Here is a 57,671-nt window from a genome sequence, read left to right as displayed (position 1 = left end):
AGTTGGTCCTCGGTGTTGATGGTGCGGAGGATGTCCAACGTCGACATCCGGTCGATCTCCGTGGTGCGCGGGTTGCGCCGCTCGGTCGGGGAATCGACGTGGACCGACTGGCGTGGCACGGTCATCTCGGGTCCCCCTCCCCGACGCGGTCTCCCCGCGCACCCGGTCTCATTTCCCGTTCTCCCTCGGCTTGCGCCGCCCGTCGTGCCTGGTCTCCAGGCGGTGCGTGCCGACCGCGTCCCTGGTGGAGTCCAGCGCCCGGATGGACTGGTCCAGGTGCTGCTGGGCGACCCCGATGAACAGGCAGTCGACCACGGTCAGTTGGGCGATCCGGCTGGCGGTCGCCCCGGACCGGAAGGTGGTCTCCCTGGCCGCGGTGGTGAGCACGTGGTCGGCCACCTCGGCGACCGGGGACGTCGGGTAGTTGGTCAGCGCGACCGTGGTGGCCCCGTGTTCGCGGGCGGTGCGCAGCGCCTCGACCGTGTCGGCGGTGGCGCCGGTGTGCGAGATGGCCACGGCCACGTCGCCGGGGCCGAGGACGGCGGCGGAGGTCAGCATGATGTGCGTGTCGTTCCAGGCGAAGCTGACCCGGCCGATGCGGTGCAGTTTCTGCTGGAGGTCGGCGGCCACGAACGCGCTGGCGCCGACGCCGTAGACGTCGACCCTGCCCGCGGTGGCGACCGCCTCGACGACCTTGGCGAGCACGTCGACGTCGAGTTGCTCTGCGGTCTCCTCGACGGCGCGCGCGTCGGCGAAGGTGACCTTGCCGACCACGGTCTTCAGGTCGTCCTCGGGGGCGATCTCACCGCCGAGGTCCCGGTCGGCGCGGGCGGCCGTGCGGGCCGTGTCCGCGGCAAGGGCGATCCGCAGTTCGGGGTAGCCACCGACGCCGATCGCCTTGCAGAACCGGGTCACCGTGGTCTCACTGGTGCCCGCGGCCTCGGCGACCTCGGTGATGCTCCGCCGGGCGACGGTGGAGGGGCTGTCCAGCACGACCTTGGCCACCCGCTGCTCCGCACGGGCTAGGCCGGGCAGGAGGGAGCGAATGCGGACCAGGGGGCTTGACTCGCTGTGTTCTGGCGTCATTTGACTCGCACTCACGTGGGAAACTTACTAACAGTTAGGGGGTAGTACAAGGCGGTGCGTGACATCTGGTGACAACGCTACCCAAATGTGTCCGTACCGGTCGTCACCCCTGGTGGGGGCTTGCCCACCGCATCGCCGGCCGAACGCGGATTGTTAGCGTCCGAAGGTCAACGAGTTTTGACCTCCCACTCGACCGGTCGTATCAAGTGGGGTTGTTTCTCACCGTTGAGCAGGATTCGGATACTGTCCGTGACAAGAATTCGATCAATCGTCACCCCTCGCCCGGGAGTGCCACCGTCTGTGACAAAACGCCAGCGAAGCGTCACAGCTTCCCCGGTCGGCGCAATCGCGTGGACAGTCCACCAACTGCGGTGTCCCGAACCGGACAAAGCGGTGACTTCACCGGGTGGCGCACCCGGACCGGTGACGGTCATCCGGAGTGGTTGCCAAGTAACGCCGTCGGTGCTCGCCTCCAGGACCACCCCGCTCGCGGGGTTCGTGTCGACGAAGGCCGCGAAGCTGACGTCCGTCGCCGCCAACGCCGGGGTGCTCAGCGTCGCGCCGCCCGTGTCGGTGTACCAGTCGGTAGGGCCCGCGATCGGCCGGACCGCGAGGGACTGGGCGAGCGCGGTCGCCAACTCGGTGCGGGCGGAGTTGATCGAGCCGTTGGCGCGCACCGGGTGGATTCGATTGGTCAGCAGCACCGCGATCGACCGGGATGCCGGGTCGAGCACCAGGGAGGTGCCGGTGAAGCCGGTGTGCCCGGCGGTGCGGGGACCGGTCAGGCCACCCATGTACCAGCGCTGGTCGAGTTCGAAGCCCAGGCCGTGCGCGTCGCCGGGGAAGGCGGTGTTGTGGTCGGTCAGCATGGCCCGCACGGTGTCCTCGCGCAGGATGCGGTTGCCTTTGTAGCTGCCGCCGTTGAGGATCGCCTGACCCACTACGGCTAGATCGGCCGCTGTGGAGAAGATGCCCGCGTGGCCCGCGACGCCCCCTAGCGCCCACGCGTTCTCGTCATGTACCTGTCCACGGACCATGCCGCGCGGTGGCGCTACCTGGTATTCGGTGGCGGCGATCCTGTCGAGCTTGCTGGGCGGAGGGTGGTAACCGGTGTCTTTAAGCCCTAGTGGCTTGGCAATCCTTTGTGCAACGACGGTGTCCAGCGGTTCGCCGCCGGTTCGCTCCACGAGCACGCCCAGGGTTATCAGGTTCAGGTCGGAGTAGATGTAGACAGTGCCCGGTAGCGCCGTCGGGGCGACGTCCATGACCGCCTTGATCCGCGATGCCTTGTCCGGCCAGTCCTGCCACAGCGGCAGATCCGGCTCCAGGCCCGAGGTGTGCGTCAACAACTGCTCGACGGTGATGGCTTCCTTGCCGTTGGCACCGAACTCCGGCAGGTAGGTCGACACCCGCCGGTTGACGTCGACCTTGCCGTCGTCGACCAGGCGCAGCACGGCGATCGAGGTGAACAGCTTGGTCAGCGAGGCGATGTCGAAGATCGTGTCCGGCCGCATCGGTACCTGCTCGTCGGCGGGAAGCTCGGTCGTCGCGTCCGCGTACCGCACGGCCTTACCGGTGGCGACCTGGTCGACGATGACCCCGTCGTGCACGAGCAGGCTTACCGCGCCCGGGAACAGCGTGCTCTTGGCGATCGCGGCATCGACCTGGGCTATCGGCGTCGGATCAAGACCAGCGGAGGCTGGGCTACCTGTGTGTAAGACCGTTGACGGCGGCGCGAAGCCTGTCATCGGCAGATCGAACCGCCCGTGTGGTCTATCCGCCGCTGCCGGTGTTAACGCCATGATCGCCACGACAGCGACAACGGACCCGAGCGTGCCCAGTCGTGCGCGCATGTCCGCCGCCACACCGCTACCAGCTCAGGCCATGGCCGAACGGATAGCGAATCGTCCCGGATGGACTATCCGCAGGCACGTCGACCGGCAGTTTCCCACGCGGAATCGCCTCGCCGAACAACACGCGGGTAAGAGACTCCAACGACACGTTGCGCCACGAGTAGGTCGCCAGCCACGTGGGGGCGTTGACGTAACCGGCGTCGTATGGCACCTGGGTGGCCACAGCGACAACCGGGACCCCGGTGCCCAACAAGCTGCTCAGCAACGTGCGTTGGGTGGGGTAGTTGGCGAGGTTGTTGGTCAAAACCACCACGAGGTCGTTGGCTTTGGCCGCCGCGACAGCCTGGGCGACAACGGCGTCCGTCGGCTTCGTCCCGGTGGGCAGCGACGTCGCGGTCGCGCCGCGGGCGCCGATCATCGCCGCCAACGCGTTGGGGGAGTTGTCGGGCGTGGCCGGATCACCCACACCGACCACGAGGACGTGCCCCGGCGTCGACCGCAGGGGAAGCGTGCCGTCGTTGTCGAGCACGGTCACCGTCCGGTCGCTGACCCGCTGGACGGCGGCCCGGTGCTCCTTGGCGCCGACCCGCCGGTCGACCGACCGTTCGTCCACCAGCGGGCTCGACACGATCCCGCGCTTCCACTTCAACGCCAAGACCCGCCGCACGCTCTCGTCGATCCGCTGCTCGGTGAGCCGTCCAGACCGGACGGCCGCGAGCACCGAGTTCTCCGCCAGCGCGAGGTCCGGCGGCATCAGCAACTGGTCGACACCGGCCGCCAAGGCCAAGACCGGGATCTCGGCGTCACCGAACATCTCCCGCACCCCCTGCATCGCCAGCGAGTCGGTGACGACAACTCCTTGGAACCCCAACTCTTGGCGCAGCAACCCGGTGATGATCGGCCGGGACACGGTCGCCGGTACGCCCGTCGGGTCCAGGCTCGGGAACTGGATGTGCGCGGTCATGATGGAGTCGACACCGGCCGCCACGGCCGCCTTGAACGGCGGTAGGTCTATCGCGCGCCACTGCTCGGCAGTCCTGGTGATGACCGGTAGCCCCGTGTGGCTGTCGGTCGCCGCGTCACCGTGGCCCGGGAAGTGCTTCGCCGCCGCGGACACCGTCTCGCTCGGCTTGCCGCTCGCCTGGTAGCCGCGCACCTGCGCGGTCACCATCGCCGACACGAGATCCGGTTCGGCACCGAACGACCGTGCGCCGATCACCGGGTTCGCCGGGTTCGAGTTCACGTCGGCCACCGGCGCGAAGTCCTGGTTCACGCCCATCGCGCGCAGCTCGTTGCCGGTCACCGCCGCCAGCGTCCGCGCGTCCGCCGGGCTGCGCCCCGCCCCGACCGCCATCGCGCCGGGATACTCGGTCGCGGGCACGCCCACCCGGGTGACGTTCCCGCCCTCCTGGTCCAGGGAGATCACCAACGGCAACCCGGGCGGCGCGCTGAGCGCCGCCCGTTGTAGACCGTTGGAGAACGCGGCCACCTGGGACGGACCATCGATGTTGTCGGTCGAGCTGTTGTTGAAGTAGATGACCCCGCCGACCTGGTACCGCCGGACGACCTCGCCCGGGGTGTCCACGCCGTAGCGCGCCCGGTTGGTGGGATCGCCCTCGTCCGCCGCCTTCCCCCACACGGTGGCCACGAACAGTTGACCCACCTTCTGCGCCAGGGTGAGACGGTGCAACTGGGCGTCGATCCAGGGGTTCATGACCGCCTCGGGGCCGATCGGGCCACGCGGCCCGGTGTGCGCGCCGCTGACGCCATCAGCACCGTCTGTACCGCCGGGTGCGGCGACCGGGAGCACGGCGCTGGTGAGGACGGTGGTGGCGCAGGCGCTCGCGGCCACCGCCGCGACGAGAGACCAGCGGGTGGGCACGGCGTCTCCCTGTCGTGAGTTCTTCACCACAAGTGGGGTTACACGGTGAAGTTACCCAGTGCCGGGAGCGGTGGTCAACGCGGGGAAGTCGGGTGGGACGGCGGCGGGGCGGCCGGAAAACGATTGGCCGGAAAACGATTAGGCGGTCCCGCTGAGAGCGGGACCGCCCAAAACCGTCTGCGCGAATCACTCGGGCTACCAAGCGTGCAACTCGAGTCGTACCTACCTGGCCTCGGCGTCCGGCGTCCCGGTACGCAGTCCCTTGACGACATGCCTCCCGCGGCGTGCTGCGCGTGGGTGCTCCGGTGTCCGCGCACGGAGCCCGCTCGGGGTGGCTCGGGGCTTCTCTTCGCCTCGTCCCTGGCCGACTCGGGGTCCGCATCACCTTTCTACCCAGTGAGGAAGGTCACTTCAAGGGCACTTTAGGGTGCACCGGTCAAGGTCCCCGGAAGAGTCGACCGCGACAGCCCGTGTGCGTACGCTGGTCCGCCCGCCCCGCGAAGATCCCTTGCGCCCGGCTACTTCCGGCGCTTGCGGTGCAGCCCGTACCAGGCCGCCCCCGCCGTCGCGACCGCGCCGAGGCCGATGGCCGTCACCGCCACCGCCGTCCCCGACGGGACGTGGAACCGCGAGCGCAGCGAAACCGGCTTGGTGAACGCCAACACCGGCCACTCCCGCTCCGCCGCCACCTTCCGCAGCCCGCGGTCCGGGTTCACCACCGACGGCTTGCCCACCGCCTCCAGCATCGGCAGGTCCGTGCTGGAGTCCGAGTAGGCGTGGCTGACGTCGAGGTCGTACCCGTTGCGCTCGGCCAGCTCCCGGATCGCGGTCGCCTTGTTCGGGCCGTAGCAGTAGAAGTCGATCTCCCCGGTGTACCGCCCGGCCACCGCGACCATCCGGGTGCCCACGCTGTGCGTCGCCCCGATCATCGCCGCGATCGGCGCCACGATCTCCTCGCCGGAGGCCGACACGACCACCACGTCGTGCCCGTCCGCCTTGTGCCGCGCCACCAGTTCCGCCGCCTCCGCGTACACCAGCGGGTCCACGATGTCGTGCAGCGTCTCCTCCACGATGGACCGCACCTGCTCCACGTCCCAGCCCGCGCACAGCGCCGTCAGGTGCGCGCGCATCCGCTCGACCTGATCGGCGTCGGCACCCGAGGACGCGAACACGAACTGCGCGTAGGCGCTCTTGAGCACGCCCCGCCGGTTGATCAGGCCGCCCTGGAAGAACGGCCTGCTGAAGGCCAACGCGCTCGACTTGGCGATCACGGTCTTGTCCAGGTCGAAGAACGCGGCCACCCGGCCGGACGCGGGCAGCGGTTCGGTCACCGGGCCAGCATAGGAGCCCACCCGGCGTTGGCCGTTGCCCGGATGTCGCCCGATGACGTGGAAAGCGCACGGCCCGGCCGGTGCGGACCGTCACGGAACCGGGAAGTCCGAACTCGGCAGGGTGTCTTCTGCCGTATGTGGCCAAGCGGGGCCGCCGAGGGGATACAGTATGCCTACCCCGGCCGCGAGCCGGGCCGGTTCAGTCCGACCCCCCGGGGCTGAACCCGTTGACGACCCCCGCCCCTCCCCCCTGGCGGGGGTCGTCCCATATCCGGGGTCGGGCCGTCCCCCGGCCAGCTTGCCCCAGGGCACCGACAGTTCGGGCAGTCGACCCGCCGACTACCCGCGAGTTATCCACATTCGCGCGGTCCGTGCACAGCCTGACCAGCGCGCATTCCGATCTTCCCGTTCTTCCCAGATCCTTCTCGCAGCGCCCGAAACCCGCGAGGAGACGATCCCGATGACCCGCCCCACCGCCCTGCTGCACGACGACGCCCTGCTCGACCAGACCCGCCGCCTCGCCGCGGCCGCGGGCACCGAGCTCGACGAAGGCACCGACCAGTCCACCCTGCGCGCCGCCTGGCACCGCGCGCCCCTGGTCCTGCTCGACCGGGTGGCAGCGGATTCCTGTGCCGGGGCGGCCCTGCCCCGGCGCCCCGGTGTCCTGCTCGTCGCCGCGGGCACCCCACCTGCCTGCCTCTGGCAACTGGCGGTCGCCATCGGTGCCGAGCGCGTCGTTTCCCTGCCCGCGGACGAAACCTGGCTGGCGGGCGCTTTCGCCGACGCCACCGAGGCACCCGCCCGCGCGGTCGGCCGGGTCCTCGCCGTCATCGGCGGTCGCGGTGGTGCGGGCGCCTCCGTCTTCGCCGCCGCCGTCGCCCTGTCCGCCTTGGATTCCCGCGCCAACGCCCTCCTGGTCGACTGCGACCCCACCGGCGGCGGCCTCGACCTCCTCCTCGGCGCCGAGACCGACCCGGGCCTGCGCTGGCCCGACCTGCACCTGCGCGCGGGCCGGGTGCCGATCACCAGCCTGCACGCGTCACTCCCCGGCCGGTCCAAGGGAACCGCCCGCCTCACCCTCCTCTCCGCCACCCCCGACGCCCCGACCCCGAGCCCCACCGCCGCCCTGTCCGTAGTGGACTCCGGCCGCCGCGCGGGTGAGACCGTCATCTGCGACCTCCCCCGCACCCCCGACCCGACCGCCACCGCCGTCCTCGCCCACGCCGACCTCACCGTCGTCATCGTCCCCGCCGACCTCCGAGCCACCGCCGCCGCCCGCAACCTCATCGCTTCCCTTACCGCCCAGGGCATCACCCCCGCCCTCGTCGTCCGTGACCCCACCCACCTCCGCCCCACTGACATCGCCGCGGCCCTGTCCCTCTCCCTCCTCACCACCTACCGCCACGACCCCCGCCTCCCCACCCGAATCGACGAGGGCACGTTCCGCCCTCGCCGCTCCCTCGCCCGCGCCGCCAAGACAGTCCTGCACGCATTGGAGAAGACCTAGGTCCGCCTGCCCACCGTCCCTGACTTCTTGTGCTCTGGAAGGAGATCGTCATGTCCGACCTCGTTGATCGTGTCCGCCGCCGTTTGGCGCAAGGGGGTACCGACGTGTCGCCCACCGTTGTCGCGGAAGCGGTTCGGGCGGAGGCGGGGGTGGTTGGCGACGCCGACGTCCTGTCGACGTTGACCGTTGTGCGGCAGGAGCTTGTCGGAGCGGGCCCGCTCGACCCGCTGGTGCGCGACCCGACCACCACCGACGTCCTCGTCACGGCGCCGGACCAGGTCTGGGTCGACGGGGCCGAGGGGCTCAGACGTACCGCGGTCAGGTTCAGCGGGGAGGACGCTGTCCGGCGGTTGGCCCAACGGCTTGCGATGTCCGCCGGTAGGCGGCTCGACGACGCGCAGCCCTATGTGGACGGTTGGCTGCCCGGCCAGGTGCGGCTGCACGCGGTGCTCCCACCACTGGTCGAACACACCTGCCTGTCTTTGCGCGTACTGCGCCCGGCCACGCACCGGCTCGCCGACCTGCGCGACCTCGGCACCTTCGACGACGAGATCCACCAGTTGCTCAACGCGGTCATCACGGCTCGGCTGGCTTTCCTGGTCACCGGTGCCACCGGCTCCGGCAAGTCGACGTTGCTCGCGGCGCTGCTCGGTGCCGTCCCCGCCAACGAACGCATCGTCTGCGTTGAGGACGCGGGCGAGCTGCAGCCGGGGCATCCCCAGTTCGTCCGGCTGGTCGCCCGGCCGCCGAACATCGAGGGTGCGGGGGAGGTCACCCTGCGGGATCTCGTCCGCCAAGGTCTGCGCATGCGTCCCGACCGGCTGGTCGTCGGCGAGGTGCGCGGTGCCGAGGTCGTCGAGCTCCTGGCGTCCTTGAACACCGGGCACGACGGCGGCGCGGGAACCGTGCACGCCAACTCGCCGCAGGAGTTGCCCGCCCGGCTCGAGGCGCTCGCCGCGCTCGGTGGCTTGGACCGGGCCGCGTTGCACAGCCAACTCGCCGCCGCGATCCAGGTCGTGCTGCACATGCGCCGGGCCCCGACCCGGACCGTCAGCGAGATCGCCCTGCTCGCCCGCACTCCACACACCGTCGCCGTCCAGCCGATCTGGCGGCACGGCGAATGGACCGAACACCGCCCGACCCTGCTCGCCCTGCTCAAGTCCCGAGGTGTCCCATGCCCCTGATCCTGCTGGCCGTCGCCCTCATGCTGTGGCCATCCACCCGAGCCCGACGTCGACTACTGCGCAGACGCAAGCCTGCGCGATTGCCTCAACCGGCGCCAATTCTCCTAGTCCTGGCCGTCGGCACGTCCTGGTACGCCCTCGGGCCCGCGGGTGCTGTCGCGGCGCTCCTACTCGGACTCATCGCCATCCACCGTCGCCGTAGTCAGGCGGCACTCCACCGCGCCCTCGCCGCGCTCGACGACCAAGCAGAAGCCCTGACCGCCTTCGCCGCCGAACTCGCCACCGGCGCTCATCCCACCGTCGCCGCCGAACACACCGCAGCCGACGCGGGCCCGCACGCCGCCGCGATGCTCACCTCCATAGCCACCGCGGCCCGACTCGGCACGGACGTCGGCGCCACCCACCTCGACCACGCCTGGCGGCTCACCACCCGGCACGGCATCCCGCTCACCACCACCGTCACCGCCGTCGCCCGCGACCTGGCCCACCGCGCCCACTTCACCCGGGACGTGATGGCCAGGCTCACCGGTCCGAGAACCAGCGCCGCCGTCCTCGCCGGACTCCCCGTCCTCGGCCTGGCCCTCGGCGAATCGATGGGGGCTCATCCTTTGTCGACACTCGCCACCACCGTCGCGGGTCAGGTGCTGCTCGTCGCCGGGGCGGTGCTCACGGGTGCCGGTCTGCTCTGGACGGCCCGCCTCACCCACCGCGCGATCCCGTTGTGACCTTCCTGCTGATCGCGGCGGCCGTCATGATCGCCGGGGCGGATCCGCACAAACGCAGGCGGTTCCGGCGGGTCCACGGTCTTCGGGTGGCCCGGGGGCGAACCAGGCCGCGCCGGGAGAAGGTCGACGAGTCGCGGCTCGCGGTCACCTGGGACCTGCTCGCCGCCTGCCTGATCGCCGGGATGCCGGTGTCCGGGGCGCTCAGGGCGGTCGCCGACCAGGTGCCGGGCAGGCCGGGCGCCGTCCTCGACGACGTCGCCGACCAACTGGCCCTGGGGGCGGACGCGCGGCAGGCCTGGGCGACGGCGGTGGACTGCGCCGAGGTCGCGGGTCTGGCTCGGGCCGCCAGGCGCACGGCGCGGTCAGGCGCCGGGCTGGCCGCGGTCGCCCGCGGGTTGGCCGCCGACGTCCGGGAACGGTCCGGGCAGGTCGCCGAGGCGCGGGCGCAGCGGGCGGCGGTGCTGGTCACCCTGCCGCTGGGGCTGTGCTTCCTGCCCGCGTTCCTCTGCGTCGGCGTCGTCCCGGTGGTGATCGGGATGACGGCGCCCGTCTTCCACTGAACTGTCCACAACAGACATGAGGAGTAGCCATGCACGACGACACCGGATCCATCTCCATCGAGTTCGCCCTCTGCACGCTGGTCGCCGCCGTGTTGGCGGGGATCTTGCTGCTGGTCGTCAAGAGCCCAGCCGTGTCGCACGCCCTGTCCGCCCTGATCGCCAGGGCGTTGTCGCCGTGAGCGGGCCGGGGAACGACCTGGCTGATGATCAGGCCGGGGAGCGGGGGAGCGTCACGGTGGAGGCGGCCGTCGCCATCGGGGCGATCGTCGTCGCCCTGTGGCTCGGGCTCGCCGGGGTGATGGCGGCGGCCGATCACGTGCGGTGCCTCGACGCCGCGCGGGAAGCGGCCCGGTTGGCGGCGCGCGGCGAGGTCGACCGGGCCCAGGTGGTCGCGGCGGGCATCGCCCCGCGCGGGGCGGCCATCACCGTCCACACGGAGGGCGACACCGTGTTCGTCTCCGTCCACAGCGCCAACGCCGTCCTGCCGATCACCGTGCACGGCGACGCGTACGCGGTGGTGGAGCCGTGACCACCAGTCGGGATCGGCGCGGGACGCCGACGTCAGGGGACGGCGGATTCGCGACCGTGGTGACCGCTTTCGCCACCGCTGTGCTGCTTTCGCTGGTACTGGTGGTGGCGGCGGTCGCGAACGCGGTCGCCGCCCGGCACCGGGCCGAAGGGGCGGCCGACCTCGGCGCGCTCGCCGCCGCGGCGCACGTCGTGGACGGGGTCGGGGCCGCCTGTGCGCGGGCCAAGTGGGTGGTTGAGCGGATGGGCGCCGAACTGACCGGCTGCGCGGTGAGCGGTTGGGACGCCCTGATCGAGACCCGGGTGCGATCGGTCACGCTGATCGGACCCGCCCGCGCCCTGGCTCGCGCCGGACCGGTCGTCGACGGTCAAGCGGTCGACTCCGAACGGTGAACGGCAGGTGCCACCCCGGCTGGGCCGTTCGTGATCTGTCCAGGTCACCCCCGGTGGTACCCGGTGTTTCCGCAGGTCGGGGCCCGACCGCCGAACCCGGTCCGGTTCGGTGTACGGCCACGTCGCGGTCCGGTCCGGCCGGGTAAGTGCCTCAGGGTGACCGGTTCGCCGAGTTTGGTCGCTCCGGTCGGATGACTGGTCATTTACCTCGCCAAAGCGACCAGTTGTCGACGGCGAGTTTCGTACGGCGTCCCCGATGCCGTTGAGTGTGGTGTAGGGCACCGAACCCGGTGTCCGCACCCCGAGGAGGCAGTACCCGAAATGCTGGGAACCGTGAGGTCGGACAACTGGCGGCGAGCGTTCCGCGTCGAGCTGCGTGCCGAGGCCATCGGCCTCGCGTTCCGCGGCTGGCCGGTGCTGCCGGGCACCTACCCGGTGGCGGGCCACTGGGCGGGCCGCGACGGTGTCGAGGACACCGGACCGGTCCCGGTGCACGCCGACTGGCGGGACCGGATCGGGACCAAGGCCGACCAGGTCGCCACCTGGTGGACCGGTCAGCCCTACAGCCTCCTGCTGGCCACCGGCCACGGCCTCGACGCCATCGAGGTCGGCGACGACCTGGGCAGGCGCGCCGCCCGCGCTCTGCGCGCCGTCGGGCTGCCGGTGCCGATCATCGCCACCCCCGAGCACCGCTGGTACTTCCTCACCCGCACCGAGCACGGCCTCACCCCCGAGCTCGCCGCCAACCCCGACATCACCCTGCACGGCGACGGCGCCTGGATCACCCTGCCGCCCAGCCCCTACCAGCACGGTGTCGTCCACTGGCGGGTCAAGCCCGAGGTGTGCGGCTGGCAGATCCCCAGCACCGACCTCGTCCAGGACGCCATCCTGGACGCCGTGCACGACACCCCCACCCGCCACCTCGTCGCCACCGCGGGCGACTGACCACACAGGACAGACCACCACCCGTGGTCGACCGGTTCCCGCTCTCCCGCCTGAGCGTCCGGCCAACCACACCAAGCCTGTCCAGCCGGCCGACACCGCACTCCCGCCCGAGTGTGTCACCGACCGGACAGGCGACCCGCCGAGAACCGCGCGAGACCCCGTCTCCCGCCCAACCACCACGAAACAGGGACGGCGGCACACCACCGCCGGTCGACGAACCCCGCCCCGGGAAGACCCCCTGCCCGGCACCAAACCCGCCTCCTGGTGCCGGAACCGCAGGTCGAGGTACTCCCCGTCGACACTCCCGCGCACACAATCGTGGTGGAAAGCGGTAGCAGACCAGGAAACGCGCCTCGGCGGACGGCAGCGCGCCGGGATGCGCGACCGGTCCTCGACCGGTTGCCCCCGGCGCGCTGCTGTGTGTAGTTGATCTTGCAGGGGGATCTTGTCGGGGGGCTTGGTTAGGCTGTGTATTCGGGGGCTTTGTTCTCGGTTGATCTTGGTGTGAGGGGGCACTGGGCCTCGGCTTCGCCTCGGGGGTCGGCCTGGTCGCCTTCGGCGACGCCGGCCTCGGGCGCCAGATTAAAGCGGGGGTGCCCGTTGTGGTGAAGTTGTTTTGTTTGGGGCCCCTAGCGGTAGCCTGGGTAAGGCTAAAAGGCGGGGCCACTGGAAAGCGTGGCCTTCCCCGCCTGCCGGCTTAGGCCACCGCTCCCCCAAACAAAACAACTTCACCACAACGGGCGGTTGGGATCGGCGGGTTTCGAGGCGCGCGGGGGTGGGTTGGCGGCCTTTGTCGATGTGGGGCGGGTTTCGAGGTGCGGTGCGAGAGTGGCGCTTCGTCGATGGAGGGTGGGTTCGAGGTGCGCGGTGCTGGTTGGTCGTGGTGCCTCGTCGATGTGGGGCGGGTTTGAGGTGCGTGGGGCGGGTTGTGCGGGCGGGGAGGGGTTGTTAGTGGGGGGTTTTGAGGGCGGTTATGGCTACTTGGAGGACCTTGAGGGCGCCTGCTTTGTAGAGGGGTTCGTTGCCGTTGCCGCACTTGGGGGACTGGACGCAGGAGGGGCAGCCGGTGGGGCAGTCGCAGGCGGTGATGGCCTGGTGGGTGGCTTGGAGCCAGGGGAGGAGGGCGGCGTGGCCTCGGTCGGCGAAGCCGGCGCCGCCGGGGTGGCCGTCGTGGACGAAGACGGTGGGGTGGGTGGTGTCGGGGTGGTGGGCGGTGGAGACGCCGCCGATGTCCCAGCGGTCGCAGGTGGCGAAGAGGGGGAGGAGGCCGATGGCGGCGTGTTCGGCGGCGTGCAGGGCGCCCGGGAGTTGGGGGCGGGTGAGGCCGGTGGCCGTCAGCAACTCCTCGGCGATGGTGTACCAGACGGCGCGGGTGGTGAGGGTTTGGGCGGGGAGGTCGAGGGGGATCTGGTCGAGGACCTGACCGGTCGGCAGCTTCCGCAGGTAGGAGGTGACCTGGGAGGTGACGGCGACCTCGCCCAACGACACGGTGACGCCGCCGTACGACTGGGACGAGAGGGTTGACAGCACGGTGATGTCGACGGTCTCGCGGGGGGTGGTGGTCCAGTCGGGGGTTTCCGGGTGGACCAGGGCCAGGTAGGCGTCCAGGTCGAGTTCGTCGACGACGTAGGAGTGGCCCTGGTGCAGGTAGAGGGCGCCCTCGTGGACGGTGGAGCAGGCGCGGCCGGGGTTGACCGTGCCGAGCATGCGGCCGGAGTCGGCCTCGACGACGGCGACCTGTTCGCCGCCGGAGCCGCGGATGTCGACCTCGGCGTGCGGGCGGGTGGGGGCCGTCCAGTACCAGCCGTTGGGGCGTTTGCGGAGGGTGCCGTCGGCCACCAGTGAATCCAGCACAGCGCGGGCGCCGGGGCCGAAGGCGGGTAGGCACGCGGGGGTCAGCGGCAGTTCGGCGGCGGCGCAGGCCAACTGGGGGGCGAGGACGTACGGGTTGCCCGGGTCGGTGACGGTGGCCTCGACGGGCTTGTCGAAGATCGCCGACGGGTGGTGCACGAGGTAGGTGTCCAGCGGGTCGTCGTTGGCGACGAACACGACCAGGGACGCGTCACCGGCTCGACCGGCGCGGCCCGCCTGCTGCCAGAACGAGGCCAGGGTGCCCGGGTACCCGGCCACCACCACCGCGTCCAGACCGGCGATGTCGACGCCCAGTTCCAGCGCGTTGGTGCTGGCGGCGCCCAGCAACCGGCCGGAGGTCAGCGCTTTCTCGAGTTCGCGGCGTTCCTCGGGCAGGAAACCGGCGCGGTAGGCGGCGACCCGGCGGGACAGGTCGGGGTCGACCTCGTCGAGGATGCGGCGGGCGCCGAGGGCGGTGAGTTCCGCGCCGAGCCGGGACCGGACGAACACCAGGGTGCGGGCGCCCTCGATCACCAGGTCGGCCAGGATTCTGGCCGCCTCGGCGCCCGCGGAGCGGCGGACCGGGGCACCGTTCTCGCCGGAGAGCTCGGTCAGCGGTGGTTCCCACAGGGCGACGGTGCGGGCGCCGCGCGGCGAGCCGTCCTCGGCGACCGCCACACAGTCCACTCCGGACAGTCGGCTGGCCGAGGCGGCCGGGTCGGACACGGTGGCCGACGCCAGCAGGAAGACCGGGTCGGTGCCGTACCGCCGGGCGACCCGGCGCAGCCTGCGCATCAGCAGCGCGACGTGCGAGCCGAAGACGCCGCGGTAGGCGTGGCACTCGTCGACCACGACGTAGCGGAGCTTGCGCAGGAACGTGGCCCAGCGGCCGTGCGCGGGGAGGATGCCGCGGTGGAGCATGTCCGGGTTGGTGAAGATCCAGCGGGCGTGCGCGCGGACCCAGTCGCGTTCGACGGACGGCGTGTCGCCGTCGAAGGTCGCGGCGCGGACGCCGGGCAGGTCGAGCTCGTGCACGGCGCGGAGTTGGTCGGCGCCCAATGCCTTGGTGGGCGAGATATACAGTGCGGTCGCGCGCTCGTCCTCGGTGAGCGCGGTCAGCACCGGCAGTTGGTAGGCCAACGACTTCCCGGAGGCCGTGCCGGTCGCGATCACCACGCTGCGGCCGTCGTGCGCGTGCCCGGCGGCCTCGACCTGGTGCGTCCACGGCCGGTCCACCCCGGCCCGCCCGAACGCCGCCCGGACCGCGGCCGGTGTCCACTCGGGCCACGGCGCGGTGCGCTCCACGCGGGCGGGCAACGAGGCCACGTGGGTGACCGGGTTCTCGCCACTGGCCACCCCGGCGAGCACGCGGCTGAGCAGGGCACTGCCACGGTCGGTCGCCGAGTCGACACTCACCCGTCGAGCTTCGCACACCCCACCGACACCCCGGACACCGGGAAAAATGATCATGAGAGCTTGGTCACAGACCGCCCGCGCAACATCACTTAACGTGCACGGTATGGGACGGCTCGCGTACGACCTCCGCTTTACCAATAGACTCCGCCGACATCCCACCGATTGTGGTGGCGCACACGCGAAAACGGGGTCGGTAGACGTCTTGTGGTAATGGCGGATGTCGGCGCTGTACAGGCAGATCATCAGGAGGACGGATGTCCGGGCAGTTCCTCGCGGAGGGCCTGACGCTCACCGGCGGGGACCGCGGTGTAGTCGCCGTGGTCGCCGTGATCGCCCTCGCCGCTCTTGCCGTTGGCTATGTGCTGCTCAAGGAGGTCCTGGCCGCGGGCCAGGGCACCGTGAAGATGCAGGACATCGCCACAGCGGTCCAGGAGGGCGCGGCGGCTTATCTGAAGCGGCAGCGAAACACACTTCTCATCTTCGGCACAGCCGTGTTCCTGCTGCTGTTCCTGCTACCCGCGGACTCCGGTGGCGAGCGGATAGGCCGGTCGCTGTTCTTCCTGGTTGGCGCGGTCTTCTCGTTCACCATCGGCTACCTCGGCATGTGGCTGGCCACCCAGGCGAACCTGCGGGTCGCGGCCGCGTCGGTGGAGGACGGCGGTCGGGAGAAGGCCACCAGGATCGCGTTCCGCACCGGCGGCGCGGTCGGCATGGCCACCGTCGGCCTCGGCCTGTTCGGCGCCTCGATCGTCGTGCTGGTCTACACCGGCACCGCGCCCAAGGTGCTGGAGGGCTTCGGTTTCGGCGCCGCGCTGATCGCGATGTTCATGCGCGTCGGCGGCGGCATCTTCACCAAGGCCGCGGACGTCGGCGCCGACCTGGTCGGCAAGGTCGAGCAGAACATCCCGGAGGACGACCCGCGCAACGCCGCCACCATCGCGGACAACGTGGGCGACAACGTGGGTGACTGCGCGGGCATGGCGGCGGACCTGTTCGAGTCGTACGCGGTGACCCTGGTCGCCGCGCTGATCCTGGGCAGCACCGCGTTCGGCGCGTCCGGCCTGCTGTTCCCGCTGATCGTGCCCGGTCTGGGCGTGATCACCGCGATGCTCGGCGTGTACATCACCAAGGCGCGCCCGGGTGAGAGCGGCCTGTCCGCGATCAACCGCTCGTTCTACATCTCCGCGTTGGTCTCGGCCGTGCTGTGCACCGCGGCGGCGTTCATCTTCCTGCCCGGCTCGTTCTCCGAGCTGACCGGCAGCACCGAGACCAGCACCCCGGGCAGCCCGGCGGTGATCGCCGCGGTCGCCGTGATCATCGGCATCGTGCTGGCAGGCGTGATCCTCTGGCTGACCGGCTACTACACCGGCACCGAGCACAAGCCGGTGCAGGAGGTCGGCCGCACCTCGCTGACCGGCGCGGCGACGGTGATCCTGTCCGGTATCTCGGTCGGGTTCGAGTCCGCCGTGTACACCGCGATCGTCATCGGCGCGGCCGTGTACGGGGCGTTCCTGCTGTCCGGTTCGGTCGTGGTGGCGCTGTTCGCCATCGCGCTCGCGGGCTGCGGGCTGCTCACCACGGTCGGCGTGATCGTCGCGATGGACACCTTCGGCCCGGTCTCGGACAACGCGCAGGGCATCGCCGAGATGTCCGGTGACGTGCACGGCGAGGGCGCGCAGATCCTCACCGAGCTCGACGCGGTGGGCAACACCACCAAGGCGATCACCAAGGGCATCGCGATCGCGACCGCCGTGCTCGCGGCGACCGCGCTGTTCGGCTCCTACCAGGACGCCATCGGCAAGGCGCTGGTCAAGGTCGGCCACCAGGCGGGCGACGGGCTCAGCACGGCGTTCTCGTTCCTCGTGTTCAGCCCCAACGTGTTGGTGGGCGTCGCGCTCGGCGCGGCCGTGGTGTTCATGTTCTCCGGTCTCGCGGTCAACGCGGTGACCCGCGCGGCGGGCGCGATCGTGTTCGAGGTGCGCCGCCAGTTCCGCGAGATCCCCGGGATCATGGAGGGCACCGGCAAGCCGGAGTACGGCAAGGTCGTGGACATCTGCACCCGCGACTCCCTGCGCGAACTGGCCACCCCCGGCCTGCTCGCGGTGCTCGCCCCGATCGCGGTCGGCTTCGGCCTCGGTGTCGGCCCGCTCGCGGGTTACCTAGGCGGCGCGATCGCGACCGGCACGCTGATGGCGGTGTTCCTGGCCAACTCCGGTGGCGCGTGGGACAACGCGAAGAAGCTCGTCGAGGACGGCCACCACGGCGGCAAGGGCTCCGACGCGCACGCCGCGACGGTCATCGGCGACACGGTCGGCGACCCGTTCAAGGACACCGCGGGCCCGGCGATCAACCCGCTGATCAAGGTGATGAACCTCGTGTCGGTGCTGATCGCGCCCGCCATCGTCACCTACTCGGTCGGCGACCAGTCCTCGACCGGCCTGCGGGTGGCGATCGCGCTGGTCGCGGTGGTCGGCATCGTCGCGGCGGTCGTGGTCTCCAAGCGGCGCGGCACCGCGATCGCGGACACCCCGGCCGAGGCGACCGCCAAGGCCTGACCGGGTTTTCTGGCAACTGATGAGGCAGGTCCCGTTCGCGGGGCCTGCCTCATCCGGTATAAGGCGCGTGCGACCATCTTGAGTCTCCGCGAACCCCCGAGGCAAGGAGTACTGACATGGCCCGTCGACTCGTCGCGGTGACCGCCGCGGCCGTTGTCCTCGGCCTGGCCGGGTGCGGCAGCGGCTCGGATTCCAGCTCTCCCAGCTCGGGTGCCGCGCCCTCCTCGTCGACCACCGCGGCGGACAGCTCGTCCGCGGCACCGCCCGCGTCGTCCGGCGCGGTCGTGACGACCCCGGCCGCAACGCCGCCCGCCCGCGCCGACGTGACCGCGTGGGCCGAGAAGGTGTGCGCCGCGGCCGCTCCGGACATCACCGCGCTCGGTCAAGGCCCGCAGATCGACCCGTCGGACATGACCAAGGTCAAGGCGGGCATGGTCGACTACCTGGCCAAGGTCGTCACGGCCACCGGCAAGCTCGCCGACAAGCTCGGTTCGCTGGGCACCCCACCGGTCCCGAACGGCCAGGAGGTCGTCACCCGCGCCCGCGCCGGGCTCGACCAGGCCAAGACCAGCGTGCAGAACGCCAGGGCCCAGTTGGACAAGGTGTCGGTGGCCGACCCGGCCGCGTTCCAGGGGGCGTTCACGAACATCACCCAGGAGCTGCAGAAGGTGCCGCAGCTCGGTGACCCGCTGTCGGTGCTGCGCGGCGCCAACGGCGACCTGGACGCCGCGCTGGACGCCGCGCCGAGCTGCAAGTCGCTCGGCCAGTCCGGTTCCGGCCAGGTCGTCCCGACCGCCTAGGCCCGCGCTGAACACCCGGTCCGCGCTGGTCGCGGTGAGCACCCTGCTCGCCGCGGCCTGCTCGACCGCGCCGCAGGCCGCCGACCCGGCCACCATGGTCGGGTGGGCGGACCGGCTGTGCGGGGTCGTCGTGGACGCCGGGGCCGCGTTGGCCACCCCGCCGCCGGAGGTGGACGTCGACAACGCCGACGCCGCCCGGTCCGCCCTGCTCGGCTACCTGACCGCGCTCACCGACGGCGTCAACCGCGCGATCACCGCCATCGACGCGCTCGGCCCGTCGCCGATCTCCGGCGGCGACCGGGCCGCCCAGGTGGCCGCGGACACCTACCGGGGGATGCGCGCCCCGCTGTCCGAGGCGCGCACGGCCCTGCACGACAACACCGGGCCGGAGGTGGTCGCCGAGGTCGCCGGCGAGGTGGCGCCGAGGGTCGCCGGGCTGGACCTGGCGGACCCGACGGCGGGCATGGCGGGCTCGGACTTCGCCAGGTGGGCCGGTCAGGCGCCGCGGTGTGGCCGACTGTTGGCCGCGCACGACTGATCCGGCCGCTCGCCCGATCGGGTTGAATCCGGGTCGCCCCGCCACCCGGTCGACGCTTTACGCTGATCGAACTCCTGTTCTACCCTGACCGCCGTGGCGCAGCAGATGTCGTTCTTCTCCGCCGAGGCGTGCCACCCCCGGGTCGCCGACCTCGCGGGTCTGCTGTGCGCCACCGGCCGGACGGTCACCTTCGCGGGCTCCACCGCCCGGCTGGAGATCCCGGTCGCCGACCCGTGGCGGCAGCTCGCCCTGGTCAGGGCCTGCGCCGAGCGCGGGGTCGGTGCCGCGGTCACCCCCGGTGACCCCGAGGACGGCGCGGACGGCGAGGGCCCCGTGCTGCGCACCGCGTTCCGCGCCGACCTCGCCCCGCTGGCCGCCGACTGGGGCGAGCCGAAGAAGGTGCCCGCCGGTTTCGTCCCCGACGGCGCGGTGCTCCGGTTGTGGGTCGCCGCCGCCGGTCGCTGGGCCGACGGCGCCTACCTGCTCCCGCTCGACCCCGACGCCCCGCACACCCACGACGAGCTGCTGGCAGCGCTCGGACAGTGCGGTCTACCTGCGGTTTTGTGCCCAACCCCCGACGAGGGCAGCGCGCTGAAGGTCGTCGGCAGGCGCCGGTTGGCGCGGCTGCTCGAACTGGTCGGACCACCGGCCGGACCGGGCCCCGCCGACCAGTGGCCGGCCGTTTCCCGGATGCGCGTCGTGTCCTGACCGTGCTACAGGTGGAAAAGGGGCATACTTCGTCGGCCGATTCGCCGGGCGGGGCAACCTGGGATAGGGCTTTCCCGGCGCGGCGTGCACACTGACAGGCTGACGCGGGACGGACACGGGGTTAGAAGAGAGCGGGACACGTGGCAGGCTCGACTGGGACGAAGAGAAACGGCAACGGCGCCGGCGGCGCCGAGCCTCGGCGGCTGGTGATCGTGGAGTCGCCCGCCAAGGCGCGCAAGATCGCCTCCTACCTCGGCCGCAACTTCGTCGTCGAGTCCTCCCGCGGTCACATCCGCGACCTGCCGCGCAAGGCCGCCGAGGTGCCGGAGCGGTTCAAGGGCGAGACCTGGTCCAACCTCGGTGTCAACGTCGACAACGGGTTCGAGCCGATCTACATCGTCACCCCGGACAAGAAGTCCACCGTGACCGAGCTCAAGGGCCTGCTCAAGGACGTCGACGAGCTCTACCTGGCGACGGACGGCGACCGCGAGGGCGAGGCCATCGCGTGGCACCTGCTGGAGGCGCTCAAGCCGAAGGTCCCGGTGCGCCGGATGGTGTTCCACGAGATCACCGAGCCCGCCATCCTGGCCGCCGCGCAGAACACCAGGGACCTGGACCGCGACCTGGTCGACGCCCAGGAGACCCGGCGCATCCTGGACCGGCTCTACGGCTACGAGGTCAGCCCGGTGCTGTGGAAGAAGGTCATGCCGCGGTTGTCGGCGGGCCGGGTGCAGTCGGTGGCGACCAGGATCGTGGTGCAGCGCGAGCGCGAGCGGATGGCGTTCGTCGCGGCGAGCTACTGGGACATCTCGGCGACCATGGACGCCGGCGCCGAGGCCGAGCCGCGCAACTTCGGCGCCCGGCTGCTCTCGGTGGACGGGACCCGGCTGGCCGTCGGCCGCGACTTCGGCCCGGACGGCAAGCTCAAGGGCGGCGGGGTCCTGCTGCTGGAGGAGCCCGAGGCGCGCCGGTTGACCGAGGCGCTGCGCGGGGCGGCGCTGACCGTCTCCAGCGTCGAGGAGAAGCCGTACACCCGCAGGCCGTACGCGCCGTTCATGACGTCGACGCTGCAGCAGGAGGCGGGCCGCAAGCTCCGGTTCGGCTCGGACCGCACGATGCGCACCGCGCAACGGCTGTACGAGAACGGCTACATCACCTACATGCGCACCGACAGCACGACGCTGTCGGAGACGGCGATCCAGGCGGCCCGGTCGCAGGCGTCGGACCTGTACGGCCCGGAGTTCGTGCACCCGACGCCGCGCCAGTACACCCGGAAGGTCAAGAACGCCCAGGAGGCGCACGAGGCCATCCGCCCCGCCGGTGAGGTGTTCCGCACCCCCGGCCAGGTCGCGGGCGAGCTGGAGACCGACGAGTTCCGGCTCTACGAGCTGATCTGGCAGCGCACCATCGCCTCGCAGATGGCCGACGTGCGCGGCACCACGATGACCGTGCGGATCACCGGCAACGCCGCGAGCGGCGAGGAGTGCGTGTTCTCCTCGTCCGGCCGCACCATCACCTTCCCCGGTTTCCTGCGCGCCTACGTCGAGGCCGTCGACTCCGAGGCCGGTGGCGAGGCCGACGACGCCGAGCGCCGCCTGCCGATCCTGACCAAGGGCAGGCCGGTCACCGCGACCGAGCTGGCCGCGGACGGGCACACCACCACCCCGCCGCCGCGCTACAGCGAGCCGAGCCTGGTGAAGGCCCTTGAGGACCTGGGCATCGGTCGCCCGTCCACCTACGCCTCGATCATCAACACCATCCAGGACCGCGGCTACGTGTGGAAGAAGGGGTCGGCGCTGGTCCCGTCGTGGATCGCGTTCTCCGTGGTCGGCCTGCTGGAGCAGCACTTCGAGCGGCTGGTCGACTACGACTTCACCGCCGCCATGGAGGAGGAGCTCGACGGGATCGCCGCGGGCACCCAGCAGCGCACCAACTGGCTGTCCGGGTTCTACTTCGGCGGCGAGGTCGGTCCCGAGGGCTCGGTGGGTCGCTCCGGCGGGTTGAAGAAGCTGGTCGGGTCCGGCGTCGAGCACATCGACGCCAAGGTGGTCAACTCCATCGAGGTGTTCACCGACGCCGAGAAGCGGCCCATCGTGGTGCGGGTCGGCCGGTACGGGCCGTACCTGGAGCGCGAGGTCGACGGCGCCGCGCAGCGGGCGAACCTGCCTGAGGACCTCCCGCCGGACGAGCTCACCGTGGAGATGGCGGAGAAGCTGTTCGCCACCCCGATCGAGGGCCGCTCGTTGGGCACCGACCCGGTCACCGGCAACGAGATCGTGGCCAAGGAGGGCCGGTTCGGGCCGTACGTCACCGAGGTGCTGCCCGAGGTCGAGGAGCCGCCGCCCGCCGAGGGCGCGAAGAAGACCAGGAGCAAGGCGGCGGCCAAGCCGAAGCCGCGCACCGGGTCGCTGTTCAAGTCGATGACGCTGGAGACGGTCACCATCGACGACGCGCTCAAGCTGCTGTCGCTGCCCAGGGTGGTCGGCGTCGACCCGGGCAACGGCGAGGAGATCACCGCGCAGAACGGCCGCTACGGCCCGTACCTCAAGCGCGGCACCGACTCGCGCTCGCTGACCAGTGAGGACCAGATCTTCACGATCGGCATGGAGGACGCGCTCAAGATCTACGCCGAGCCGAAGAAGCGCGGCCGCCAGACCGCGGCCGCCGCCCCGCCGCTGCGCGAGATGGGCGTCGACCCGGTGTCCGGCAAGCAGATGGTGATCAAGGACGGCCGGTTCGGGCCGTACGTCACCGACGGCGAGGCCAACGCGTCGCTGCGCAAGTCGGACAGCGTCGAGTCGATCACCGACGAGCGGGCGGCCGAGTTGCTGGCGGAGAAGCGGGCCAAGGGCCCGGCGCCCAAGCGCGCCACCGCCCCCCGCAAGGCCGCCACGACCAAGACCGCCGCCGCCAAGACCACCAAGTCGACGGCGTCGGCCAAGACGGCGACCAAGACGGCCACCGCCACCAAGACCACGACCGCGCGGAAGTCGACCACGACCAAGACGGCCACCAGGTCCGCCGCCAAGAAGCCGGAGTGACCGCCTGGTTTCCGGCGGACGAACTCGGGTAGCCGGAAGCCGGGCGGTCCGGCACGCCACCCGGCGAGTCGACAACCCGACCAGCAAGATCACCCAAAGTCACCCGCGCCCGGTCGGGGCCGGCTAGCCTGACCCCGACGGGACCGCGGTGATCGCCCGGACGGGCTAGTCCGCCGGGCGTTGTCAGCCCGGTGTGACCAGCTACTCGGGTGCCGTGCGCCACCCGGATGACCAGGTCAGGGCCGTTGCCCGGTTAGGCTTGGGCGAACCGGACCGCGTGGAAGGTGGGTGGGGGGTCTGAACGGCGAGAGCAGTGTGGGCACCGCTGGGCGATCGGGCGAGAACTCGATGGCCTACCGGGTCCGCAGCGTGCTGTCCATCCGCCCGTTCCGCAGGCTCTGGGGCGTGACCTACCTGTGCAGCGTCGGCGACTGGTTGTCGCTGCTCGCGCTGACCGGGCTGGTCACCCAGGCCACCGAGGACTACAAGGCGCAGAGCTTCGCCTTCGCAGGTGTCGTGCTCACCCAGTTGCTGCCCGGACTGCTGTTCGCCCCGCTGGGCGGCCTGTTCGCCGACCGGTTCGACCGGCGCAAGGTCATGGTGCTGGCCGACATCGGCCGGTCCGGGCTGCTGCTCTCGATCGCCATCGTCGGCTCGCCGGTGTGGCTGTTCGTCGGCAACTTCCTGGTCGGCTGCTGCGCGCTGCTGTGGATCCCGTCCAAGGACGCGGCGGTGCCGAACCTGCTGCGCCGCCCGGACCAGGTGGAGACGGCCAACCAGCTCGGCATGGTGATGACCTACGGCATCGCGGTCATCAGCGCGGGTGGCGTGTACGCGGCGATCACCGGCATCAACACGAACTTCGGTCTGCAGGGCGCCGGGTCGGAGGGCAGCGCGACCAAGCTGGTCCTGTTCATCATCGCCGCGCTCTACCTGGCCAGCGCGGTCACCGTGCTGACCAGGATCCCGGAGCTGTCCAGGCGGGTGACCTCGGCGCCGTCGATGCCGGAGGCGGGCGACAAGCCGGACACCAGCGGCGGGTTCTCGGCCATGGTGCGCGACGCGGTCCGGTTCGTCCGGACGTCGCCGCTGGTGCGCGGGCTGCTGATCGGCATGATCGGCGCGTTCGTCGCGGCGGGGGCGCTCGTCGGGTCGTCGCAGGTGTACGCGACCAGCGTGCTCGGTGGCCAGTCCAGTTTCGGCCTGCTGTTCGTGGCGCTGTTCATCGGCCTGGCCACCGGCATGGCGGGCGCGCCGAAGGCGGCCAGGCGGCTGCCGCGCACCCGGCTGTTCGGCATCGCGATCGTCACCGCCGGGGTCGACCTGCTGCTGATCGCGCTGTCGCCGCACCTGGTGGTCTCGCTGATCACCGTCGCCGTGCTGGGCATGTGCGCCGGGGCGGCGTTCCTGACCGGGGTGACGATCATCGGCATCGAGGTCGACGACGCCATCCGCGGTCGGATCAACGCCATCTACCAGTCGCTGATGAAGATCATCTTCGCCGGCGGGATGGCGCTCACCCCGGTGCTGGTCGGCCTGGTCCGCCCGCACGCGATCACCCTGCTCGGCCGCCAGATGATCATCGACGGCACCCGGCCGGTGCTGCTCGGCGCCGGTGTGTTCGCCGCGGTCATGGGCGTGCTCGCCTACCGGCAGATGGACGACCGCCGGTCCGAGACGATCATGTCCGACCTGCGCGCCGCCATCAGCCGCAAGACCCGGCGCACCGGCACCGGCGTGCTGATCGCGATCGAGGGCAACACCCACCAGGACACCTCGGTCCAGGCCACCATGCTCGCCGAGTGGCTGCGCGGCGCGGGCGACCGAGAGGTCCTGCTCGCCGCCGACCCCGCCCTCGACGACAACCGGCTCCGCACCGCGTTGACCGGCGCGGGCCTCACCAGTGCGCGGGCACACGCCCTCGTCGCCGCCGCGGTGCGCGCGGACCTGGTCGAACGCGAGATCCAGCCCGCGCTCGACCGTGGCGCGCTGGTCGTCATGGAGCGGTTCGTGGACAGCCCGCTGGCGCACCTGTCCGCCGCCGCGGGCCTCGATCCGACCGAGCTGGAGGGCCTGGCCGACTGGGCTACCGAGAAGCTGCGCTCGGACATCACCGTCCTGCTCGACCGCGACCCGGCCACCCTCCCGCCGTCGCCGGGCGGCGCGGAGCATCATTGGCACGTGCAGAGCGTGCTCGCCGACATGGCCGCCGCCGACCCCGACCGCTACGTGGTGGTCGACGGCGACGGATCAGCCGCCGACGTCCACGACCGGGTCCGCGCCGCGGTGCGCACGACCATGGTCGGCCGCAAGCTGGCCCGGTTCACCAAGCTGGCGGAGACGCACTGATGACGGTGTGGTCGCAGCTCGTCGGCCAGACCGAGGCCGTCGAGGTCCTCAGCGCCGCCGCCACCGCGGCCGCCCACCTGGTCGACGGCACCGGCTCGGCGTCCGGCATGACCCACGCGTGGCTGTTCACCGGTCCACCCGGCTCCGGCCGGTCGGTGGCGGCCCGCGCGTTCGCCGCCGCCCTGGAGTGCACCACCCCGGGCGGGGTCGGCTGCGGCGAGTGCCAGGGCTGCCACACCTCGATGTCCGGCACTCACGCCGACGTGCGGATGGTGGTCCCGGAGGGGCTGTCCATCTCGGTCGCCGAGATGCGCGCCCTGGTGCAGACCTCGGCCAGGCGGCCCACCGGCGGCCGTTGGCAGGTCGTGGTCATCACCGACGCCGACCGGTTGACCGAGGGCGCGGCGAACGCCCTGCTCAAGGCGGTCGAGGAGCCGCCGGAGCGCACCGTGTTCCTGCTCTGCGCCCCGTCCGACCACCCCGACGACGTGTCGGTGACCATCCGCTCGCGGTGCCGGGTCGTGTCGCTGCGCACGCCGTCGCCGTCGTCCATCGCCGACGTCCTCCGGATGCGCGACCGGATCGACGTCGAGACCGCGGGCTGGGCGGCGTCGGTGTGCGGGGGGCACGTGGGCCGGGCCCGGCGGCTGGCCACCGATCCCGCCGCCCGCGAGCGGCGGGACAAGGTGCTGCGCATCCCGATCAACCTGCGCAGGCTGTCCGACGTGTTCGACGCCGCCGACGACCTGGTCAAGGCCGCCGAGGCCGACGCGACCGAGGTCAGCGGCAGCCGCGACGAGGTGGAGAAGGAAGCGCTGAAGACGGCCCTCGGCGCGGGCGGCACCGGCAAGGGCACCGCCTCGGCGACCCGGGGCAGCGCGGGCGCGATCAAGGAACTGGAGAAGCGGCAGAAGTCCCGCGCCACCCGCACCCAGCGCGACGCCCTCGACCTCGCCCTGGTCGACCTCGCGGGCTTCTACCGGGACGTGCTCGTCACCACCTCGGGTTCCCCGGCCGCGCTGAACCACCCCGACCACGCGCAGAGCTCGACCCAGGCGGCGCAGCGGTGGGCGCCGGAGTCGACCCTGCGCAGGTTGGAAGCGGTGCTGGCCTGCCGGGAGGCCATCGAGCTGAACGTGAAGCCGCGGATCGCGATCGAGGCGATGGTCACCCAGCTCTACTTGGGCTGAGGCCGCCGCCGGGTCGGCAGCGCGGCCACGATGACCACCCCGATCAGCAGCATCGCCGTCCCGGACCAGAACAGCGGCACCGAGTGGTAGGCGGCGTTGGTGTACGCCAGCGGCGGGGCCATCGGCTGCGGCACCGGCGGCGCCTGCGGCTGCGTCGACCCGCCAGTCCCGCACACCACCCCACCCGCGGGGGCGAACGCCCTGGCCACCTGCTCGCCGAGCGAGACCTGCGCCAGCGCGGACGGGAGGTTCGGCAGTCCGAGCGCGTCGGTCGGCAGCACCTGCAGGTCCAGCAGCCGCGCGGTCGCCCCGAGCTGGTAGCCCCGGAACGGCTGCGTCGAGTCCTCGCCCTGCTGGTTCAGGCCCGCCACCGACAGCCGCAGCACGCCGACGTCCAGCTTCTTCAGGCCCTGGCTCAGCGCGTCCGGCAGCCCCTGCCCACCGGCCAACAGACCACCGATGACGGGCAGTTTGTCCAAGCCGGGTACGGCCGCCCCGGTCGGCAGCGGAATCCCGATCGGCACATCCAGTTTCGGATTGGCCGCGTCAAGTTTCCCGAGGCTCTTACCGCCCTGCACCACCTCCAACACCGGAGCCGTGTACTGGACGGACGAGGTGGCCTTGTCGCCGGTGGAGGTCACGGTGAGCGTCGGCAGGCTGACCACGTTGATCGACACCTCGAACGGCGTGCCCGCCAGCAGCTTGACCGCGGCCACCTGCAACGTGGAGATCGACTGCACGGCCTTGTTGCCCGACCCCGGGATGTCGACCAGCCGGACCGTGGACCGCGCGGACAGCGTGTTCGGCAGGCTCAGCAGGGACCCCTTCGTGCTGCCCTGCCCGCCGAGGACACCGCCGAGGGTGTTCAGACCGCCAGTGAGGCCCTTGAGCCCATCGATCACGGCTTGGTCCGCCTGCGGGTCGAGGTTGGGGGCGTCGAACACACCGGTCAGGTCGGTGACGCTGGGAAGGGTGGGGATCGCGTTCAGAGCGGACAAGCTCGCCAACTCGGTAGAGCTATCGGCGATGGTGCCAACGCACGGCCCGAGGGTGTCGCTCCACTGGGACTGCACGCGGCCGTTGAGCAAACCCGCCTTGACCAACGTGTCCAGCGGTGTGGACGGCAGGTTGATCCCCCCACTCATCGGCTGCGCGTTGTTCGGCGGCGCCGTCTGCGCCAACGCCCCCGGCGTCTGCGGACTCGCCCCCTGCACCGCCACCCCACCCGGCGAAGCCTGCGCGATCGCGTGCTCGAACCCGAGGTACGACTCCGAGTTCGCCTGCGCACTGGCCAACCCGAACCCCACCTCCACCGCCGACTGCCTCGGTAACTTGTCCCCCGCCCCCGGAATAATCGACCGCGTCGGCGCCGAGTTCGGTAACAGCCGCACCACCGCCAGCCCCGTCCCCGCGTCCCCCACCGCACGCCCCAGCGGCTGCTTCGGGGCACCGGACGGCGGCGGCGCACCCGGACTTTTGACCGGCGGCACCGGTGTCGTCGGGACCTGAGCCCCCGCCGGACCCGCCACGAGCACCAACACCGAGGCCACCACCGGTAACGCCACCAACCGCCGCCACATCGCCGGACCCCTCTCCCGTGACCTACTGCCCAGTAAACGACCTGGGCCGCCGCAAGTCACGCCCAAGTACCCGCTATAGTTGTCCCCGACCACGCCGCCTTAGCTCAGTCGGCCAGAGCGGTTCACTCGTAATGAACAGGTCAAGGGTTCGATTCCCTTAGGCGGCTCGCAGGTCAGGCCCTGTCCACTGTGGTGTGGACAGGGCCTGACTCGTCTCTGGGTGATCAAGTCGCCCCGTCGTCGTCCTCCTTGGGGGTCCCGCGAACAGGCGTTCCGGGTAGTTCGTCGCCGTGCATCCGGAGCGCCCGCGGCCACGAGCGCCTTGCCGGTTCAGCGCCGCTGCGGCCAGGTGATCCTTCGGGACACGCGGTGCCGAAGGAGGCGAGCGGGCTGCCGTTCCTGGCTGAGGAAGCCGCGTGATGCGCCGGGCGGATATCCTCATTCGAATGCTGGTGGAACGGGGGCTCATGCCCGGCGCGCCGCCAAAACAACCTGGTAAGCCGTCGGGCAGGACCAACCTGGCGCGCTTCCTACGGCGACGACACGTGCGATCCACGGCTGAGTCGGGCGCACGCCAAGTATCTGGGCGCGGCTCCGCTCGCCCAGCCGACCGCGTCAGAATGTGCGCAACGGGGGTGGTCGACGGGGGCGGTGTCCAACCGGTGGAAATCATGGCGCGATGGGGGTGGGTTGGCGGCTAGCGTCCGGGGGGTGGACTTGTTCGCCGGGGCTATCAGGACTGAGGCGGGGCTGCGGGAGATCTACGAGGAGCCGCCCGCGCGGGCGTGGGCGAAGCAGGTTTCCGGGATGGACGCGCTGTCGCGGGGTTTTGTGGCTTGTGCGCCGATTGTGTTCGTGGCGAGTCATGACCGGGATGGGCGTTGTGATGTGACGCCGCGGGGTGGGCCCGCTGGGTTTGTGTCGGTGGCGGAGGACGGGACCATCGTCATCCCGGACGCTACTGGGAACAAGCGGATTGACACGTTGCGGAACGTGGTGGCGACGGGGTGGGCTGGGTTGCTGTTTGTGATCCCGGGGCGTGGGCAGACGTTGCGGGTGAACGGGGCGGCGTGTGTGACGGCGGAGCCGGGGGTGCTGGCCGGGTTGACGGCGGTGGGGAAGGCACCGCGGGCGGCGTTGGTGGTGCGGGCGGAGGAGGTGTACCAGCACTGCCCCAAGGCTTTCGTGCGGTCGAAGCTGTGGGACCCGGGGAGTTGGCCTGCGGCGGCGACGCAGCCGGATGCCGCCGAGTTGGCGCACGGGCACCTGGGGGATCCGGCGTTGACCGTCGAGGACGTGCGGCGCAGTCAGGTGGAGTCGTTGCTGTACCGGTTGGAGTGAGTCAGCGCGCCAGTCGGCGGCGGACGGCGGCGCTGAACAGGTCGACCACGATGACGACGACGAGCACCATCAGGATGTAGGTCGCCATCTGCTTGAACTGGAACAGTTGGATCGACTGGTAGATCAGGAAACCGATGCCGCCCGCGCCGACCACCCCGAGGGTCAGCGACGAGCGCACGTTCACGTCGAGCCGGTACAGCAGCAGTCCGACGAGCGCCGGTACCACCGCGGGCAGCACGGCGTTCGCGACCACCTGCGCCCCGTTCGCGCCGGACACCCGCAGCGCGTCGGCGGGGCCGGGGTCGACCTCGTCCATCGCCTCGGACCACAGCTTGCCCATGACGCCGATGTTGTGCGTCAGCAGCGCCAGCACGCCCGCGAACGGGCCGAGCCCGACGGCGGTGACGAAGATCAGGCCGAACACGATCTCGGGGGTGGCGCGCAGCAACGACATGATGCCGCGGGCGAGTTGGAACACCACCGGGTTGCGGCCGCGGGTGCCCAGGACGGCCAGCGCCAGCGCGATCGGGACGGACAGCGTGGTGCCGAGCAGGCCCATCGCCAGGGTGACCAGGCACGCCTCCAGCCCGGGTTGGACGACCGTCGCCCAGTCCAGGTCCGGTGGGACGGCCTCGCCGAGGAAGCGGGCCATCCCGTGCCAGCCGTCGGCCAGCGCGCCGGGGGAGATCTCGGCGCCCCGCCAGGCGAACACGTGCGCCACCGCCAACGCGGCGACGATCCCGAACGTCGTGAGGTACTTGCGTGTCTTCACGCTTCCACCACCAGGTCCGGCGCGTACAGCGCGTCGATGTCCGATTCGGACAGTTCGCCCGCCGGGCGGGCGAGCCGGATTTCCCCGTGCAGCAGGCCGAGTACCCGGTCGGCGTGCCTGCGCGCGAGGTCCGGCTGGTGCAGCACGGCGGCGACGGCGAGACCGTCCTCGTGCGCGAGTTCCGCGAGCAGGTCCATCACCTGCTTCGCGGCAGCCGGGTCCAACGCCGACACGGGTTCGTCCGCCAGCAGCACTTTCGCGCCCTGGCACAACGCGCGCGCGACGGCGACCCGTTGTTGTTGGCCGCCGGAGAGCTTGCTTGCCTTGTCCCGCGCGCGGTCCGCGAGACCTACCCGCTCAAGACAGGACATGGCGCGCTCTTTGAGTTCCTTGGGGAAGAGGACTGGTGCGAGAGAACGAGAGAGAGGGAGCCCGGCGAGTCCTCCCGCGCAGACGTTGTCGATGACGCTTCGCCTGCGTACCAAGTGGATCTGCTGGAAGACCATCGCCGCGCTGGTCTTCCCCGCGATCTTGACCTCGCCCGCGTCCGGCTTGGTCAGGCCGACCACGCACCGCAGCGCCGTCGACTTCCCCGACCCGTTCGCCCCGAGCAACACGACCAGTTCACCCGAGTCGACCCGGAAATCGACCCCGTTCAGCACAGTCCGATCCCCGAAGGACTTCCGCAGCCCTTTCACGGAGAGAGCCGTGTCCATTCCATTCCCCTATTTCCTCGCGCCGTCTTTTAGCCCCGCCGCTTTCCACCCGATCGGCTGATCTTCCTGTCCGGCCCCCCGCCTCCCGACGACCACCCCCGGCTGACCTGGATGTCCTTGCCCCACCCCGATTCCACAAGACCTCAAGTTGTCCACAGCCCGCCGCTCCCCGCCCTTGTGATCTTGTCCGCCGGGTAGACTGGCCCAGGGACGCCCCCCGGGATGGGTGGGGGCCGGGCTGGGGCCGGGCTGGGGCGGTGTGTGTGTGTGTGGAATGGTTTTCTTGGGGTGGGTGGGGGATTGTTGGGTGGGTTTATCTGGGCGGTGAGTGGTGTGGCCCGGTTGGGGGTCCAACCGGGCCGTGGTGGGGGTTAGACGTCGCCTTCGGTGAGGCCGAGGGTGTCGGCCATGTCGAAGAGGGGCTTGTAGGTGTCCTTGGTGACGGCGACCAGGGGGCCCGCGGGGTCGACGTCGAGGAACTTGCCGACGGCGGCGACTTCTTCGGGTTTGAGGTTGAGGAGGGCTTTGCGGACGGCGTCCTTGAAGGCGGGGTCCATGCTGCCCGCGACGGTGATCGGGTCGTTGGGGATGGGGTCCGACGACCAGATCTGGCGGAACTTGGACTCGTCGAAGGTGCCCGCGGCCTTGGCGCTGGCGAGCTGCTGGGTGTTGATCTCGGCGGCGTCGACCTTGCCGTTGGTGAGGGCCAGCAGGGCCTGCGGGTGGCCGCCGGAGTACTCGAGCTTCACCGAGGACTTGTCCAGGTTGTTCTTGGCGAGGGCGAGCCGGGGGAGGGCGTCGCCGGAGGTGGAGCCGGGGCCGGAGAGGGCGAGGGACTTGCCGCGCAGGTCGGCGACGGACTGCAGCGGGGAGTCCTTGGGGACCCAGATCCCGGCCTTGTAGGTGGTGAGGTTGCCCTTGGCGTCGCCGAACGACACGAGCGGTTCGGCGTTGGCGCGGCGGCTGGCGAAGACGAAGCCGAGCGGGCCGAACTCGGCCAGTTCCAGCTTGCCGTTCTGCATGGCGAGGACCTCGGCCGAGTAGTCCTGCACGATCTGCAGCTTCACCGAGCAGTTCAGGCCGCGCTGCAGGGCGCCGGTGAGGACCTGGTACGCGGGCGTCAGCTTGGCGGGGTCCTCGTAGGGTTCGATGCCGAATCTGACCTCCCCGTTCGGGCAGGCCTTGGCTCCGGAGTCGGCGGTGGTGCTGGTTCCGCCGCTGCCGCACGCGGTGAGGGCCAGCGCGGTGGCGGCGATGAGGGCGGCGATGCGCTTCATGGTGGGGTTACTCCTGGGGGTCAGAAGCTGTCGATGACGGTGGGGGCGAGCCCGAAGGCGGTGGTCATCCCGATCCCGGAGGTCACGGAAGCCACCCGCACCCCGGGGAAGGGGTCGGCGACGAGGAACTCGGTCCGCTCGGCGGCGGCGTAGACACCGCGCCAGCGGGCGCGCACGGTGAGGTGGTCCACACCGAGCAGGCGGGCGGTCTCCCGCAGGACGAGGTCACCGGTCGGCTCGTCGTCGAACGGGTCGTGGGTGAGCCCGTACCGGTGGGTGTCACCGATGACGAGGTCACCGTCGGGCCGCTGGGTGAACATCAGGTTCATCGCGACGTCGAGCAGGTGCGGGTCGTCGCGGGTGATGCGGTCGCGCACGGCGTCGGCGGACGGGCAGGCGGTGAGGCCCGCGTAGCGCAGCATCGACAGTCCGGAGAGGACGGCCGGGTCGAACACCGCCGAGTCCGGTGTGGACACTTGCATCATCCGGAGCAGGCACCGGCGCACCCCGGCCGCGGCCGCGATGTCGGGCAGCAGCCGGTCCACGTCGTGGCCGACGGCGACCACGACCCGGTCGGCGGCGACGGTGCCCCGGGTTGTCCGGACCGCGCCGGTCTCGACGCCGGTGACCGCCGTCCGCCAACGGAACTCGACGCCGTGGTCGGCCAGCCAGGCGGCCAGCGCGGGTACCGCCTGACGCGGGTCGACGCGCAGGTCCAGCGGCAGCCAGGCGCCGCCGACGACCTCGTCGGAGATCACCGGGAGCTTGGCCCGCACACCGGCCGCGTCCAGCAGCCGGACCTGGTCGCCGCGCTGGGCGGCGAACTCGGCGAGCACGGCCTGTTCGTCGTCGGCGCGCGCCGCGACCACGGTGCCCGCCTCGGAGACCCAGAAGCCCGCCTTCGCCGCCATGCCCAGCCAGCGCTCCCGGGCCACCAGGCCGTAGGCGAGGCCCACACCGTGCTGGGCGGTCAGGCAGATGTGGCCGAAGTTGCGCACCGACGCGCCGACCGCGCGCTCGTCGCGGTCGATGACCACGACGCGCATGCCGCGATCCACCGCCTCGACGGCGTGGGCGAGTCCGACGATGCCCGCACCGACGACGGCCAGATCTGCTCGGGGTGTCATGGCTAAGAAGGTGCGGCGGCGGAGTAGCTGATCGCAACCCCCTCGCGGCACTTGTTCAGACAAGTTTCCGCGTTGTTCACCCAGCTCAGGCCAGATGGGACCGGCTTGACAGAGGGTGGTGGTGAACTCGTATGGTCAAGTCTGTGACACCGCCGCTGCACCACAGGGTCGCCGACGAACTGCGTGGCCGGATCAGTCGGGGCCAACTCCCGGTCGGCGCCCCGTTGCCGTCGGAGGCGCAGTTGTGCGAGGAGTTCGGCGCCTCCCGAGGCACCGTACGGCAGGCGCTCGCGGCGTTGCGCAACGAGGGTCTTATCGGCGGCGGCCAGGGCAAACCCCCGGTCGTCCGACAGGCGGCGGTGGCCCAGCCGTTCGAGACGTTCCTGTCGTTCACCCGCTGGGCCAGGGAAATGGGCCGCGAACCGGGCCAGCGCACCGTCGAGATCGCCCGGCGCGGGGCCAGCCAGGTCGCCGCCGACGCGCTCGGCCTGGACGAGGGCACCCCGGTGATCGAGGTGCTGCGGCTGCGGTTGCTCGACGGCATCCCGACCATGCTGGAGCGCAGCAGCTTCGTCGAACGGGTCGGCAGGCTGCTGTTCGACTTCGACCCGGACGCGGGCTCGATCTACGCCCACCTGCAGGACTGCGGTGTCGACCTGCGCGCGGCCCGGCACACCATCGACGCCATCGGCGCCAACGAGGTCGACGCGGACCTGCTCACCATCGCCCCCGGCGCCCCGTTGCTGCGCGAGCGCCGCCGCGCCACCGACGCCACCGGCGCCCGGGTCGAGTACGGCGACGACCGGTACCGACCGGACCTGGTGACCTTCACCATCGACAACGTGCAGACGGGCCGGGTCAGCCCGCACATCCTCAAGGAGACCTCGTGACCATCGAGTTGGTAGCCCTCGACATGGCGGGCACCACCGTCCAGGAGGGCGGGGCCGTCTACCGGGCGCTCGCCGACGCGGTCGCCGCGGCCGCGGGCGCGCCGGTGCCCGCCGTCGAGGTCCAGCGCTGGATGGGCGCGGACAAGCGGGAGGCGATCGCGGCGCTGTTGGCGGGCGCGCCCGCCGAGGTCGAGCCCGTGTTCGACGACTTCAGGGCCCGGTTGGCCGCCGCTTATCTGGACAACCCGCCCACCGCGTTGCCCGGTGTCGAGTCCGCGCTCGCCGAACTCCGCGGCCGCGGGGTGAAGGTGGCGCTCACGACCGGTTTCTCCCGTGATGTCGCCGACGGCATCCTCGACGTCCTCGGCTGGCGGGTGGGCGCGAACCTGGACGCCGTCGTCACCGCGGACGAGGTCGCCGCCGGTCGCCCCGCGCCGTACATGATCTTCCGGGCGATGGAGGCCACCGGCGTGCACTCGGCCGCCGCCGTGCTGACCGCGGGCGACACCGTCCTCGACCTCCGCGCGGGCGCCAACGCGGGCGCGGGTTACGTCGTCGGCGTGCTCACCGGCTCCCAGGACGCGGCGACCCTCGGCCAGGAACGGCACACCCACCTGCTGACCGGCGTCGCCGAGATCCCGCTGCTGCTGTCCAGATAGCTCGTTATCATCCGCTGAGTCGGGGCTATATAGGTCATGTGCATCTGCACGCGTGTACTATCGTCCTGTTTAGTCCGCCGAGGTGGTGGGTGGACGAAAAAGGCCGAGCAGGGGTCCGCGAAACCCCCGCCCGGCCGGACGGGCCACCTGTGGTCTAGCTGATCACCAAGACCCACAGGCACACCCAGGCAGCGATGACGAGGAGCGTCCAGACCCACGGGTTTGGACGCTCCTCACCCGGGCGCGCGTGGCGCCCCCGCTTTCTTCTTTCGGTCACGCTTTCTCCTGTGTGTGTTCCACCCGCACAGGAACTTCCTGTCCGGGGCCTCATGACAGGAAGTCAGCGTTGACCGGAGCCTAGACGGTGCCCGGGTCGTCCCCTATTCAGGGAGTTTGTTGTAGGTCCGTCAATCCTGTTGACAGGAAATAGCGTCGAAAATAGCGTGGGGAATTGCCGTCAACCGCGGGTGCGACGGGCCGCCCAAGAAGTCGCCAGCACAAAACCGGACGCGGCCACCGCCCCGGCCGCCGCGCTGCCGATGGCGAACGGCAGCGCGGGTTCGTGGGTCAGGATGGCCGTGCTGAACAGCCAGGTGGCGACCCCGAACAGCATGCCGAGCGGGATGGCGGTGAACGGCGCGGACGGACGTCGGTGACCACGGCGCAGTGCCCGCATCTGCGCCTCGACGTAGGCCAGCGCGAACAGCGCGAGGAGCAGGCTGCCGGACCCCATCACGGTCGCCATCGGGTGCGTGGCCGATTCCAGGGTGAACCGCATCGCCGGGTCGGTGCCGAGTTTGACCTCGGCGGTCACCGCGCCGCCCGCGAGCCACCGCAACAACGGCGTCGGTTTGACGACGGTGCTGAACGTGCCATCGGCGGCGGGGGCGATTTCCTTGCGGATTCCGCCGATCAACACGCCCGCCGCGCGGAGCTGGAAATAGAGGTCCGTTTGTCCCGATGAACGGCCCGCGATGGTGATCGGGCGGCTCAGGTCGACCTGGACCTTCTTGTCCGTGGCCTGTCCGTTCACCACGAGGCCCGTGGGCGCGTGCGCCACGACCGCGGGCGACAGCAGCGGCAACAGCACCAGGGCGAGCAGGGCCACGGCGGCCACCAGCGCGGGCCACAGCGGCGAAGGTCCCCGCGGCCCGAGGAGTTCGCTGGCGGGTCGCAGTTCCTGGCCGCGGAAGGCACTGGGCGTGCGGGCCGGGTCGGCGGTCAGTGCCCGCACCGGCGGCGTGACGACGGTGGGTGCGTCCGGTTGCCGGATCAACTGCTGCGAGATCGCGCCGGTGACCCGGGGCGCCAGGTGCACCGGCACCGCCGAGCGCTCCAGCCAACCCGGACCGAAGACGGCGGTCGCGGCGGCGCTCAGGTCGGTCGCGAAGGTCTCGGCGTCGCGGTAGCGGTGCTGCGGGTCGCGGGCGATGCTGCGCATCACCACCGCGGCGAGCGGCCCGGGGACCCGCGGGATCGGCGCCGGGTCGCTGAAGATCCGCTGCCGCATCATGCTGACCGCGCCGCGGCTGCGGTCGTAGGGGAGCTGCCCGCAGAGCAGTTCGTAGAGGACCGTGCCCGCCGAGTAGACGTCCGCCGCCGGGGTCAGCGCGTTGCCCATCGCCTGCTCGGGCGCGATGTAGGCGGGCGTGCCCAGCACCTCGCCCTGGTTGGTGACCAGGGTCGCGCCCTCGCTGACCACCTGGGCGATGCCGAAGTCGGCGACCTTCATCACCCCGGCCGAGGTGAACAGCAGGTTCTTCGGCTTGATGTCCAGGTGCAGCACCCCGGCGGAGTGCGCGGCGTGCAGCCCGCCGAGCATGGCCAGCGCGATCGCGCAGGACTGCTCGCCGGTCAGGCCGGGGCCGCGGAACCGGTCGTAGACGGTGCCGCCGTCCAGCTTCTCCATCACCAGCAGGTTGTCCGCGCCGGTCTGCACGTAGTCGTACACCGGCACGATGTGCGGGTGGTCCAGGCTGGCCAGCACCCGCGCCTCCCGGTCGAACCGGGCGTTCACGGCCGCGTCGCGGACCAGGTCCGAGGGCAGCACCTTGATCGCGACCTGCCTGCCCAGCGAGCGGTGCACGCCCGCGTACACCACGCCCATGCCGCCTGAGCCGATCTTCCCGCCGACCTCGTACTGCGGCAGGGACGCGGTGAGCGACGCGGGTGCGCTCATCCGGGCCACCGCTTCGTGTCGGGCCGGTCCCCTGGCCCGCCCGTCCGCGGGTTCGGTTGCCTGCTGGTCTGCCTGCCAGTCTGGGGACTTGTCTGCTGGGTGGTGCGGGTGCCCGGCGGGGTGGGTCGGTCGTGCCGCCGAGTCTGCGTGGTCGACTGGGTGTAGCTGGCCGTCACGGCCTGGGTCGCCGCGCCGGGGTCGATCACCTGGGTGCGCAGGGCCATCGTCTTGTCGCCCGGCTCATCACCGCCCGCGGGCCCGACCGGGTGCGGGGTGAGGAAACCGAGGACCATCGCGATGGCGGTGGCGCCCAGCACCATCGGCACCTCGACCAGCGGCTCCGGTGCAACGAGCCGGAACACCGAGAGCGACACCACGGCCACGATCCCGGTACCGGCGCCCGCGGGCAGGAACCGCAGCGCGCGCCGGATCCGGTTGGGCGACAACCGGTGCCGGGCGAGCGCGAGCAGCACGGTGGCCCAGATCAGCGCGGTCAGCACGAACATCACCAGGCCGAACACCCCGTACACCGACCACAGCGTGCCGCGCACGTCAGCGACGGTTTCGCTGCCGCCCAACACGTTCCGGTCCTCGTCGAGCAGTTCGACGGCGGTGGGCAGCAGCCCGATCGCCTGGCCGTCGAGGTCGCGGACATCCAGCGGGAACGTCCGGGTCACCCGGTTACCGGGCGGTACCTCGAACGGGAGCGTGGTGTCGTAAGCGAAGAAGGTCAGCGCCAACGCGACCCCGGACACCCGCACCAGGTGCACCTTCTGCGTGCTGTTGCCGTGGTTGACCGCGGTGATGGAGACCTCGGCGGTGCGCGCCGGTTCCAACCGGACAGTGCGGTCGGTGATGTCCTGACCGTCCAGAGTGACCGTCACCGTCAACGGGTCATCGGAGGCCTGGGCGAGCGCGGGTGTCGCACCGCACAAGAGCGCGGCGGTCACCAGCGCAACCACGATGGCGATGAGACGTCCCATCGGAAGACTCCCGGTTGTGTCGGGCGGCGATCGGGGCGGAATGCTACAGCGGTCCGGTGGCCCGCCGGGGCGTTCTGTGAGATCGGCTAGTGGACAGGGGTGCGGCTCTCGTGCGCGGATTAGGACGCTTAACCGGGTTGGCCGTTGCGGCGGCGGTGCTGGCTGTGGCGCCGGTCGCCCCGGCGTCGGCGCAGTCGCTGACCCCGGTGCTGGGCATCAGCCCCGGTTCCGGGCCCGCCGGGTCGTCGTTCACGGTCACCTGGAGCGTGTCCTCGCCCAGGTCATGTCCATCCATCTGGTTCACGTCGTCGCTGTCCATCCCCACGGTCAGCACGGCCGGGAAGACGAGCGGTTCCGTGGTGGGCTCCGCGCCCGCGACGGCCAAACCGGGCTCTTACGTCATCTACGGCTACTGCACGGACACCTCGCCCGGCGTCACGGGCTTTACCGTGACGATCCCCACGAGCCCGACGACGACCCGTCCCACGACGACCACCCGACCGACGTCGCCGACGACCGTACCGCCCACGACAACGGTCCCGCCGACGACCACTCGTCCAACTGTCACAACAACAACGACCGGGCCGACAACAACCACCACGACGACCAGTGGGACAACGACCAACTCCACGACGACAACGACCACTTCGGACACAACCTCGGGCACCCCGACGACAGCGCCGCCCACGACGACGACCACCGCGACCACCGAGGTCCCGATCGTCGACGAGAAGTCCTACGACGGCGGCCTGAAGCTGGACCGGCCGAGCGTGCGCCCCGGGGACCCGTTGTCCGCCAAGGGTTCCGGCTGCGAACCCAACCGCCGGGTCACGCTCACCTCCGAGGGCGAGTCGGTCGGCGGCACGACGGCCGACAACTCGGGTGAGTTCACCGCGACCGTCGAGTTCGTGAAGATCGTGCCCGGCAGGCACATCGTGTCCGCCGACTGCGGGATCGTGCTGACCGGCGCGGTGGACCAGGTCGTCACCAGCTCGACCGGTGGCAACTCGACCACCCTGGTCGTCTTGGTGTTCTTCGTCCTCGCCGGCGCCGCGCTAATCCGCGTCGCGTAGCTGTTCGCGGTCTCGCATCGCGGCCGCGACGAGCGGGGGCACCGCGATCCGGGTCGCGATGTCCTCGTACCGTCGCACGACCTCGGCGGCCGCCGTAGTCGGATCTCCGACGACGGCGAAGGCGTTCAGGACTTCTTCGTCGATAAGAGCGTCCATCTCGTCCCAACGGCCACGCCTCGACAACGTGTTCAGCTCGTCGCCCAGCCGCCCCCACCCGTGGAAGTCCAGCACCGCGCGGTAAGAGGGTGTGGAGCCGTAGAACGCGATCTGCCTGCGCACGTTGGCAACAGACGCGGCCAACTCCTCGTCAGTGCTACCGGTCGCCACGAACGACGGACCACTGACATCGAAGCCCGCCAACGTCTTCCCGACCTTCGCGCGACCGCGTTCCAACGCCGGTAGCGTCACCTCGCGCACATAGCGCTCGGTGGTGAACGCGTGGCACATCATGCCGTCCGCGACTTCCCCCGCGACCTCTGTCATCAGCGGGCCCACCCCGGCCAGGTAGACCTTCGGGTTGCCGTGCGGGTTCGGCCCAGGGTCGAAGAACGGCGTCATCAACGTGTGCTTGTAGAACTCGCCGAGGAACCGCGGACTCGTCCCGTTCTCGAAGGCCGCCCAGATCGCCCGAACGGCCAACACGAACTCCCGCATCCGCGCCGCGGGTGACGACCACGGCATCGAGAACCGCTTGGTGATGTGCGGCTTGACCTGCGACCCGAGACCCAACACGAACCGGCCGCCGGAGAGGAGCTGCAGGTCGTTGGCCTGCACCGCCACCGTCATCGGGTTGCGGGCGAACGCCACGGCGATCCCGGTGACCAGCTCGATCCGCGTGGTCCGGCCCGCCGCCACCGCGAGCGCGACGAACGGGTCGACCTTGGTCTCCGGAATCCAGTAGCCGTCGTACCCGGCCTGCTCGGCGCTGGCCGCCGCCCCAGCCGCGTCGATCACGGTCGCGGCGTAGTCGCCGGAGTCGAGCCTCATGCGCCCCGAGGTTAGCTCCGGCCGGGCTGCCTGCCATCAACCGGCTCGCCGGGAGGCACGCGGAGCGTGTCGCGGGGATAATCAGCGAGTGAGCGCCGGTACCCGGCACGCCGTGGGTGGGCCGTGCCGGGCACCGGGAGTCTGCGGGTGACCGTCGGGCTGTGGCCCCTGGTCGGGGCGCGCTCGCGGAGGGCGCGCGGCAAACCGGTACCAGAAATATGCCGCGTCGCTCTAGCCGTATCTCATCCGAACGGGGTATCAATTCCTGTTATGGCCGAACTCGAGCTTCGACACCTGCGGGCGATCTGCGCCATCGCGGAAGAGGGCAGTGTGTCCAAGGCGGCCATCCGGCTCGGGGTGACCCAGCCCGCGCTGACCGCCCAGTTGCGGTCCATCGAGCGCCTGGTGGGTGGCGAGTTGTTCCGCCGGTCGTCCAACGGCAGCATCCCCACCGAGCTGGGCCGCAGCGTGGTCCGGTCGGCCAGGGTGGTGCTGGAGGACATGTCGGCGCTGCTGGCGACCGCCCGCACGCACACCCAGAACCCGGCCGACGCGCCGCTGGTGGTCGCCTCCAGCCCGATGCTGTTCACCAGCGCCCTGATCACCGAGCTGCGCGCCTGGATCAAGAGCTCCGAGCTGCGCACCGAGATCGACTCGTCCGGTCCGGCGCTGCTCGACCTGATCTCCTCCAAGCAGGCCGACATCGCCGTGTTCGAGCGGTTCGAGGGCATCGAGAACCGGGTGCTGCGCGATGTGGAGATCCGCACGATCGTCGAGGAACCTCAGTTCGTCGCGCTCAGCTCGGACAGCCCGCTGGCCGCCCAGGAGGAGATCGACCTGATCGACCTGGCCGACCTGGACTGGGTCGTGCCGCCGCCCGACCAGGACACCATGCGGCTGGGGTTCCGCGAGGCCTGCGAGAAGGTCGGCTTCACCCCCCGGATCACCCACCACGTCACCGAGGGCCGCACCGCCATGGCCCTCGCGGCGGCGGGCGCGGTCTGCCTCGCCCAGCCCGCGTCGCTGAGCGGGCCCGGTTTCGTGATCCGCCCCCTGCGCGGCGCGGTCCTGCGCCTCCCGGTGGTCCTGGTGATCCGGCTGGACGGGGTGCTGGGCAACCGCCGCCACGAGGTCTTCGCCTGCGTGGCGCACGCCTACCGGTCCATCGTGGACCGCAACCCCACCTACGCCCAGTGGTGGGCCGAGCACCCCGAGGCCCACGTCGACGTCGACGCGGCCCTCGCGCTGCCCCGCCCGACCCGGCCCAGCTAGTCCCGGCTAGTCGGTCCTGTTCGGCCGCAGCGTCCACACGACCGTCATCTCGGCGGTGGTGACGCCCTCGGCGTTGCGGATCGAGCACTCGACGTCGAACTCCGGGCGGGTGCCCGCGTCGAGTTCGGCGATCACCTCGGCGGCGGGCCTGGTCAGCACGGCCTCGGCGGTCAGCGGGCCGCGGGCGAGCTTGCGGTAGTGGATCTCGGAGCGCACCACCAGCGGGGTCGCCCGGCCCATCTCCGCGTTGAACGAGGCCAGCGCCACCGCGCCGGAGGCCGTCTCGGCGAGGCCGAACACGACGGCGGCGTGCGGTCCGCCGACGTGGTTGCGTTGGTCCTCGGCGTCGGGCAGCGAGCACACCACCCGGTCGGCGCTGACCTCGTCGAACTCCACACCGGCCGTGGTCACCCAGGGGACGGTCTGCTTCATGGCGTCGGCGACCCAGCCGAGGTCTGTGCTCATGCCCACCAGATTACTGGCCGGTAACAACAACTGGCAAAGGGTAAGGTCCGGTACCGAGTCGTGACTGGCGTGTGCGGGTGGAAGAACCACCGGGGAGCGGCTGGAGCGGATAGCGGCACCGAACGCCTGGGTGCCCCCGGTCTCGTCGCCGCACGCTCTGGGAGGAACGCCATGCACCAGCCAGGTATCCCACACCTCGCCGCCGCCGACCCGCAGGTCGCGGCCCTGGTCGAGGGGGAGGCCCGCCGCCAGTTCGAGAAGATCCGGCTGATCGCCTCCGAGAATTACGTCTCCGCCGCGGTGCTGGAAGCGACCGGGACCGTGCTCACCAACAAGTACTCCGAGGGGTACGCGGGCAAGCGCTACTACGAGGGCCAGCAGTTCATCGATCCCGTTGAGACGCTGGCGATCGAGCGCGCGAAGGCCCTGTTCGGCGTGGACCACGCGAACGTGCAGCCGTACTCCGGGTCGCCCGCGAACCTGGCCGTCTACCTGGCGCTGGCGAACCCGGGCGACACGGTGATGGGGATGGCGCTGCCCGCGGGCGGTCACCTCACGCACGGCTGGGGCGTGTCCGCGACCGGCAAGTGGTTCCGCTCGGTGCAGTACGGTGTGCGCAAGGACACCGGCCGGGTCGACCTGGACGAGGTGCGCGCGCTGGCGCTGGCCGAGCGGCCGAAGCTGATCTTCTGCGGTGGTACCGCGATCCCGCGCACCATCGACTTCGCCGGGTTCGCCGAGATCGCCCGCGAGGTGGACGCGGTGCTGGTGGCCGACATCGCGCACATCGCCGGTCTGGTGGCCGGTGGCGCGCACCCGTCGCCCGTGGGGCACGCGCGGATCATCTCGACCACCACGCACAAGACGCTGCGCGGGCCGCGCGGCGCGATGCTGATGTCGGACGCCGAGTTCGCGAAGCCGCTGGACAAGGCCGTGTTCCCCGGCCTGCAGGGCGGTCCGCACAACCACACCACGGCCGCCATCGCGGTCGCGCTGGGCGAGGCGTCCCAACCGGGGTTCCGCACCTACGCGGCGAACATCGTCGCCAACGCCAAGGCCCTGGCCGACGCGCTGCTGGCCCGCGGGTTCGACCTGGTCTCCGGCGGTACCGACAACCACCTGATCCTCATCGACCTGAGCAACAAGGGCGTCGGTGGCAAGCCCGCGGCCAAGGCGCTGGACCGGGCCGGGATCGAGCTGAACTACAACTCGGTGCCCTTCGACACCCGGAAACCGTTTGACCCGTCCGGTGTCCGGCTGGGAACCTCGGCCGTCACAACCCGTGGCCTCACCGTCGACCACATGCCCCGGTTGGCCGAGTGGATCGACCGGGCCGTCGCTGCCGGTGACGACACCGAGATCGACAAGATCGCCGCCGAGGTGCGCGAGCTGCTCGCCGACCACCCGATGCCCGGGTGGGTCTGACCTGCGTTAACAGCTCCTGAACACCCCGGTACCGATGTCGGTGCCGGGGTGTTTCGGGATGTGAGCGGGGTCGCAGGTCAGGGGCTTGCGATCCGTCACCCGAAAAGCGCATGCTTGTATCGACCAACTACTTGGATGTTGCAAGCAACTCGGGAGGTGTCGTGACCCAGGCTGAGGCAGCCGAGGGCGTCGAGCCCCGGACCGGGGCGGTCGACACCCCCGTCGAACTCCGTGCCGAGGAGGTCGAACGGGGGCAGCGGCTGGCCACCGCCCTGTTCGCCTTCGGCAAACAGCAGGCCACCATCGCGGCGCGGATGAGCAAGGCCGGTGTGGACCGGTCAGCCATCCTGCTGCTGAAGAACCTCATCGTGCTCGGCCCGAGCCGCTCCAGCGCGCTCGCCGAGGCGATCCACTCCGACCCGTCCACGGTCAGCCGCCAGGTCGCGGCGCTGGTCAAGGACGGACTGGTCGAGCGGCGCGCCGACCCGGAGGACGGGCGGGCCAGCCTGCTCGCCGTCACCGAAGCCGGGACCGACCTGCTCAAGGAGCAGCGGAACCGGATGGCGCTCTCACTCGCCCGGATGGTTCGGCACTGGGATCCGGCGGATCTGGACACCTTCGTCCGACTGTTCGAGCGCTTCCTCGCCGACCACGCGAACCACATGCCCACACTCATCACCGAATGCGCCACCCACGCGCGTTCCGAAGGGGGAAAGTAATGTCAGCTCCGGTCACGGAGGCCGAATCCGGGCGGCTGAGCCACCGGCAGATCATGACGGTCCTGTCCGGGCTCATGCTGGGCATGCTGCTCGCCGCGCTCGACCAGACGATCATGGCCTCGGCGATGAAGACCATCGCCGACCAGCTCAACGGCCAGACCATCCAGGCGTGGGCCACCACCGCCTACCTGATCACGGCCACCATCTCCACCCCGCTCTACGGCAAGCTGTCGGACATCTTCGGTCGCAAGCCGATGTACCTGACCGCGATCTCGTTCTTCCTCGGCGGGTCCATCCTGTCCGGCATCTCGAACTCGATGTACGAGCTCGCCGCGTTCCGCGCGGTGCAGGGTCTCGGTGCCGGTGGTCTCATGTCGCTGGCGCTGGCGATCATCGCCGACATGGTGCCGCCGCGTGAGCGCTCGAAGTACCAGGGCTACTTCATGGCCGTCTGGGGTCTGTCCAGTGTGGCCGGTCCGGTGGTCGGCGGGTTCTTCGCGGGCCTGAACACCTTCGCGGGCTTCGCGGGCTGGCGCTGGGTGTTCCTGCTCAACGTGCCGATCGGCATCGTCGCGCTGATCGTGGTCGCCCGGTTCCTCAACGTGCCGCACCGCAAGGTCGCCCAGCGGGTCGACTACTGGGGCGCCATCGCGCTGACCGTCGGCCTGGTGCCGCTGCTGATCGTGGCCGAGCAGGGCCGCGAGTGGGGCTGGGACTCCGGTCGCTCGGTGCTGATGTACGTCATCGGCGTCGTCGGGCTCGGCGCGTTCCTGTTCGTCGAGAAGCGCATGGGTGACGCGGCGCTGCTGCCGCTGCGGCTGTTCCGCGGCCGGACCTTCGCGCTGACCAACGTGGTCAACTTCGTCATGGGTGTCGGCATGTTCGGCATGATGATGTCGCTGCCGCTGTACTTGCAGATCGTCAAGGGCGCCACGCCGACCGAGTCCGGTCTGATGACCCTGCCGATGACCTTCGGCATCCTGGTCGCCGCCACCGGCTCCGGTCAGATCATCTCCCGCACCGGCCGCTACCGGGTCTTCCCGATCATCGGCCTGGCCGCGACCACCGCCGCGCTGTTCCTGTTCGGACAGATCGGGGTGGACACCCCGGTGTGGCAGACCATGCTGGTGATGGTGCTGGCGGGCGCGGGCCTCGGCCTGTGCATGCAGACCCTGATCCTGGCCATCCAGAACGACGTCCCGGTCAAGGACATGGGCGTGGCCACCTCCTCGGCGACGTTCTTCCGGTCCATCGGCGGTACCGTCGGCACCGCGGTGTTCCTGTCCATCCTGTTCAGCGTCGTCGGTGGCCGCATCAGCGACGCGTTCAGCTCGGCCAGGTCCGACCCGGCGTTCCTGCAGGCGCTGCAGGCGAACCCGCAGTTCGCCAAGGGCCTCTCCGGTGGCGGTGGCGTGGACCTGAACGACACCTCGTTCATCAACCACCTCGACCCGACGCTGGCCCGGCCGATCCTGTCCGGGTTCGCCAGCTCGCTGGACACGGTCTTCCTGGTCGGTGGCGCGGTGACGCTGGTCGCCTTCGCGCTGATCTGGTTCCTCAAGGAGAAGCCGCTGTCGAACAAGTCCGGCATCCAGCGGGCCGCCGAGGCCGCCGCTGAGGCGGGCGAGGTCGCCCCGGCCGCCGTCGCCATGCACTGATCGGCTGCACAAGACCGAACCGGCCCCGCACTCCAGGTGAGTGCGGGGCCGGTTCGCGTTCGCGCGCAACGGCAAACGCCCCCGGGCTCGCAGGTGGCCTGGGGGCGTTTTCGTGGGCTGCGCGGACTAGTGCGGACTAGTGCAGCGTCAGGCCCGACTCCTTGAGCCGCTCGTACGAGCGGTGGATCTCCGCCTCGGCCTCGGTGCGACCCACCCAGCTCGCGCCCTCGACGCTCTTGCCCGGCTCCAGGTCCTTGTACACCTCGAAGAAGTGCTGGATCTCCAGGCGGTGGAACTCCGCCAGGTGGTGGATGTCGCGCAGGTGCTCGGTGCGCGGGTCGTGCGACGGGACGCACAGGACCTTGTCGTCGCCGCCCTTCTCGTCGGTCATCCGGAACATGCCGATGGCGCGGGCCCGGATCAGGCAGCCGGGGAAGGTCGGCTCCTGCACCAGCACGAGCGCGTCCAGCGGGTCGCCGTCCTCACCGAGGGTGTTGTCGATGAAGCCGTAGTCGGCCGGGTACTGGGTCGCCGTGAACAGGGTGCGGTCGAGCCGGATGCGTCCCGTTTCGTGGTCCATCTCGTACTTGTTGCGATTCCCCTTGGGGATCTCGATGGTGACGTCGAACTCCACGGGCTTTTCCTCGCTCCTGCTCGCCTCTGCTACCCCTGCTCGGTTACCTCACTAGTGTGGACCACGGCGTCGCCCCGGCCCGAACCGATCCGGGTGTGACTTTCGCAGTACCGGAGGGGGAGGGCGCGGCGTTGGCGCAGTCGGGGACAGAGCACGGGGCCGGGCCGGACCCGAACCACCGGCAACCTGGTGACCAGGCCGAACGTCCTGTTGACGTGCCGGAGAACAGCCCGCGCTGGCCCGCGGAAGAAGCCGCGGCGTGGCCGACGAACGACGACGACGGCCTCGTCGACCCCGCCGGGACGACCACCCCGAGCGGTGCCGCCGCCGCGTTACGTGACGAGACCCACGTCCCCGACACGCCCGAAACCCGGGCCGCACGTTCGGGTGATTCGCCCACGAAGCCCACCAGGCCCACCAAACCCACCGAGACCCCGACCAAGGTGACCCGCCCGGTCGCCGATCCGCGCGCCGCCGACAGCGGGGTGACCCAGCCCACGGCCACACCGGCTGCCCCGGACAGCGGTGCCACCGCCGCGTTCGCGGTGCCGTCCCGCTCCCAGCCGGTCCGCCCGTCCGGTCCCGGTGGCCGCCCAGGCCCGCCGCAGGCCGGTCCCCAGCGACCAGCAGGCCCGCCTGGCCCTGGCCTGCCCGGCTCGACTGGCCTGTCCGGCCTGCCTGGGCGCCCGCCGCAGGGCGCGACCGGTCAGGGGCCGTGGCCGGGCGTCGCGCCCGGCGGTGGGCGACCGGACCGGCCGGGTGCGCCGGTGCCGCCCGGCGGTCCGCGGCGCGGCGGCCAGGACGGGTCGACCCGGGGGATGGCCCGACCGGCCGTGCCGCCGCCGAGCCAGGCCGAGCGCACCCAGGTCATCAAGGTCGCCGATGTCGGGCCGGAGCCGAACCCGGTCCGGCCGGAGCCGGAGACCGAGCCGTGGTCCGACGCCGTCCCCGAGCGTTCCCCGCACACCGAGCCCGCCGCGGAGCCGAGGCGACCGCGGATCGGCATGCTGGTCCTGATGTCGGTGCTCGTGGTGCTCGTGCTGGGCGCCGCCGCCGCGGTGCAGTTCGTGCCGGGCCTCAAGGACAAGTTGGGCATCACCAAGACCGAGACCGCGCAGGCCGTCGCCCCGCCCGCCGCCGCGGTGCCGTTCACCCCGACGCTGAAGGCCCCGGGTGCCGACTCGCCCGCGCCGACCGCCGCCGGGGTGGCCAGGGCACTGGCCGGGCCGGTGGCCGACCCGGGGCTGAGCACGCTGACCGGCACCGTCGTCGACCCGGCGACCGGCACCGTGCTGTTCGCCCAGAACGCGCAGACCACGCTGGTCCCCGCCTCCACCGCCAAGCTGCTGACCTGCGCCGCGGCGCTGCTGGCGGTGCCGCACGCCGAGCAGTTGACCACCAAGGTCGTCGCGGGCGACAAGCCGGGCGCCGTGGTCATCATCGGCGGCGGCGACCCGACCGTCTCGTCGTTCGCGGCGGGCAAGACCACCGTCTACCCCGGGGCCGCGCACCTCGACGACCTCGTCACCCAGGTGCGGGCGAAGGGCCCGGTCGACACCGTCCTGCTCGACCTGGACCGCTACACCGGCGACAACATCGCCAAGGGCTGGGAGCCCGCCGACGTCGCGGGCGGCTACATCGCGCCGATGGTCCCGGTGATGCTCGACGGCGGCCGCGCCGACCCGACCAAGGCCGTCTCGCCGCGGTCGGCCAACCCGGCCCGGACCTTCGCCGAGGAGTTCGCCAAGCGGATCGGCGCCACGGTGCCCGCCAAGGCCACCGCCGAGCCGCCCGCGGACGCCAAGGTGCTCGGCGAGATCCGGTCGGCGCCGATGGTGGAGCTGGTCGACAATACCCTGCAGCGCTCGGACAACGTGCTCGCCGAGGGCATCGCGCGCGAGGTCGCCAAGACGGCGGGCCAGCCCGTCTCGTTCACCGGCGCCGTCCAGGCCGTGCTGAAGACCTTGGGCGACAACGGGTTCGACGTCAGCACGCTCAAGCTCAACGACGGCAGTGGACTGTCCACTTTGAACCAGGTGAGCGTCGCGCTGCTCGCCGACATCCTCCGCGTCGCCGCCGCGCCGGACGGCTCCGACCCGCGCACCGCGAAGCTGCGGCCACTGCTCGGCGCGCTGCCGGTCGCGGGCGGCAGCGGCACCCTGGCAGGCCGGTACCAAGGGCCTGCCGCGTCCCCGGGCAAGGGCTGGGTGCGCGCCAAGACCGGCACCCTCTCCAGCGTCAGCTCGCTGGCCGGGGTCGTGCTCGACAGTGACGGCCGGTTGCTCGTCTTCGCGCTCATGTCGAACGGGTCGGTCCCGGCGGCCGCCCAGCCCGCGCTGGACGCGGTGGCGGCCGCGCTGCGCCAGTGCGGCTGCAAGTAGCGCGGGCGCACCCCGACTGGTTGTACGGCCGGTCACCCCCACTCGGGTAACGTCGAGAGGGTGAACACGACCGGCGCGGACGTGGTGAAGTCGACGGGTGGGGCGCCGCCGGTCGACTGGGACCTGGCGGTGTCGACCGCGCGGCGGCTGGCCCGCCCCGGTCCGGTGGTGAGCCGGGAGGTCGCCGAGCACACCGTCGGCAGGCTCCGCGAGGTGACCGCCGACGCCGAGGCGCACGTCCGCCAGGTGACCGGCCTGGGCGACGGGCTGCCGCTGCTGCCGGGCGACGTGGTCGACCGGGGCGACTGGATCCAGGCCGCCGCCGACAGCATCGCGGGCCTGACCACCGGGTCGCTGCCGAACCGGCCCAGCAGGGTCGTCGGCGGGGTGCTCGCCGGGACGGCCGGGGTGCAGGCCGGGATGGTGCTGGCGTACCTGAGCGGCCGCGTCCTCGGCCAGTACGACCCGTTCGGCGGCGACGGCGGCAGGCTGCTGCTGGTCGCGCCGAACATCGTGGCCGCGCACCAGGCGCTGGACGTGCCGCCGGAGGACTTCCGGATGTGGGTGTGCCTGCACGAGTGCACCCACCGGCTGCAGTTCACCGCAGTCCCGTGGCTGCGGGCGTACTTCCAAGGGCAGGTCGCCGCGTTCCTCACGGGGCTCGACGACAGCGCCAACGGTGCCATGGCGCGTCTTCCGGAGCTGTTGAAGTCGGCGCGCAGCAAGCCAGACTCGGCTACCTCGTCCAGTGGGCCTCTCGCGCTCGTGGAGATGCTCCAGGCGCCCGAGCAGAAAGCCATCTTCGACCGTCTTATCGCCATCTCGACCCTCTTGGAGGGCCACGCCGACCACGTCATGGACGCGGTCGGCCCGGTGGTCGTGCCGACCGTGTTCACGATCCGCGAACGGTTCACCGCACGTAGGCGAGGCGGCGGCCTGCTCGACCGGGTCCTGCGCGGCCTCTTGGGGGTCGACGCGAAGATGAAGCAGTACGCGGTGGGCGCCAAGTTCACCAAGCACGTGGTCGACGAGCTTGGCATGGAGCGCTTCAACGTGATCTGGACGTCCCCGGAGACCTTGCCGTTGCGGTCCGAACTGGGTGACCCGGCCGCGTGGATACGCCGCGTCGCGTGAGCGGCAAGCCCCACCCTGCCGTCGCCGACGTCAGGCGAGCCGTGCGCGACTTGCTCACCCAGGTCGATCCGCGCGACAGGGTTACCGTCGCCGTTTCCGGCGGCGCGGACTCGTTGGCTCTAGCCGCTGCCGCGCACCACGTCGGTCACAAAGCCGGTTTGCGCGTGGACGGTCTCATCGTCGACCACGGGCTGCAGACCGGTTCCGCCGACACCTCGGCGCGGGTCGCCGCCCAGCTCACCGCGCTCGGCTTGGACGACGTCCAAGTCCTCCCCGTCGTGGTCAACGGCAAGGGCGGCGTGGAGGCCGCCGCCCGCCGCGCCCGCTACGCCGCCCTGAGCACCGCCGCCGAGGGCGACTGGGTCCTGCTCGGCCACACCCGCGACGACCAGGCCGAGACCGTCCTCCTCGGACTCGGCCGCGGCTCCGGTCCGCGTTCCATCGCGGGCATGCGCGCCACCGACCGGCCCTGGGCCCGCCCACTGCTCGCCGTCCCGCGCGCCACCACCCTCGCCGCCTGCGCCGCCCTCGGCCTCACCCCGTGGCAGGACCCGCACAACACCGACCCCCGCTTCACCCGGGTGCGGCTGCGCCACGAAGTCCTCCCCCTGCTCGACGAAGTCCTCCAGGGGGGCGTCCCCGCGGCACTCGCCCGCACCGCCGACCAGCTCCGCGAAGACCTCACCGCACTCGACGCGATCGCCGCCGACGCGCTTCTTAAGGCAACGGTTGGCGACGATTTGGACGTGGCGGAACTCACCACACTGCACCCCGCCGTGCGCCGCCGGGTACTGCGGAGCTGGCTCGTCCAGGGCGGGGTAGCCGAGCTGACCGACGCCCACCTGCGCGCCGCGGACACGCTGGTGTCCGATTGGCACGGTCAACGGGGGATCGTCCTGCCGGGTGGCTTGGTGGCGCGCCGCGCGCATGGCAGGCTCACCCGCGAACGCCCGGAAACCTGAGAGGGGAAGGCGTGTACGACGGCGACATCGCCTCCGTGTTGATCACCGAGCAGCAGTTGGCCGAGAAGATCGCCGAACTGGCCAAGCAGGTGGGGGCCGACTACCCGGGGACAGGTGGGGCGGACCTGGTGCTGGTCGGCGTGCTCAAGGGCGCGGTCATGTTCATGACCGACCTGGCCAGGGCGCTGCCGGTCCCGGTGCAACTGGAGTTCATGGCGGTCAGCTCCTACGGGTCGGCCACCTCGTCCTCCGGGGTGGTGCGCATCCTCAAGGACCTCGACCGGGACATCGCGGGCCGCGACGTGCTCATCGTCGAGGACATCATCGACTCCGGGCTGACCCTGTCCTGGCTGCTGAAGAACCTCGCCTCGCGCGGGCCCCGCTCGCTGGAGGTCTGCACGCTGCTGCGCAAACCGGACGCGGTCAAGGTCGACGTGCCGGTGAAGTACATCGGGTTCGAGATCCCGAACGAGTTCGTCGTCGGCTACGGCCTCGACTTCGCCGAGCGCTACCGCGACCTGCCCTACATCGGCACCCTGGACCCGCGCGTTTATACGAGTTGATTCCCTCGTCCGGGTGGGCGGCGGGGGAGAGGGGTACCCCGGGAACCGGAGCCGTCTCCGGCACGTTGTCCCTGTTGCGCGTCCAGCCGGCACTTCGCCCGGTGAGGGCGCCAGCGCGGACGGTACTCTGGTGGGACCGGAGTGTGCCCCGTCCGGCCGGGTAATGGGTCGTCATTGCCCTCAGTGCACGTCAGGGAGGGTGGAGGCCGCCTCGCGGCCGTAAGTGAATGGACCGCAAGCGCCTGCTTCGCAACCCGCTGCTGTGGATCCTGGCGGTGTTGCTGATCTACTTCGCCTTCAGCATGCTGTTCGACGACACGCGTGGTTTCACCTCGGTGCCCACGTCGAAAGCCATCGCGCAGATCACCGCGGGCAACGTCAAGTCCGCCGAGATGGGTGACAAGGAGCAGCAGCTCAAGCTGACCCTGACCGCCCCGATCGACCAAGACGGGCAACAGGTCACCCAGATCATCACGCAGTACCCGAGCGGGGCGTCCGACGAGGTCTACAAGGACCTGATCGGCAAGACCGGGATCGACTTCAAGACCACGGTCACCCAGGACTCCTTCCTCACCCAGATCCTGATCTTCCTCATCCCGCTGGCGCTGCTGTTGCTGCTGCTGATGTGGATGATGAACAACGTCCAGGGCGGCGGGAACCGGGTGCTCAACTTCGGCAAGTCCAAGGCCAAGCAGTTGCCCAAGGACATGCCGAAGACCACCTTCGGCGACGTGGCCGGTGCCGACGAGGCCGTCGAGGAACTGCACGAGATCAAGGACTTCCTGCAGAACCCGGCCCGCTACCAGGCGCTCGGCGCCAAGATCCCCAAGGGTGTGCTGCTCTACGGCCCGCCGGGCACCGGCAAGACGCTGCTGGCCAGGGCGGTCGCCGGTGAGGCCGGGGTGCCGTTCTACTCGATCTCCGGCTCGGACTTCGTCGAGATGTTCGTCGGGGTCGGCGCCTCCCGGGTGCGCGACCTGTTCGAGCAGGCCAAGCAGAACGCGCCGTGCATCATCTTCGTCGACGAGATCGACGCGGTCGGCCGCCAGCGCGGCGCGGGCCTCGGCGGCGGGCACGACGAGCGCGAGCAGACCCTCAACCAGTTGCTGGTCGAGATGGACGGCTTCGACGCGCGCGGCGGCATCATCCTGATCGCGGCCACCAACCGGCCGGACATCCTGGACCCGGCGCTGCTGCGCCCCGGCCGGTTCGACCGGCAGATCCCGGTGTCCGCGCCCGACCTGATGGGCCGCAAGAAGATCCTGCAGGTGCACGGCAAGGGCAAGCCGATGGGCCCGGACGTCGACCTCGACGGCCTGGCCAAGCGCACCGTCGGCATGTCCGGCGCCGACCTGGCCAACGTGCTCAACGAGGCGGCGCTGCTGACCGCCCGGCAGAACGGGTCGCTGATCACCGCGTCCGCGTTGGAGGAGTCGGTCGACCGGGTGATCGGCGGTCCGGCCCGCAAGAGCCGGATCATCTCCGACAAGGAGAAGAAGATCACCGCCTACCACGAGGGCGGGCACGCGCTGGCCGCGTGGGCGATGCCGGACCTGGAGCCGGTGTACAAGCTCACCATCCTGCCGCGCGGGCGCACCGGCGGGCACGCGCTGGTCGTCCCCGAGGACGACAAGCAGTTGATGACCCGCTCGGAGATGATCGCCCGGCTCGTGTTCGCGCTCGGCGGCCGCTCCGCGGAGGAACTGGTCTTCCACGAGCCGACCACCGGCGCGTCCAGCGACATCGACCAGGCCACCAAGATCGCCAAGGCGATGGTCACCGAGTACGGCATGAGCGCCCGGCTCGGTGCGGTCCGCTACGGCCAGGACCAGGGCGACCCGTTCCTCGGCCGCTCGATGGGCCACGGCGCGGACTACTCGCTCGAGGTCGCGCACGAGATCGACGAGGAGGTGCGCGCGCTGATCGAGGCCGCGCACACCGAGGCGTGGGACGTGCTCAACACCTACCGCGACGTCCTCGACGACCTCGTCGAGGAGCTCCTGGAGAAGGAGACGTTGACCCGCAAGGACCTGGAGCGGATCTTCTCGAAGGTGGAGAAGCGGCCAAGGATCACCGCGTTCAACGACTTCGGCGAGCGCACCCCGTCGGACAAGCCGCCGATCAAGACCCGCCGCGAGCAGGCCATCGAACGCGGTGAGCCGTGGCCGGAGGACAACCCGCGGGAGCCGGTGCCCACCCCGGTCGGCGCCATCCCCGGCGCGGGCGACCTACCCGGCGGTCCGCCGCGGGGCACCCCGGACCTCCCCCCGGGCAACAACGGCGCGGGCCCCAACGGCACGCCGCCGCCGTACGGATCGCCACCGCACTACGGCTCCCAGGGTTCCCAGGGTTCCCAGCAGCCCTACGGGTCCCAGCCGTACGGGAGCCCGTACGGCAACCAGGCCGGTCGCAACGCGGGTCCGCCGAACTACGGCGCCCCGCCCGGGTGGACCCCGGCGACCAACCCCAACCGGCCGCACCCGACCTGGCAGCAGCCGTGGGGCGAGCAGCAGTCCGGCGACCAGCCGACCGATCCCACCACTCGGGATCAGGACTCCGGTGGGCGCTCGAACGGTTCCTGATGCGATGGTGGCGGCGAAGCGCCGCGACGATCCGGAGGTACCGATGACGATGAGCCGTGACGGGGTCGGGACGTTCAGTGAGGACGGCCCGGCCCCGGTGTTCGACCGGGTCCGCGCGGAGAAGGCGATCCGCGAACTCCTGTTGGCCTGTGGCGAGGACCCGGACCGGGACGGTCTGCTGGAGACACCCGCCCGGGTGGCGCGGGCGTACGCGGAACTCTTCGCGGGCCTGTACACCGAGCCGGACACCGTGCTGGACAAGACGTTCGACGAGAGCCACGAGGAGCTCGTCCTCGTCACCGACATCCCGATGTACTCCACCTGCGTGCCCGCCGACCAGCCGGTCGACGCGGTCGGCGGGCCGCTGGCGGCGCGGGACGTCCGGGTCGGCACTCCACTGTGGACGCTGGTGGCCGGTCGGCTGACCGAGACCACTGTGGTTGGTGTCACAGCGAAGCGCTCGGCGGCGCTGGTCGAGGTGACCACGGCGGCGGGGTCGTTCACCGTCACCGCCGACCACCCGCTCGCCACCCCGCACGGCTGGACCGAGGCCGCGCACGTCGCCGGGTCCCATGTGGAGTGGACCGGACATGCCGCGCCCGCCCGCGAACTCATCACCGTCGGGGCCCCGAACGATGACGCGGAGTGGTTGCTGCGCCACGGTTTCGCCCGGTCCGCGCACACGACCACGCTCGGCCAGTCCCAGTGGGTCCGCGTCGAGTCGGTCCGGGCGGTGGCCGCCGAGACCACCGTCCACAGCTTCACCTGCGATCCTCACCCCACGTTCCTCATCGCCGGGCACCTCACGCACAACTGCGAACACCACCTGGTGCCCTTCCACGGCCACGCCCACGTCGGCTACATCCCCAACGACAAGGGCCGGGTCACCGGACTGTCCAAACTGGCCCGCCTGGTCGACCTCTACGCCAAGCGCCCCCAGGTGCAGGAGCGGCTCACCTCGCAGATCGCCGACGCGCTGGTGCGCAAGCTGGACCCGCGCGGGGTGATCGTGGTCATCGAGGCCGAACACCTCTGCATGGCCATGCGCGGCATCCGCAAACCCGGCGCCCGCACCACCACCTCCGCGCTGCGCGGCCTGCTCAAGTCCTCGGCCTCGTCCCGGGCGGAGGCGATCCAACTGATCAACGGGCGGAGCCGGTGACGCTGCTGCCCAGCCCCGGCCGGTGCGCGGTGATGGGCGTGCTCAACGTCACCCCGGACTCGTTCTCCGACGGCGGCCGCTACCTGCACCTCGACGACGCCGTCGCGCACGGGGTGGCGATCTGGGGCAGCGGCGCCGACCTGGTCGACGTCGGCGGCGAGTCCACCCGGCCGGGCGCCCAGCGGGTGGACGCCGACATCGAGATCGCCAGGGTGGTGCCGGTGATCAAGGAGCTCGCCGCGGCCGGGGTCGAGGTCAGCGTGGACACCACCCGGGCCAAGGTCGCCGCGGCGGCCATCGGGGCGGGCGCGGTCGTGATCAACGACGTGTCCGGCGGCCTCGCCGACCCGGACATGGCCAGGGTGGCCGCCGACACCGGCGTCCCGTGGATCTTGATGCACTGGCGCGGCCACAGCCGCGACATGCACGCCCTCGCCGAGTACACCGACGTCGTCGCCGAGGTCCGCGCCGAACTGCTCGCCCGGGTCGACGCGGCGCTGCAGGCGGGCGTGGCCGAGCGGGCCATCGCCATCGACCCGGGCATCGGGTTCGCCAAGACCGGCGCCCACAACTGGGCGCTGCTGCGCGATCTCGACGCCCTGCTCGAACTCGGCTTCCCGGTGCTGGTCGGGGTGTCCCGTAAACGCTTCCTGGGCAAGCTGCTCGCCGACCCGTACGGTTCCCCCCGTCCCCCGCGCGGCCGCGAGGACGCCACCGCCGCGGTGTCCGCGCTGGCCGCCGCCGCCGGGGTGTGGGGGGTGCGCGTGCACGACGTGCGCCGCTCGCTCGACGCGGTCGCCGTGGCCGCGGCCATGACAGGAGGCCGATGACCGACCGGATCACCCTCACCGGGCTGCGGGTACGCGGCAACCACGGCGTCTTCGCGCACGAGAAGCGCGACGGGCAGGAGTTCGTGGTCGACGTCACGCTGTGGATCGATCTCGGTCGCGCGGCCGACACCGACGACCTGCGGCACACCGTCCACTACGGCGAACTCGCCGAGCGCGCCGCGGCCGTGGTCGCCGGACCGCCACGCGACCTCATCGAGGCGGTCGCCGCGCAGATCGCCGAGGGGGAGATGACCGACGAGCGCGTGCACGCCGTCGAGGTCACTGTGCACAAGCCGAGCGCGCCGATCCCACTGACCTTCGCCGACGTCGCGGTCACCGTGCGCCGCTCCCGCCGCCGATGAGCCGCGCCGTGCTCTCGCTCGGGTCGAACCTGGGCGACCGGTTGGCCAACCTGCGCATCGCGATCGACGGGCTGTCGTCGGCTCTTGTCGCGGTATCCCCGGTCTACGAGACGGCGGCGTGGGGCGTGACAGACCAGCCCGACTTCCTCAACGCCGTGTGTGTGGTGGATGACCCAGCCACCGACGCCTGGGGGTGGCTGCGACGCGGTCAGGCCCTAGAGAACGCGGCAGGCCGAGTCCGGGAACTCCACTGGGGGCCGCGGACGCTCGATGTGGACGTGGTGACCGTGGACGACGTGCGCAGTGACGACCCGGAGTTGCTGCTGCCGCACCCGGGCACGCACGAACGCGCCACGGTGTTGGTCCCCTGGCTCGACATCGACCCCGACGCCGTCGTCCCCGGTCGCGGCCGGGCCGACGACCTGCTGGCCGACCTGGACACCGCCGGGGTGCGCAGACGCGACGACCTGGAGCTGCGATGAAGCCCACCAAGGCGCGCGACCTCGTCCCGGCCGGTCTCGTCACCGCCGTCGTCGTGTACCTCGCGCTGCGGCTGCTCTACGGCGTCCTGCCCCCGCTGCCGCGGCTCGCCGGAATCACCCTATTGGTGCTCGCCGTCGTCGAGGCGCTGTTCGGTTTCGCGCTGCGCGGCCGCATCCGGGCCGAGGACAAAGCCGTCCAACCGCTCACCGCCGCCCGCGCCGTCGCGCTGGCCAAGGCCTCGTCCCTGCTCGGCTCGATCATGCTCGGTGCCTGGCTCGGTGTGCTGGGCTACGTCGCCCCGGAGAGCGCGAACTTCGACGCCGCGAAGCACGACATCGCCAGCGCCGTGGTCGGTGCGGCCTGCGCCGCGGCGCTCATCGCGGCCGCCGTCTGGCTCGAGTTCTGCTGCCGTACCCCGGGCAACCCCGATGACCAGCGACAAGACCCGAACAGGTGAACTTGGTTCGCTCCATTTGATCTCGCGGAGATAACGGCCCGGTACGGTAGGCACCATGACGGGCCAGACCGACCCCACCCCGGCGCGGGGCTCCCAAGCGGCGCGCGCCTTGCTGTTCGCCGCTTTAGGGCTGGCCCTGGCCTCCACCGCCGTCCTGGTGCTCAGCGACTCCGTGCGCTGGCTGCGCCTGGGCGTCGTCGCCGCGCTCTGGGCGGCCCTGGCCGGGGCCTTCCTCGCCGCCCGCTACCGCCGCCAGGTCGCCGACCGCGCCGACGAGGCCGCGCACCTGCACCAGGTCTACGAGACCGAACTGGAACGCGAGGTCGCCGCCAGGCGCGAGTACGAGGTCGAGTTCGAGGCCACCACCCGCCGCAAGGTCGAGCAGGAGGCCGCCGACGACCTCGCCGCCCTCCGCGATGAACTGCAGGGCCTGCGGAAGACCCTGGAGAGCCTGCTCGGGGGCGAAGTCCTGGTGGAACGCTTCGCCCTCCACGCCGAAGCCACCAGGATGCGCGGCGCCATCCCCGCCGCCGCCAAACCCCCCATCCGCCACCTC

At 71.2% G+C, this 57,671-nt stretch carries 49 protein-coding genes, 1 tRNA gene, 2 pseudogenes and 1 riboswitch (1 of these 53 running past the window's edge); of the genes and pseudogenes, 36 read left to right on the top strand and 16 right to left on the bottom strand.

The features are described 5' to 3' along the window. The 5 genes from H504_RS0111615 to H504_RS0111595 all read right to left on the bottom strand — a co-directional run. Positions 1-125, bottom strand: partial view of an N-acetylmuramic acid 6-phosphate etherase gene (locus tag H504_RS0111615; RefSeq protein WP_026422898.1) — the beginning only. It extends 802 nt beyond the left edge of the window; 125 of the gene's 927 nt are visible here — the first part of the coding sequence; the start codon lies at positions 123-125; the stop codon falls past the left edge of the window. Positions 126-168: 43 nt separating this feature from the next. Then, positions 169-1,086, bottom strand: a complete 918-nt coding sequence (locus H504_RS0111610) for a MurR/RpiR family transcriptional regulator (RefSeq protein WP_026422897.1) — start codon at positions 1,084-1,086, stop codon at positions 169-171. A gap of 167 nt (positions 1,087-1,253) precedes the next feature. Continuing rightward, positions 1,254-2,939, bottom strand: coding sequence for a serine hydrolase domain-containing protein (locus H504_RS0111605; RefSeq protein ID WP_026422896.1), 1,686 nt, complete (start codon positions 2,937-2,939; stop codon positions 1,254-1,256). A gap of 16 nt (positions 2,940-2,955) precedes the next feature. Then, the gene (locus H504_RS34600; RefSeq protein WP_425394052.1) at positions 2,956-4,821 is read right to left on the bottom strand and encodes a glycoside hydrolase family 3 protein; all 1,866 of its coding nucleotides are present in this window, start codon (positions 4,819-4,821) and stop codon (positions 2,956-2,958) included. Between the two features lie 518 nt (positions 4,822-5,339). After that, complete coding sequence (locus tag H504_RS0111595) at positions 5,340-6,152, bottom strand: HAD-IB family hydrolase (RefSeq protein WP_026422895.1); 813 nt, start codon at positions 6,150-6,152, stop codon at positions 5,340-5,342. A gap of 460 nt (positions 6,153-6,612) precedes the next feature. Here H504_RS0111595 and ssd point away from each other — a divergent pair, with 460 nt between their 5' ends. The 8 genes from ssd to H504_RS0111555 all read left to right on the top strand — a co-directional run bounded on the left by ssd (position 6,613) and on the right by H504_RS0111555 (position 11,994). Beyond that, positions 6,613-7,659, top strand: coding sequence for a septum site-determining protein Ssd (gene ssd, locus H504_RS0111590; RefSeq protein ID WP_026422894.1), 1,047 nt, complete (start codon positions 6,613-6,615; stop codon positions 7,657-7,659). Between the two features lie 50 nt (positions 7,660-7,709). Next, entirely contained in the window at positions 7,710-8,843 is a 1,134-nt protein-coding gene (locus H504_RS0111585; protein WP_026422893.1) for a TadA family conjugal transfer-associated ATPase, read from the top strand. After that, the gene (locus H504_RS41080) at positions 8,834-9,568 is read left to right on the top strand and encodes a type II secretion system F family protein (protein WP_026422892.1); all 735 of its coding nucleotides are present in this window, start codon (positions 8,834-8,836) and stop codon (positions 9,566-9,568) included. Before H504_RS0111585 ends, H504_RS41080 begins: the two co-directional genes overlap by 10 nt. Next, positions 9,565-10,128: a type II secretion system F family protein gene (locus H504_RS0111575; RefSeq protein ID WP_245614202.1), complete on the top strand. Its 564-nt coding sequence runs from the start codon at positions 9,565-9,567 to the stop codon at positions 10,126-10,128. Before H504_RS41080 ends, H504_RS0111575 begins: the two co-directional genes overlap by 4 nt. Before the next feature lie 29 nt (positions 10,129-10,157). Next, positions 10,158-10,307 carry a DUF4244 domain-containing protein gene (locus tag H504_RS39755; protein ID WP_084467572.1) on the top strand — a complete coding sequence of 50 codons (150 nt, stop codon included), beginning with the start codon at positions 10,158-10,160 and terminating at the stop codon, positions 10,305-10,307. After that, positions 10,304-10,657 (top strand): TadE family type IV pilus minor pilin, encoded by a 354-nt coding sequence (locus H504_RS0111565; RefSeq protein ID WP_157440355.1) that lies wholly within the window; start codon positions 10,304-10,306, stop codon positions 10,655-10,657. The genes H504_RS39755 and H504_RS0111565 overlap by 4 nt, the downstream gene beginning before the upstream one ends. Further along, complete coding sequence (locus H504_RS0111560) at positions 10,654-11,049, top strand: Rv3654c family TadE-like protein (protein ID WP_026422889.1); 396 nt, start codon at positions 10,654-10,656, stop codon at positions 11,047-11,049. Before H504_RS0111565 ends, H504_RS0111560 begins: the two co-directional genes overlap by 4 nt. A gap of 333 nt (positions 11,050-11,382) precedes the next feature. Beyond that, complete coding sequence (locus tag H504_RS0111555) at positions 11,383-11,994, top strand: bifunctional DNA primase/polymerase (protein WP_425394051.1); 612 nt, start codon at positions 11,383-11,385, stop codon at positions 11,992-11,994. 948 nt (positions 11,995-12,942) lie between these two features. Here the strand turns inward: H504_RS0111555 and H504_RS34595 are convergent. Continuing rightward, the gene (locus tag H504_RS34595) at positions 12,943-15,261 is read right to left on the bottom strand and encodes a DEAD/DEAH box helicase (RefSeq protein WP_035304054.1); all 2,319 of its coding nucleotides are present in this window, start codon (positions 15,259-15,261) and stop codon (positions 12,943-12,945) included. Between the two features lie 254 nt (positions 15,262-15,515). Here H504_RS34595 and H504_RS0111545 point away from each other — a divergent pair, with 254 nt between their 5' ends. The 7 genes from H504_RS0111545 (at position 15,516) to H504_RS0111515 (ending at position 26,442) form a co-directional block, all read left to right on the top strand. Continuing rightward, positions 15,516-17,816, top strand: coding sequence for a sodium-translocating pyrophosphatase (locus H504_RS0111545; RefSeq protein WP_026422887.1), 2,301 nt, complete (start codon positions 15,516-15,518; stop codon positions 17,814-17,816). A gap of 116 nt (positions 17,817-17,932) precedes the next feature. Next, positions 17,933-18,616 (top strand): hypothetical protein, encoded by a 684-nt coding sequence (locus H504_RS0111540; RefSeq protein WP_026422886.1) that lies wholly within the window; start codon positions 17,933-17,935, stop codon positions 18,614-18,616. Positions 18,617-18,650: 34 nt separating this feature from the next. Further along, entirely contained in the window at positions 18,651-19,154 is a 504-nt protein-coding gene (locus H504_RS0111535) for a hypothetical protein (protein WP_026422885.1), read from the top strand. Positions 19,155-19,247: 93 nt separating this feature from the next. After that, positions 19,248-19,862: a hypothetical protein gene (locus H504_RS0111530; RefSeq protein ID WP_026422884.1), complete on the top strand. Its 615-nt coding sequence runs from the start codon at positions 19,248-19,250 to the stop codon at positions 19,860-19,862. Between the two features lie 140 nt (positions 19,863-20,002). Then, the gene (gene topA, locus H504_RS0111525) at positions 20,003-22,903 is read left to right on the top strand and encodes a type I DNA topoisomerase (protein WP_026422883.1); all 2,901 of its coding nucleotides are present in this window, start codon (positions 20,003-20,005) and stop codon (positions 22,901-22,903) included. 348 nt (positions 22,904-23,251) lie between these two features. After that, the gene (locus H504_RS0111520; protein WP_211239306.1) at positions 23,252-25,252 is read left to right on the top strand and encodes a bifunctional MFS transporter/dTMP kinase; all 2,001 of its coding nucleotides are present in this window, start codon (positions 23,252-23,254) and stop codon (positions 25,250-25,252) included. After that, entirely contained in the window at positions 25,252-26,442 is a 1,191-nt protein-coding gene (locus H504_RS0111515) for a DNA polymerase III subunit delta' (RefSeq protein ID WP_026422881.1), read from the top strand. The genes H504_RS0111520 and H504_RS0111515 overlap by 1 nt, the downstream gene beginning before the upstream one ends. Here H504_RS0111515 and H504_RS0111510 read toward each other — a convergent pair. Further along, on the bottom strand, positions 26,430-28,022 hold the full coding sequence (locus H504_RS0111510) for a hypothetical protein (protein ID WP_035304048.1): 1,593 nt from the start codon (positions 28,020-28,022) through the stop codon (positions 26,430-26,432). The genes H504_RS0111515 and H504_RS0111510 overlap by 13 nt on opposite strands. 93 nt (positions 28,023-28,115) lie before the next feature. Here H504_RS0111510 and H504_RS0111505 point away from each other — a divergent pair. Beyond that, a tRNA-Thr gene (locus tag H504_RS0111505) sits at positions 28,116-28,189 on the top strand. 544 nt (positions 28,190-28,733) lie between these two features. After that, positions 28,734-29,363, top strand: a complete 630-nt coding sequence (locus tag H504_RS0111500) for an MSMEG_1061 family FMN-dependent PPOX-type flavoprotein (protein WP_026422879.1) — start codon at positions 28,734-28,736, stop codon at positions 29,361-29,363. Between the two features lies 1 nt (position 29,364). Here the strand turns inward: H504_RS0111500 and phnE are convergent, their stop codons facing one another. The 4 genes from phnE to H504_RS0111480 all read right to left on the bottom strand — a co-directional run bounded on the left by phnE (position 29,365) and on the right by H504_RS0111480 (position 33,255). Beyond that, the gene (gene phnE, locus H504_RS34590; protein ID WP_245614200.1) at positions 29,365-30,135 is read right to left on the bottom strand and encodes a phosphonate ABC transporter, permease protein PhnE; all 771 of its coding nucleotides are present in this window, start codon (positions 30,133-30,135) and stop codon (positions 29,365-29,367) included. Beyond that, complete coding sequence (locus tag H504_RS0111490; protein WP_245614198.1) at positions 30,132-30,797, bottom strand: phosphonate ABC transporter ATP-binding protein; 666 nt, start codon at positions 30,795-30,797, stop codon at positions 30,132-30,134. Before H504_RS0111490 ends, phnE begins: the two co-directional genes overlap by 4 nt. A 425-nt stretch (positions 30,798-31,222) precedes the next feature. After that, positions 31,223-32,128 (bottom strand): phosphate/phosphite/phosphonate ABC transporter substrate-binding protein, encoded by a 906-nt coding sequence (locus H504_RS0111485; RefSeq protein WP_026422877.1) that lies wholly within the window; start codon positions 32,126-32,128, stop codon positions 31,223-31,225. A 20-nt stretch (positions 32,129-32,148) separates the two neighbouring features. Further along, positions 32,149-33,255: a TIGR03364 family FAD-dependent oxidoreductase gene (locus H504_RS0111480; RefSeq protein WP_026422876.1), complete on the bottom strand. Its 1,107-nt coding sequence runs from the start codon at positions 33,253-33,255 to the stop codon at positions 32,149-32,151. 131 nt (positions 33,256-33,386) lie between these two features. Here H504_RS0111480 and H504_RS0111475 point away from each other — a divergent pair, with 131 nt between their 5' ends. Both H504_RS0111475 and H504_RS0111470 read left to right on the top strand, forming a co-directional pair. Beyond that, entirely contained in the window at positions 33,387-34,145 is a 759-nt protein-coding gene (locus tag H504_RS0111475) for a GntR family transcriptional regulator (protein ID WP_026422875.1), read from the top strand. Further along, positions 34,142-34,804: a phosphonatase-like hydrolase gene (locus tag H504_RS0111470; RefSeq protein WP_026422874.1), complete on the top strand. Its 663-nt coding sequence runs from the start codon at positions 34,142-34,144 to the stop codon at positions 34,802-34,804. The genes H504_RS0111475 and H504_RS0111470 overlap by 4 nt, the downstream gene beginning before the upstream one ends. A gap of 457 nt (positions 34,805-35,261) precedes the next feature. On the opposite strand, the gene H504_RS0111465 is transcribed toward H504_RS0111470, so the two are convergent. Both H504_RS0111465 and H504_RS34585 read right to left on the bottom strand, forming a co-directional pair. Beyond that, positions 35,262-36,983 (bottom strand): serine/threonine-protein kinase, encoded by a 1,722-nt coding sequence (locus H504_RS0111465; protein WP_026422873.1) that lies wholly within the window; start codon positions 36,981-36,983, stop codon positions 35,262-35,264. Beyond that, entirely contained in the window at positions 36,980-37,966 is a 987-nt protein-coding gene (locus tag H504_RS34585) for a hypothetical protein (RefSeq protein WP_342668771.1), read from the bottom strand. Before H504_RS34585 ends, H504_RS0111465 begins: the two co-directional genes overlap by 4 nt. A 110-nt stretch (positions 37,967-38,076) precedes the next feature. Between H504_RS34585 and H504_RS43020 the strand changes: the two genes are divergently transcribed. Then, positions 38,077-39,039, top strand: coding sequence for a hypothetical protein (locus H504_RS43020; RefSeq protein ID WP_245614196.1), 963 nt, complete (start codon positions 38,077-38,079; stop codon positions 39,037-39,039). On the opposite strand, the gene H504_RS34575 is transcribed toward H504_RS43020, so the two are convergent. Then, positions 39,022-40,026, bottom strand: coding sequence for a TIGR03617 family F420-dependent LLM class oxidoreductase (locus H504_RS34575; RefSeq protein WP_035304041.1), 1,005 nt, complete (start codon positions 40,024-40,026; stop codon positions 39,022-39,024). The genes H504_RS43020 and H504_RS34575 overlap by 18 nt on opposite strands. Positions 40,027-40,296: 270 nt before the next feature. Between H504_RS34575 and H504_RS0111435 the strand changes: the two genes are divergently transcribed. Beyond that, complete coding sequence (locus H504_RS0111435; RefSeq protein WP_026422870.1) at positions 40,297-41,298, top strand: LysR family transcriptional regulator; 1,002 nt, start codon at positions 40,297-40,299, stop codon at positions 41,296-41,298. Between the two features lie 6 nt (positions 41,299-41,304). Here the strand turns inward: H504_RS0111435 and H504_RS0111430 are convergent, their stop codons facing one another. After that, positions 41,305-41,763 carry a DUF4442 domain-containing protein gene (locus tag H504_RS0111430; protein ID WP_026422869.1) on the bottom strand — a complete coding sequence of 153 codons (459 nt, stop codon included), beginning with the start codon at positions 41,761-41,763 and terminating at the stop codon, positions 41,305-41,307. A 50-nt stretch (positions 41,764-41,813) separates the two neighbouring features. Continuing rightward, positions 41,814-41,902, top strand: a riboswitch (ZMP/ZTP riboswitch). A 32-nt stretch (positions 41,903-41,934) separates the two neighbouring features. Between H504_RS0111430 and H504_RS0111425 the strand changes: the two genes are divergently transcribed. The 3 genes from H504_RS0111425 (at position 41,935) to H504_RS0111415 (ending at position 45,565) form a co-directional block, all read left to right on the top strand. After that, positions 41,935-43,188, top strand: coding sequence for a serine hydroxymethyltransferase (locus H504_RS0111425; RefSeq protein WP_026422868.1), 1,254 nt, complete (start codon positions 41,935-41,937; stop codon positions 43,186-43,188). Between the two features lie 161 nt (positions 43,189-43,349). Then, on the top strand, positions 43,350-43,907 hold the full coding sequence (locus H504_RS34570; protein ID WP_051385745.1) for a MarR family winged helix-turn-helix transcriptional regulator: 558 nt from the start codon (positions 43,350-43,352) through the stop codon (positions 43,905-43,907). Next, a complete protein-coding gene (locus H504_RS0111415; protein WP_026422867.1) occupies positions 43,907-45,565 on the top strand; it encodes an MDR family MFS transporter in 1,659 nt (552 codons plus the stop codon). Before H504_RS34570 ends, H504_RS0111415 begins: the two co-directional genes overlap by 1 nt. 136 nt (positions 45,566-45,701) lie before the next feature. Here H504_RS0111415 and H504_RS0111410 read toward each other — a convergent pair whose 3' ends face one another. Then, positions 45,702-46,199, bottom strand: a complete 498-nt coding sequence (locus tag H504_RS0111410) for an inorganic diphosphatase (RefSeq protein WP_026422866.1) — start codon at positions 46,197-46,199, stop codon at positions 45,702-45,704. A gap of 95 nt (positions 46,200-46,294) precedes the next feature. On the opposite strand from H504_RS0111410, the gene dacB reads away from it, so the two are divergent. From dacB to H504_RS34550, 12 genes and pseudogenes are all read left to right on the top strand, one after another. Then, positions 46,295-48,580, top strand: coding sequence for a D-alanyl-D-alanine carboxypeptidase/D-alanyl-D-alanine endopeptidase (gene dacB, locus H504_RS38595; protein WP_157440354.1), 2,286 nt, complete (start codon positions 46,295-46,297; stop codon positions 48,578-48,580). A gap of 60 nt (positions 48,581-48,640) precedes the next feature. Further along, entirely contained in the window at positions 48,641-49,714 is a 1,074-nt protein-coding gene (locus tag H504_RS0111400; RefSeq protein ID WP_084467566.1) for a zinc-dependent metalloprotease, read from the top strand. Further along, complete coding sequence (tilS, locus tag H504_RS0111395; protein ID WP_026422864.1) at positions 49,711-50,676, top strand: tRNA lysidine(34) synthetase TilS; 966 nt, start codon at positions 49,711-49,713, stop codon at positions 50,674-50,676. Before H504_RS0111400 ends, tilS begins: the two co-directional genes overlap by 4 nt. An 11-nt stretch (positions 50,677-50,687) precedes the next feature. Next, complete coding sequence (gene hpt / locus H504_RS0111390) at positions 50,688-51,239, top strand: hypoxanthine phosphoribosyltransferase (RefSeq protein ID WP_026422863.1); 552 nt, start codon at positions 50,688-50,690, stop codon at positions 51,237-51,239. A gap of 227 nt (positions 51,240-51,466) precedes the next feature. Then, on the top strand, positions 51,467-53,821 hold the full coding sequence (gene ftsH, locus H504_RS0111385; RefSeq protein ID WP_026422862.1) for an ATP-dependent zinc metalloprotease FtsH: 2,355 nt from the start codon (positions 51,467-51,469) through the stop codon (positions 53,819-53,821). A gap of 43 nt (positions 53,822-53,864) precedes the next feature. Next, positions 53,865-54,146, top strand: a pseudogene (locus H504_RS34560) (GTP cyclohydrolase I); the annotation flags it as partial. A 489-nt stretch (positions 54,147-54,635) separates the two neighbouring features. Beyond that, positions 54,636-54,983: pseudogene (gene folE, locus H504_RS34555) on the top strand (GTP cyclohydrolase I); the annotation flags it as partial. A gap of 32 nt (positions 54,984-55,015) precedes the next feature. Then, on the top strand, positions 55,016-55,813 hold the full coding sequence (gene folP, locus H504_RS0111370; RefSeq protein ID WP_035304076.1) for a dihydropteroate synthase: 798 nt from the start codon (positions 55,016-55,018) through the stop codon (positions 55,811-55,813). After that, entirely contained in the window at positions 55,810-56,175 is a 366-nt protein-coding gene (gene folB, locus H504_RS0111365; protein WP_026422860.1) for a dihydroneopterin aldolase, read from the top strand. Before folP ends, folB begins: the two co-directional genes overlap by 4 nt. Beyond that, positions 56,172-56,657, top strand: coding sequence for a 2-amino-4-hydroxy-6-hydroxymethyldihydropteridine diphosphokinase (folK, locus tag H504_RS0111360; protein ID WP_026422859.1), 486 nt, complete (start codon positions 56,172-56,174; stop codon positions 56,655-56,657). Before folB ends, folK begins: the two co-directional genes overlap by 4 nt. Then, on the top strand, positions 56,654-57,115 hold the full coding sequence (locus H504_RS0111355) for a DUF3180 domain-containing protein (RefSeq protein WP_026422858.1): 462 nt from the start codon (positions 56,654-56,656) through the stop codon (positions 57,113-57,115). The genes folK and H504_RS0111355 overlap by 4 nt, the downstream gene beginning before the upstream one ends. Positions 57,116-57,170: 55 nt before the next feature. Then, on the top strand, positions 57,171-57,671 hold a 501-nt coding region (locus tag H504_RS34550; RefSeq protein WP_035304038.1), incomplete at its 3' end, for a DUF6779 domain-containing protein.

It is taken from the genome of Actinokineospora inagensis DSM 44258 (genome assembly GCF_000482865.1).
Lineage (GTDB): Bacteria > Actinomycetota > Actinomycetes > Mycobacteriales > Pseudonocardiaceae > Actinokineospora > Actinokineospora inagensis.
Note: the sequence above shows the minus strand (reverse complement) of the source record. Positions and strands in the feature narration are given on the sequence as shown.

Bases quoted from the DNA above. Each gene is read 5' to 3' on its own strand.
- H504_RS0111510 (WP_035304048.1), bottom strand. From the start codon at position 28,022: ATGTGGCGGCGGTTGGTGGCGTTACCGGTGGTGGCCTCGGTGTTGGTG.
- H504_RS0111355 (WP_026422858.1), top strand. From the start codon at position 56,654: ATGAAGCCCACCAAGGCGCGCGACCTCGTCCCGGCCGGTCTCGTCACC.
- H504_RS0111585 (WP_026422893.1), top strand. From the start codon at position 7,710: ATGTCCGACCTCGTTGATCGTGTCCGCCGCCGTTTGGCGCAAGGGGGT.
- H504_RS0111545 (WP_026422887.1), top strand. From the start codon at position 15,516: ATGTCCGGGCAGTTCCTCGCGGAGGGCCTGACGCTCACCGGCGGGGAC.
- H504_RS0111415 (WP_026422867.1), top strand. From the start codon at position 43,907: ATGTCAGCTCCGGTCACGGAGGCCGAATCCGGGCGGCTGAGCCACCGG.
- folK (WP_026422859.1), top strand. From the start codon at position 56,172: ATGAGCCGCGCCGTGCTCTCGCTCGGGTCGAACCTGGGCGACCGGTTG.
- H504_RS0111610 (WP_026422897.1), bottom strand. From the start codon at position 1,086: ATGACGCCAGAACACAGCGAGTCAAGCCCCCTGGTCCGCATTCGCTCC.
- H504_RS0111520 (WP_211239306.1), top strand. From the start codon at position 23,252: ATGGCCTACCGGGTCCGCAGCGTGCTGTCCATCCGCCCGTTCCGCAGG.
- H504_RS0111480 (WP_026422876.1), bottom strand. From the start codon at position 33,255: ATGACACCCCGAGCAGATCTGGCCGTCGTCGGTGCGGGCATCGTCGGA.
- H504_RS0111540 (WP_026422886.1), top strand. From the start codon at position 17,933: ATGGCCCGTCGACTCGTCGCGGTGACCGCCGCGGCCGTTGTCCTCGGC.
- H504_RS0111515 (WP_026422881.1), top strand. From the start codon at position 25,252: ATGACGGTGTGGTCGCAGCTCGTCGGCCAGACCGAGGCCGTCGAGGTC.
- H504_RS39755 (WP_084467572.1), top strand. From the start codon at position 10,158: ATGCACGACGACACCGGATCCATCTCCATCGAGTTCGCCCTCTGCACG.
- H504_RS41080 (WP_026422892.1), top strand. From the start codon at position 8,834: ATGCCCCTGATCCTGCTGGCCGTCGCCCTCATGCTGTGGCCATCCACC.
- H504_RS0111435 (WP_026422870.1), top strand. From the start codon at position 40,297: ATGGCCGAACTCGAGCTTCGACACCTGCGGGCGATCTGCGCCATCGCG.
- folP (WP_035304076.1), top strand. From the start codon at position 55,016: ATGGGCGTGCTCAACGTCACCCCGGACTCGTTCTCCGACGGCGGCCGC.
- folB (WP_026422860.1), top strand. From the start codon at position 55,810: ATGACCGACCGGATCACCCTCACCGGGCTGCGGGTACGCGGCAACCAC.
- H504_RS0111430 (WP_026422869.1), bottom strand. From the start codon at position 41,763: ATGAGCACAGACCTCGGCTGGGTCGCCGACGCCATGAAGCAGACCGTC.
- ftsH (WP_026422862.1), top strand. From the start codon at position 51,467: ATGGACCGCAAGCGCCTGCTTCGCAACCCGCTGCTGTGGATCCTGGCG.
- H504_RS34575 (WP_035304041.1), bottom strand. From the start codon at position 40,026: ATGAGGCTCGACTCCGGCGACTACGCCGCGACCGTGATCGACGCGGCT.
- ssd (WP_026422894.1), top strand. From the start codon at position 6,613: ATGACCCGCCCCACCGCCCTGCTGCACGACGACGCCCTGCTCGACCAG.
- H504_RS0111475 (WP_026422875.1), top strand. From the start codon at position 33,387: ATGGTCAAGTCTGTGACACCGCCGCTGCACCACAGGGTCGCCGACGAA.
- H504_RS0111465 (WP_026422873.1), bottom strand. From the start codon at position 36,983: ATGAGCGCACCCGCGTCGCTCACCGCGTCCCTGCCGCAGTACGAGGTC.
- H504_RS0111485 (WP_026422877.1), bottom strand. From the start codon at position 32,128: ATGAAGCGCATCGCCGCCCTCATCGCCGCCACCGCGCTGGCCCTCACC.
- H504_RS0111605 (WP_026422896.1), bottom strand. From the start codon at position 2,939: ATGCGCGCACGACTGGGCACGCTCGGGTCCGTTGTCGCTGTCGTGGCG.
- H504_RS34585 (WP_342668771.1), bottom strand. From the start codon at position 37,966: ATGGGACGTCTCATCGCCATCGTGGTTGCGCTGGTGACCGCCGCGCTC.
- H504_RS0111425 (WP_026422868.1), top strand. From the start codon at position 41,935: ATGCACCAGCCAGGTATCCCACACCTCGCCGCCGCCGACCCGCAGGTC.